The 57671-nt window shown below is 53.6% G+C and carries 41 protein-coding genes, 1 other RNA gene, 5 pseudogenes and 1 other annotated feature (1 of these 48 running past the window's edge); of the genes and pseudogenes, 26 read left to right on the top strand and 21 right to left on the bottom strand.

Translation table 11 applies throughout. The features are described from left to right. Positions 1 to 969: the 5' portion of an efflux RND transporter periplasmic adaptor subunit gene (locus B9Y90_RS20205; RefSeq protein ID WP_085542319.1), read on the bottom strand. Its footprint begins 210 nt before the window's first position; the window shows 969 of its 1179 coding nt (coding positions 1–969); the start codon lies at positions 967 to 969; its stop codon lies off the left edge, out of view. A 335-nt stretch (positions 970 to 1304) separates the two neighbouring features. Here B9Y90_RS20205 and B9Y90_RS20200 point away from each other — a divergent pair, with 335 nt between their 5' ends. The 9 genes and pseudogenes from B9Y90_RS20200 to B9Y90_RS20150 all read left to right on the top strand — a co-directional run bounded on the left by B9Y90_RS20200 (position 1305) and on the right by B9Y90_RS20150 (position 8504). Continuing rightward, a complete protein-coding gene (locus tag B9Y90_RS20200) occupies positions 1305 to 1655 on the top strand; it encodes a helix-turn-helix domain-containing protein (protein WP_085542318.1) in 351 nt (116 codons plus the stop codon). 179 nt (positions 1656 to 1834) lie between these two features. Then, positions 1835 to 2549 (top strand): annotated as a pseudogene (locus B9Y90_RS20195) (IS1 family transposase). Positions 2550 to 3119: 570 nt separating this feature from the next. After that, positions 3120 to 3307 (top strand): annotated as a pseudogene (locus B9Y90_RS20180) (hypothetical protein). A 31-nt stretch (positions 3308 to 3338) separates the two neighbouring features. Beyond that, positions 3339 to 3526 (top strand): annotated as a pseudogene (locus B9Y90_RS20175) (DinI-like family protein). A gap of 283 nt (positions 3527 to 3809) precedes the next feature. Next, positions 3810 to 4013 (top strand): multidrug ABC transporter ATPase, encoded by a 204-nt coding sequence (locus tag B9Y90_RS20170; RefSeq protein ID WP_085542316.1) that lies wholly within the window; start codon positions 3810 to 3812, stop codon positions 4011 to 4013. Beyond that, on the top strand, positions 4013 to 4855 hold the full coding sequence (locus B9Y90_RS20165) for a DUF2207 domain-containing protein (protein ID WP_085542315.1): 843 nt from the start codon (positions 4013 to 4015) through the stop codon (positions 4853 to 4855). The genes B9Y90_RS20170 and B9Y90_RS20165 overlap by 1 nt, the downstream gene beginning before the upstream one ends. 390 nt (positions 4856 to 5245) lie before the next feature. Next, entirely contained in the window at positions 5246 to 6181 is a 936-nt protein-coding gene (locus B9Y90_RS20160; protein WP_085542314.1) for a retron St85 family RNA-directed DNA polymerase, read from the top strand. After that, complete coding sequence (locus B9Y90_RS20155; protein ID WP_085542313.1) at positions 6178 to 7839, top strand: AAA family ATPase; 1662 nt, start codon at positions 6178 to 6180, stop codon at positions 7837 to 7839. The genes B9Y90_RS20160 and B9Y90_RS20155 overlap by 4 nt, the downstream gene beginning before the upstream one ends. Further along, positions 7836 to 8504, top strand: coding sequence for a retron system putative HNH endonuclease (locus B9Y90_RS20150; RefSeq protein ID WP_085542312.1), 669 nt, complete (start codon positions 7836 to 7838; stop codon positions 8502 to 8504). Before B9Y90_RS20155 ends, B9Y90_RS20150 begins: the two co-directional genes overlap by 4 nt. 32 nt (positions 8505 to 8536) lie before the next feature. Here B9Y90_RS20150 and B9Y90_RS20145 read toward each other — a convergent pair. Continuing rightward, positions 8537 to 9012: pseudogene (locus B9Y90_RS20145) on the bottom strand (phage portal protein); the annotation flags it as partial. 62 nt (positions 9013 to 9074) lie between these two features. On the opposite strand from B9Y90_RS20145, the gene B9Y90_RS20140 reads away from it, so the two are divergent. The 3 genes and pseudogenes from B9Y90_RS20140 (at position 9075) to B9Y90_RS20130 (ending at position 12957) form a co-directional block, all read left to right on the top strand. Beyond that, positions 9075 to 10588 (top strand): IS3 family transposase gene (locus tag B9Y90_RS20140; RefSeq protein ID WP_139827423.1). Its coding sequence is split into 2 segments (ribosomal slippage): positions 9075 to 9528 and positions 9528 to 10588, totalling 1515 coding nucleotides; the frame shifts between segments, so codons are not numbered across the junction. Positions 10589 to 10687: 99 nt separating this feature from the next. Next, positions 10688 to 10846 (top strand): annotated as a pseudogene (locus B9Y90_RS20135) (phage polarity suppression protein); the annotation flags it as partial. Between the two features lie 692 nt (positions 10847 to 11538). After that, on the top strand, positions 11539 to 12957 hold the full coding sequence (locus tag B9Y90_RS20130; protein ID WP_085542310.1) for a hypothetical protein: 1419 nt from the start codon (positions 11539 to 11541) through the stop codon (positions 12955 to 12957). An 11-nt stretch (positions 12958 to 12968) separates the two neighbouring features. On the opposite strand, the gene B9Y90_RS20125 is transcribed toward B9Y90_RS20130, so the two are convergent. The 7 genes from B9Y90_RS20125 to smpB all read right to left on the bottom strand — a co-directional run bounded on the left by B9Y90_RS20125 (position 12969) and on the right by smpB (position 33534). Further along, on the bottom strand, positions 12969 to 14168 hold the full coding sequence (locus tag B9Y90_RS20125; RefSeq protein WP_085542309.1) for an integrase domain-containing protein: 1200 nt from the start codon (positions 14166 to 14168) through the stop codon (positions 12969 to 12971). A 184-nt stretch (positions 14169 to 14352) separates the two neighbouring features. Further along, positions 14353 to 14716, bottom strand: a transfer-messenger RNA (tmRNA) gene (gene ssrA, locus B9Y90_RS20120). Positions 14717 to 14832: 116 nt separating this feature from the next. Further along, positions 14833 to 15996, bottom strand: coding sequence for an HlyD family type I secretion periplasmic adaptor subunit (locus tag B9Y90_RS20115; RefSeq protein WP_139827425.1), 1164 nt, complete (start codon positions 15994 to 15996; stop codon positions 14833 to 14835). 7 nt (positions 15997 to 16003) lie between these two features. Continuing rightward, the gene (locus B9Y90_RS20110; RefSeq protein WP_085542307.1) at positions 16004 to 18211 is read right to left on the bottom strand and encodes a type I secretion system permease/ATPase; all 2208 of its coding nucleotides are present in this window, start codon (positions 18209 to 18211) and stop codon (positions 16004 to 16006) included. Further along, the gene (locus tag B9Y90_RS20105; RefSeq protein WP_085542306.1) at positions 18208 to 19614 is read right to left on the bottom strand and encodes a TolC family outer membrane protein; all 1407 of its coding nucleotides are present in this window, start codon (positions 19612 to 19614) and stop codon (positions 18208 to 18210) included. Before B9Y90_RS20105 ends, B9Y90_RS20110 begins: the two co-directional genes overlap by 4 nt. A gap of 80 nt (positions 19615 to 19694) precedes the next feature. Beyond that, complete coding sequence (locus tag B9Y90_RS20100; RefSeq protein WP_085542305.1) at positions 19695 to 32264, bottom strand: BapA/Bap/LapF family large adhesin; 12570 nt, start codon at positions 32262 to 32264, stop codon at positions 19695 to 19697. Between the two features lie 787 nt (positions 32265 to 33051). Continuing rightward, positions 33052 to 33534 carry an SsrA-binding protein SmpB gene (smpB, locus tag B9Y90_RS20095; RefSeq protein WP_085542304.1) on the bottom strand — a complete coding sequence of 161 codons (483 nt, stop codon included), beginning with the start codon at positions 33532 to 33534 and terminating at the stop codon, positions 33052 to 33054. Between the two features lie 153 nt (positions 33535 to 33687). Between smpB and B9Y90_RS20090 the strand changes: the two genes are divergently transcribed. Further along, the gene (locus B9Y90_RS20090; RefSeq protein WP_039286903.1) at positions 33688 to 34125 is read left to right on the top strand and encodes a type II toxin-antitoxin system RatA family toxin; all 438 of its coding nucleotides are present in this window, start codon (positions 33688 to 33690) and stop codon (positions 34123 to 34125) included. Further along, entirely contained in the window at positions 34115 to 34405 is a 291-nt protein-coding gene (locus B9Y90_RS20085) for an RnfH family protein (RefSeq protein WP_039286900.1), read from the top strand. Before B9Y90_RS20090 ends, B9Y90_RS20085 begins: the two co-directional genes overlap by 11 nt. A 62-nt stretch (positions 34406 to 34467) precedes the next feature. Here B9Y90_RS20085 and bamE read toward each other — a convergent pair whose 3' ends face one another. The 3 genes from bamE to nadK all read right to left on the bottom strand — a co-directional run bounded on the left by bamE (position 34468) and on the right by nadK (position 37658). After that, positions 34468 to 34812, bottom strand: a complete 345-nt coding sequence (gene bamE, locus B9Y90_RS20080; RefSeq protein WP_008458182.1) for an outer membrane protein assembly factor BamE — start codon at positions 34810 to 34812, stop codon at positions 34468 to 34470. Positions 34813 to 35031: 219 nt separating this feature from the next. Then, a complete protein-coding gene (recN, locus tag B9Y90_RS20070) occupies positions 35032 to 36693 on the bottom strand; it encodes a DNA repair protein RecN (protein ID WP_085542303.1) in 1662 nt (553 codons plus the stop codon). 86 nt (positions 36694 to 36779) lie between these two features. Further along, positions 36780 to 37658, bottom strand: a complete 879-nt coding sequence (gene nadK / locus B9Y90_RS20065; RefSeq protein ID WP_008458177.1) for an NAD(+) kinase — start codon at positions 37656 to 37658, stop codon at positions 36780 to 36782. Between the two features lie 123 nt (positions 37659 to 37781). Between nadK and grpE the strand changes: the two genes are divergently transcribed. After that, positions 37782 to 38360: a nucleotide exchange factor GrpE gene (gene grpE / locus B9Y90_RS20060; protein WP_008458175.1), complete on the top strand. Its 579-nt coding sequence runs from the start codon at positions 37782 to 37784 to the stop codon at positions 38358 to 38360. 60 nt (positions 38361 to 38420) lie between these two features. On the opposite strand, the gene B9Y90_RS20055 is transcribed toward grpE, so the two are convergent. Together B9Y90_RS20055 and B9Y90_RS20050 are read right to left on the bottom strand one after the other, a co-directional pair. Then, complete coding sequence (locus B9Y90_RS20055; RefSeq protein WP_039286882.1) at positions 38421 to 39707, bottom strand: HlyC/CorC family transporter; 1287 nt, start codon at positions 39705 to 39707, stop codon at positions 38421 to 38423. Positions 39708 to 39727: 20 nt separating this feature from the next. Beyond that, positions 39728 to 40516 carry a cytochrome C assembly family protein gene (locus B9Y90_RS20050; RefSeq protein WP_085542302.1) on the bottom strand — a complete coding sequence of 263 codons (789 nt, stop codon included), beginning with the start codon at positions 40514 to 40516 and terminating at the stop codon, positions 39728 to 39730. Between the two features lie 167 nt (positions 40517 to 40683). On the opposite strand from B9Y90_RS20050, the gene ffh reads away from it, so the two are divergent. The 5 genes from ffh to rplS all read left to right on the top strand — a co-directional run bounded on the left by ffh (position 40684) and on the right by rplS (position 44175). Continuing rightward, a complete protein-coding gene (ffh, locus tag B9Y90_RS20045; protein WP_039286878.1) occupies positions 40684 to 42045 on the top strand; it encodes a signal recognition particle protein in 1362 nt (453 codons plus the stop codon). 113 nt (positions 42046 to 42158) lie between these two features. Beyond that, the gene (rpsP, locus tag B9Y90_RS20040) at positions 42159 to 42407 is read left to right on the top strand and encodes a 30S ribosomal protein S16 (protein WP_085542301.1); all 249 of its coding nucleotides are present in this window, start codon (positions 42159 to 42161) and stop codon (positions 42405 to 42407) included. Positions 42408 to 42425: 18 nt separating this feature from the next. Next, a complete protein-coding gene (rimM, locus tag B9Y90_RS20035) occupies positions 42426 to 42974 on the top strand; it encodes a ribosome maturation factor RimM (RefSeq protein WP_008458170.1) in 549 nt (182 codons plus the stop codon). Between the two features lie 46 nt (positions 42975 to 43020). Next, positions 43021 to 43788, top strand: a complete 768-nt coding sequence (gene trmD / locus B9Y90_RS20030; protein ID WP_008458169.1) for a tRNA (guanosine(37)-N1)-methyltransferase TrmD — start codon at positions 43021 to 43023, stop codon at positions 43786 to 43788. Positions 43789 to 43827: 39 nt separating this feature from the next. Further along, positions 43828 to 44175: a 50S ribosomal protein L19 gene (gene rplS, locus B9Y90_RS20025; protein ID WP_008458168.1), complete on the top strand. Its 348-nt coding sequence runs from the start codon at positions 43828 to 43830 to the stop codon at positions 44173 to 44175. Between the two features lie 74 nt (positions 44176 to 44249). Here the strand turns inward: rplS and B9Y90_RS20020 are convergent, their stop codons facing one another. From B9Y90_RS20020 to B9Y90_RS20010, 3 genes are read right to left on the bottom strand one after another with little or no spacing between them, the layout of a single operon-like run. After that, on the bottom strand, positions 44250 to 44735 hold the full coding sequence (locus tag B9Y90_RS20020) for an OmpA family protein (protein WP_039286867.1): 486 nt from the start codon (positions 44733 to 44735) through the stop codon (positions 44250 to 44252). After that, positions 44732 to 45976 carry a diguanylate cyclase DgcN/YfiN gene (dgcN, locus tag B9Y90_RS20015; RefSeq protein ID WP_085542300.1) on the bottom strand — a complete coding sequence of 415 codons (1245 nt, stop codon included), beginning with the start codon at positions 45974 to 45976 and terminating at the stop codon, positions 44732 to 44734. The genes B9Y90_RS20020 and dgcN overlap by 4 nt, the downstream gene beginning before the upstream one ends. Further along, positions 45969 to 46439 carry a regulatory sequestration protein YfiR gene (locus tag B9Y90_RS20010; protein ID WP_139827424.1) on the bottom strand — a complete coding sequence of 157 codons (471 nt, stop codon included), beginning with the start codon at positions 46437 to 46439 and terminating at the stop codon, positions 45969 to 45971. Before B9Y90_RS20010 ends, dgcN begins: the two co-directional genes overlap by 8 nt. 541 nt (positions 46440 to 46980) lie before the next feature. Here B9Y90_RS20010 and aroF point away from each other — a divergent pair. The 3 genes from aroF (at position 46981) to B9Y90_RS19995 (ending at position 50133) form a co-directional block, all read left to right on the top strand. Beyond that, the gene (aroF, locus tag B9Y90_RS20005; RefSeq protein WP_039286859.1) at positions 46981 to 48051 is read left to right on the top strand and encodes a 3-deoxy-7-phosphoheptulonate synthase AroF; all 1071 of its coding nucleotides are present in this window, start codon (positions 46981 to 46983) and stop codon (positions 48049 to 48051) included. Positions 48052 to 48061: 10 nt separating this feature from the next. Beyond that, on the top strand, positions 48062 to 49183 hold the full coding sequence (gene tyrA, locus B9Y90_RS20000) for a bifunctional chorismate mutase/prephenate dehydrogenase (RefSeq protein ID WP_085542299.1): 1122 nt from the start codon (positions 48062 to 48064) through the stop codon (positions 49181 to 49183). Positions 49184 to 49260: 77 nt separating this feature from the next. After that, positions 49261 to 50133, top strand: coding sequence for an SMP-30/gluconolactonase/LRE family protein (locus B9Y90_RS19995; RefSeq protein ID WP_085542298.1), 873 nt, complete (start codon positions 49261 to 49263; stop codon positions 50131 to 50133). A 37-nt stretch (positions 50134 to 50170) separates the two neighbouring features. Here the strand turns inward: B9Y90_RS19995 and pheA are convergent, their stop codons facing one another. The 4 genes from pheA to bamD form a co-directional block, all read right to left on the bottom strand. Further along, on the bottom strand, positions 50171 to 51331 hold the full coding sequence (gene pheA, locus B9Y90_RS19990) for a bifunctional chorismate mutase/prephenate dehydratase (RefSeq protein WP_085542297.1): 1161 nt from the start codon (positions 51329 to 51331) through the stop codon (positions 50171 to 50173). Positions 51332 to 51352: 21 nt separating this feature from the next. After that, positions 51353 to 51477: a sequence feature (Phe leader region), on the bottom strand. Then, positions 51429 to 51476: a pheA operon leader peptide PheL gene (pheL, locus tag B9Y90_RS27120; RefSeq protein ID WP_193216298.1), complete on the bottom strand. Its 48-nt coding sequence runs from the start codon at positions 51474 to 51476 to the stop codon at positions 51429 to 51431. (Overlaps the previous feature by 48 nt.) Positions 51478 to 51585: 108 nt before the next feature. Continuing rightward, entirely contained in the window at positions 51586 to 51930 is a 345-nt protein-coding gene (gene raiA / locus B9Y90_RS19985; protein ID WP_008458158.1) for a ribosome-associated translation inhibitor RaiA, read from the bottom strand. Positions 51931 to 52198: 268 nt separating this feature from the next. After that, positions 52199 to 52936 (bottom strand): outer membrane protein assembly factor BamD, encoded by a 738-nt coding sequence (gene bamD / locus B9Y90_RS19980; RefSeq protein ID WP_008458157.1) that lies wholly within the window; start codon positions 52934 to 52936, stop codon positions 52199 to 52201. Positions 52937 to 53069: 133 nt separating this feature from the next. On the opposite strand from bamD, the gene rluD reads away from it, so the two are divergent. The 3 genes from rluD (at position 53070) to clpB (ending at position 57482) form a co-directional block, all read left to right on the top strand. After that, entirely contained in the window at positions 53070 to 54050 is a 981-nt protein-coding gene (rluD, locus tag B9Y90_RS19975; RefSeq protein ID WP_008458156.1) for a 23S rRNA pseudouridine(1911/1915/1917) synthase RluD, read from the top strand. Beyond that, complete coding sequence (gene yfiH, locus B9Y90_RS19970) at positions 54047 to 54778, top strand: purine nucleoside phosphorylase YfiH (RefSeq protein ID WP_039286841.1); 732 nt, start codon at positions 54047 to 54049, stop codon at positions 54776 to 54778. Before rluD ends, yfiH begins: the two co-directional genes overlap by 4 nt. Positions 54779 to 54908: 130 nt before the next feature. Further along, positions 54909 to 57482 carry an ATP-dependent chaperone ClpB gene (gene clpB / locus B9Y90_RS19965; RefSeq protein ID WP_039286837.1) on the top strand — a complete coding sequence of 858 codons (2574 nt, stop codon included), beginning with the start codon at positions 54909 to 54911 and terminating at the stop codon, positions 57480 to 57482. Positions 57483 to 57671 lie beyond the last annotated feature (189 nt).

Genomic DNA, 57671 nt, shown 5'->3' with positions numbered 1-57671 from the left:
TCTGTCCTGGTCGGTCAGCACCGCTTTGTCGTTAATCAGCAGAGCCTGGAACTCCGCGCTGCCCGGCAGACGAACGCGGGCGAACAGCCCCGGCGTGAACTGACGCTGGGAATTGTCCAGCAGGGCGCGCATGCGGATGGTGCCGGTGCTGGCGGTCAACTGGTTATCGAGGAAGTCCACGGTGCCCTGATGCGGGTAGCCTTCTTCCCCTGACAGGCCAATTTCCACCGGCAGGGCCTTATGGTCGCTGGACGCGCCCTGGCCGCTGCGGGCGAGGTTCTGGTAATGGAGATAGGTGGACTCATCCACGTCGAAGTAGGCGTAAACCGTCTTCTGAGACACCACGGTGGTGAGTACGCTGGCGCTGTCGCCCGTCGTGACCAGGTTGCCGCTGGTGATCAACGCGCGGCTGGCGCGGCCGTCGATCGGGGCGGTGACTTTGGTGAAGTCGAGGTTGAGCTGGGCCGCGTCAACGGCCGCCTGCGCCGCACGAATATCGGCATCCGCCTGGGTGGCCGCCGAGCGGCGCTGTTCCCACTCTTCGCGGGAAATCACGTTGGTGCCGATCAGCTTGTCGGTACGGTTGGCTTCGCTGCGGGCGAGGCTGGCCTGAGTTTTGGCTCTCATCAACGCCGCCTGCGCCTGTTCCAGCGCGGCGCGGTAGGTTCGGTCGTCGATGGTGAACAGCACTTCGCCTTTCTTCACTTCCTGGCCGTCGGTGTAGTTCACTTTGTCGATGTAGCCGGAGACGCGGGGGCGGAGCTGAACGCTTTCCACCGCTTCGATGCGGCCGTTAAAACTGTCCCACTGGCTGACGGGTTTCACCACCACGTCTGCGACGCTGACGGCGGGCGCCTGCGGGACGGCATTTTGCGCCACGCTCCGATCGCATCCCGCCAGTAGCATGGCAAGCAGGACGGGCCCTAATGCGCGCAGATGAAGGCTAACCCAATGTTTTTGCAGGCTCATTATTCTTATTCCGATAGTTGAAGTCGGCCGGGCAAGACGCAGCGGAGGATGCCGCGCCACTTCCTTTGTCCGGGCTGACCTGAGGCCATTTGTGTCGCTCATCGGCACAAAATGTGTATCAATTACCAATACAGTATCGCGGCGATTGTAGGAAGGCGTAGAACTAAGTGCAAGAATAATTGTTGCACTTTCTGTGCTATTTGTGCCCTTGCGAAAAGGCCCATTTGTAACGAGGATTTAATGTAACAATAAAACTTGCAATTTTGGTAAAAGCAGGTCAACTTTAAATGCAACTCATAAAGATGCTTTTAACAAACCCGCAGGGGGGAGAGACAATGAGCACCGATGCCTTCATGCACGATTTACTCGGCTGGATAGATAACCATCTCGACAGCCGCCTCGACATCAACACCGTTTCCGAGCGGGCAGGGTACTCGAAATGGCACCTGCAGCGGATCTTCAAGCAGCACACCGGCTACAACCTCGGCGAGTACATCCGCGCGCAGAAGCTGAAAAAATCCGCCGAGCGTCTGAGCCGCACCGAAGAGCCTATTCTGAACGTGGCGATCTCCCTGGGCTTTGACTCCCAGCAGTCTTTCAACCGCAGCTTTAAGCGCCAGTATGGCATCGCGCCGGGCGTGTGGCGCCGGCAGCTGGCGCACACCGGGCACCGGTATGGGGCCTGAGAGACGTCGACTTCCAGCCTGCTCTTTGTTCCGGGCGGGTTGGGGGGATGCAGGCTAATGTTTAAATCACAATAAAACTGCGTTCAGTCTGTTGAATCAAAATGAATATATAGTCGATGGGTCACGTATTCAACATGTTGATCATGTCGTAGAATCACTCTATTTTTCGAGTGTATCTGATGGCTAAAGTTGACGTAAAATGCCCGTTTTGTGAACAGACCGAATCCGTTAAAAAACCGAATCCGTTAAAAAACATGGACTAGGTAAAGCTGGACTTCAGCGTTACCGGTGCCAGTCATGCCGCCGTACTTTCCAGCTCGATTATGCTTATCGCGCGTGCCAGCCCGGCGTGAAAGAACAGATTGTCGACCTTGCGATGAACAACGCAGGTATCCGCGATGCTGCACGGGCGCTGCATATCAGCATCAACGCTGTTGTTCGCAATTTAAAAAACTCGCGCCACGATGTATAACCGCACTCCCGCTGGATAATCTCCGGATTCAGCTGATTTGTGAAGTTGATGAAATGTGGTCGTTTATTGGCAACAAAAAGCAACAACGCTGGTTGTGGTATGCTTGGGAACCTCGCCTGAAACGCATTATTGCCCACGTTTTCGGGAGCCGGAGTAGAAAGACGCTGCGTAAATTATTGGGGCTGCTGTCGGGCTTCAGCGTTGCCTTCTGGTGTACAGATAACTTCAGTGTTTATGAGCTGTTGCCGGGTAAGAAGCACATCACAGGCAAGCTTTACACCCAACGGATCGAGCGAGAAAACCTGAACCTTCGTAACCGGTTAAAACGACTGAATCGCAAGACACTGGGGTATTCAAAATCAGCGGAAATGCACGACAAGATAATCGGTACATTCATCGAACGTGAGCATTATTTGCAATAACCAAATCTACATATTGAATACGCAACCTTGCCGGCAGTGATTCTGAAATTGATCTGTTACTACGGGGCGGCAGTATTCCTTCTGGCGCCGGGATGCGTATTTTTTATCGTAATCACCGGCTGCAGGAGGATGATAAATGGCGGCAGTGGTACTGAGTAAGCTAGGCAGAAACTGCGCAGCTTGGCTGGTTTTGTCTAAAGACCCGCAAGGCTTTTTCCGCGTATCAGAGTTACATCGTATTTTAGTTCGGCTGCTTTTTGCAGGCACCGTGCCACTGCTTTTTTCCATCGCTCCTGTTCTGGTGTCGTTTCATCGGGTGGAGAAAGCTGGACAGCGTGCAGGCACCTGCCGTACCCAAGCTCCCCGGATACCAGGAATGCCATCCTTTCTGGTTGTGATAGTTCTATGCAGGCTTTGCGCATTAAATTTTCCTCATCTCATTGTTTAGCTGAGAACTTTACATCAGAGCTATCTAATTGAAAGTTCAAAAAGCATTTTACATTTCGAAATAGGCAATATACTGTGCATATGAACAGTGTTGTCGCATTCAATGTAGTGACAAGAGGATAGATGCAGGATTATTTTTGGGAGTCGTTGAGGCTCCAACGCATTGATTTTTTATAAAGATTGTAGCGGGCAGTGATTGTAGTGAGGAAGAAAAGGGACTCGCCATACAGTGGGTCTCTGAACTTACCGACGAACTGATGGCAAAAATCCGTAGCCATGAATACGGGAGAAATATGGACGTTATGAACTAACGGGGAGTGTCATGATCGATAAGAGCAAAGGATAAGCCAGGCAACACTGGACCAGATCTTTACCGAAATTTTCGCCTCTCTCTATCCAAAACGGCCATCAGTATTCGCAAGGGCGGCGCCAATGGTGTTAAGTTATGCGGTTTAAAACTTGATGATGAGAAAAAGCGTGTGATGGAGATCATGCAGCAGGTTCGGGAAGACGATAGCTGGTTGCATTAAGAAACATTGCTAGCGTCAGGACCTGATTCTGACGCCAGCGAGGTTGAACAACGAGCTTTGCGAGGCGTTAGTTTTTGGTCTGGTAGTGCCAACTCAACGATGAAGGCACTACATATACCAATTGCAATATGTTGAGATCGAAACATCTTGCGCAATCGTAGGCAATGAACTTAAGTTAAGTCACGCAACCAACGGTTTAATCGGTTGTCCTAGTTATAGGGTATTTGATGTTGTGGTTGCTGGCGACGAAGTGTACACTTCCGCGCCATAAAAAGGAGGAGTTATGTCGAGTATCGCCGCATTGAGGCTGGGGAATCCAGTTGAACGTTTGGCAAGGGTTCTTAAAGAGAACCAGGACAAGCTCAATCTGAGTAAAGATGGTTTTGTGTCCGTAGACTTGTCCAACGAAGAAGCAATGAAAGCCATCAGATCTCAGATGGACAAGCTTGAAGGCATCAAAACGAGCACTGTTAAAAGAGCCCGATAATGGCAACATTGCTTCTGGCAGTAATTTTGGTTAGTGGTTTTCTATACGTAAACCTGTCGCTTTCAACACGCTATCGATATAAGCGTTCCAATGGTTGGGACGCTTATTTTTTTGTGGCTGCGTGGGGCGTTGTTTTTTTCCTTGCGGGTGGTTTCCTCACTTTTGTGCTAAATGTCAGTGGTGGTTTTCGTTGGCTCTCCAATGCACTAAATCTCACAACAGACAGTTTCAATGGAATGCTGTCTACCACGACGGATAAAACCCAGCGTATTAATGAAATTAAACAAATTGCATGGGTTGTGATATCAATCGTTCTGGCTGCTCTTTTTGGCTGGCTCAATAAACGCCGCACCTCAAAAGGGGACAGGAGATGGGATGCACTGGCCAAGGCGGTTGGTAATAACTCTTTTGAGTCCCTCCTGATGGAAGCATCGGCTAGGCAATTTCCGATCATTGCGACATTATCATCGAGAAAAATTTACGTAGGTCTGGTGACTTGCCCGGCGCTTGAGAATGGATTATCAGAGCATCTTGAAATACTGCCGCTATTGAGCGGGTACCGTGATAAAGATGATCTCACAATTAGCATCACAACCAACTACCATCAACACTACCTTGAAAGCGGTGTAATTGGTGGAATGTCACGCCTGAATATTCAGGATTTCCGGGTGTTGATTCCAAAAGATGAAGTTGAAACGATCTCATTTTTCGACACTGAAACGTACAATAAATTTAAAGAAGACGAAGACCGTGACAGAAAAGATTGTCGCAAGCTGGGTGCCAGGAAGGCATCAACTCGCAGGCGAAGAGTTTCTGACGATGCGGAACAAAGTGGTGCATGACTATAGTGCATGAGATCGCATGATCGTTTGAGGATCGTTTTTGCTGAGGCCCGCCAGTTCTGGCGGGCTTTTTCGTATTTGTTGCAGATGCATGAAAACCACTACACAAAGCGGGCAGGCGTGGCGGGGATACGAGCGCGCGCTCGGCTTGCTATTTGCTCGTTGCAACATTAGTATTCCTATGCTCTTTAGCGTTAGGGAACCATTGCGTTCTAGCCGGGCGATAAGCCAGGCTCTAATTTATTGGTCAGTTTAGGGTTGCGAAAGCGACGAATTCCGCCTTCGCATCCCATGGCTGTTACCATAGTCTACGAAGGCGAAATTCGTCGCTTTCGCTGTCTTTAGTGAAGAGCTAGGCCCGCGCAAGCGGGCCTCACAACCGGAATGTTTATGGAAATTTTATCAGCTGTTAGCAAAGAACTTGGTATAAACGTTAACGAGCTGAGGCTTTTATCTGGTGTTGCACCTAAAAAATACAAAGTTTACACAATTTCTAAACGACAAAGTGGGTTCAGGCTAATCGCTCAACCAACGAGCGAGATTAAGCGAATACAGCGTGAGGTTGTGAAAATTTTATCCTCCAAGCTTATTGTGCATGATGCAGCGAAAGCCTATAAAATTTCTATAGGGATTAAGGATAATGCTAAGATCCATATGGCAAATTCCTATCTCTTGAAAATGGATTTTCAGAATTTCTTCAATAAAATTAAACCAGCTCTCTTATTTGATAAGATTAATTCTCAAGGGGTGGTTTTATCAGGTGAAGATAAGAGTTTTTTAGAAGGGATTCTTTTCTGGAAGCCAGGAAAAAAAAGAAGTATAACTCTCGTTTTGAGTGTTGGGGCACCGTCGTCACCTTTTATTAGCAACTTTGTAATGTATGATTTTGATGCTTATATAAGCAATTGGTGTGCTGTCAGAAATATTTCCTATTCAAGATATGCTGATGATATTACATTCTCTACGGATGAGAAAAATAAACTTTTTGAAGTTCCGAAAGTAGTACGGTTTGCCTTATCATCTTGCGCTAAAGGCATATCTTTGAATGAATCAAAAACTATATTTACGTCTAAGGCTCACAATAGACATGTGACAGGCGTGACATTAACCGTAGATGGAAAAATTTCGCTCGGTAGGCAAAAGAAAAGGATGATTTCTGCGCTGCTTCATAAGTATACACTTGGCATATTGCCTAAAGAGGACATTTTAAAACTCAAAGGTTTTGTTGGGCATGCTTTATATATAGAGCCTAGCTTTATTGCTAGAATGAAAAATAAATATGGGAAAGATGTAATTCATGAGCTTTTTTCTGAGGAGGGGATGTGAACTCAAAGTACACTAAAGCACCGAACAACATCCGTTCATTATTGCAATCTTATGCAATTAAAACTGAAGATGGTTTAGAGTTCAGTAAAGAGAACGTTCCAGAAGAAGTATCTCTGTTGTATAAGGAACTAGAAGATGCATCCTTTCTTATAAATAAAATTGCTATCTCAGACTATAAAAGAGTCAGGGATCTTTTTGTCTCGATCGACAAAAAATTAACGGTGTTTGTTGGTGATAATGGATACGGTAAAACAACTATACTTGAAGCATTATTTATTGTTTTAAGTTGGTTTAGAGCAAATGTTCAAAAAGAAGATAAAAGTGGTTTTCATATAAAAGATGGTGATATTAACAATCACAACGATGTTACTTATGCTGCAATAACTGCGCAGTTTAAGCTAAAAAAAATAACGTCAACTATTTTAGTTACACGTGTTAAAGATGGTGTGTCGCAAAAAAGAAATAATGAGTTGCTTTCCATAAAAGAGATGGCGTCATTCTTTCGCGTTGTAAATTCATATCATGAAGACGTTAGTCTGCCAGTGCTTGCATATTATTCTGTATCAAGATCCTCTAATGGTGCAGGTATCGATAATAAAAGAAATATTAATAATTCTGTGCGTCGATGGACTAAACTGGATGCTTATGAAGATATTGAATTTGATCGCCGTGACTTTGGAGAGTTTTTAAATTGGTTCATATTTATTAATAATAAAGCATCGTCTGAGGAGTCCTTGATTCCAAAACAAGAAAGAGAAAAACTTGTTACTGATATCTCAAGGCTTCAAGGATCTCTGGATGTTTTGAAATCATTCAATGATGTTGATCGAAGAACTATAATAGATATAGAAAATCAAATTGCTAATAAGTTATTGATTCTTAACGCATTACCGTCTACGCCAAACGTAGAAGGTTTAAGTCGTTCAAAAGATATTGTCACAAATGTTAAAAAGGCAATAATTAATTTCCTTCCTGAAATTAGCTCTGTTGATCTTCAATATACTAAAAATGAAGTTCGATTGGTTCTTGTAAAGAATGACTTGTTATTAGATGCACAGCAGCTCTCTCAGGGAGAGAAAACGATACTTACATTAGTGGGTGATTTAACAAGGCGTTTGGTACTGCTAAACCCTAAGTTAAACAATCCACTTCAAGGCAAAGGCATAGTGCTAATTGATGAAGTTGATCTTCATTTACATCCTAGCTGGCAGCAAAGTATTATTGAAAAATTACAGTATACATTTCCTAATGTACAATTCATTATTACCACTCATAGCCCTCAAATTGTATCTACAGTTCCAAGTAAATGCTTACGTATTCTTGAGGAGATAAAAAATCCTGCGACGGGTGGGAAGGAATTACGTGTGCTCTTACCCTCATCTCAAACAAAAGGTACTAAGAATTCTTATGCTTTGCTTTATGGAATGAAAACAGATCCTATACCTAATGTTAAAGAAGTCGCTTGGTTGAGCACTTATAAGAAATTTATTGAAAATAGATTACAGGACTCGGATGAGGCCATAATGTTAAGGAAAAAGTTGGATAAACATTATGGAGAAGATCATCCATTACTACTTGAATGTGATGGCATTATTCGAGTTTTAAAATTAAAAGATAAAGTGCGAGGTGAGTCTGGAAATAAGGAATCTAAACAATGAAATTCCTTGTTAGAAATCCAAATGGTCCTGGTGTTTTAACAGGGTTTGATTACAATATTCATGACTGGAATGCTTTTAAAGGGCGGCATAAAAAATTAGTTTGGTCCGATTTAGTTGAAATGCAAGGGAAGAGGTGTGCATATTGTGAGCGGAAAATAGACATTCACAATAGTGATGATAAGCATATCGAACACTTTTTGCGTAGGTGCCGACATAGGCATTTAACATTTGAATGGTCAAATTTGTTCGGTTCTTGTGCTGAAAGCAATCATTGTGGTTTTTACAAAGATGAGCAGAACTATCAAGAGCAAGACCTAATCAAAGCTGATGATGATGACCCAACGCATTTTTTCCATTTTTCAATTAATGGAAATATGGATATTCGTTCTGGATTATCACGAGATGATCAAAGAAGAGCTGAGGTTACTTTAAGGGTTTTCAACCTAAATGGTGAAAAAGGTGGAGTGAAGACTGAGCGCATCAATGCAATATCAGAAACATGGTCATTGATAGAAAAATTTATTGCTACTGCCGAAGAATTCATTGAAGAAGGGCTTTATGATGATAGTATTCGTAATGATCTTCGAGATGAATATTATAAGGAAATTGACCCTAGACCATTCTCTACTGCGTTACGTGATGTTTTTAATACGATGCTTCCTTAAATTAAAGAGTCTCATTGTGAGACTCTTTAATGCTACATCGAATATTCTTTGAAATTAATTATATCGTCGTTTAGCCATTGATTGATTTCACAGATTCTTTGCTGTAGTGGTATAACTTCATTCCTCACAAATACCTTACTCGCCTTCTCCACATCCCCAAACCTCCCGACATTACTCGGCATAATCCCCATCATCTGCGGCGGAACGCGGTGTGCTGCCATCATGTCGTCCCGGCTCACATTCTTGATGTTCAGAAACTCATCTTTAGCCGCGACCTCTGACAGCGGGATGATCTGAATGCCGTCCTTTTTGCCGTTGGGCGAGTACATAAACAGGTTGCGGAAGTTGCCGGGCCCTTTGGCGCTTTCATGGCCTGACGGATGTTGTTCACGTCCTCTTGGTTCTGGGCGGCGTCGGTCATGTACATGATGAAGCCCGCGTGGCTGCCGTTGATATAATACTTGCGACGGAACAGCATGGCGGACTCGTTCAGCAGGGCGGAAGGGACCCTCAGTGTCAGGATAGTTGTCACCCCCTCTGAAAAAGAAACTGAGGGTGATGGAATGACCAATGAAACGTATTTCCCCTGAACGGAAAACCAGCATACTGGCCAAATTGCTACCGCCCTACAATCTGACCGTAGCCGCTGTTGCACAGATGGAAGGAATATCCGAAGCTACCCTGTATAACTGGCGTAATCAGGCTAAATCAGAAGGAAAACCGGTGCCCGGCGCAGAAGAAACACCCGACCAGTGGCCAGCAGAAGCACGCTTTGCCGTGATAGTCGAAACCGCCTCGCTCAGCGAGGCAGAAGTCGCTGAGTATTGTCGTAAAAAAGGACTTTATCCTGAGCAGATTACTCAGTGGAAACAGAGCTTTATACAGACTGAAAATCCCGGTGATAACGCTGCCCTGAAGCAAAGCCAGAAAAGAATTAAGCAACTGGAAAAAGAACTACACCGTAAAGAAAAAGCCCTTGCGGAGGCGGCAGCGATACTGGTGCTGCGAAAAAAGCTCACGGATTACTACGGGGAAACCGACGGGGACGAATGACCCCGGAGGATGAACGCAGACAGTTCATTATCTGGATAAATGAAGCGGTTGCTTCCGGTGCCCGGCTTGAGATTGCCTGTCGTGAAGTGAACCTGAGTCTTCGGACCTGGCGTCGCTGGCAGCGCTCTTCCCGTGATCGGCGGCAGGATGCGGTAAGGCCGGTGTCGCCTAATAAGCTGAGTGCAGAGGAAGAAAACCGGATCAGGGATATCTGTCATGAACCGGAGTACGCCAGCCTGCCCCCGTCCCAAATCGTACCGCGACTGGCTGATAAAGGACTTTACCTGGCCAGTGAGTCGACGTTTTACAGGATACTGCGCCGCAGTGGTGAGGTGCACAGCCGGGGACGTCAGACCCGGCGGCAGAAGGTATCAGCGCCGGCAACCTTCACTGCATCCGGCCCGTGTCAGGTGTGGTCCCGGGACATCACCTGGCTACCTTCGGTAGTCCGTGGCCGCTGGTTTTATCTGTATATGATACTCGACCTGTACAGCCGGAAAATCACCGGGTATGAAGTGCATGAGACGGAAAGCGGTGAGCAGGCCGCCGCGCTGATGCACCGGAGCGTGATACGGGAAGGTTGCTGGCGTCAGCCCCTGGTGCTGCATGCCGATAACGGGGCGGCAATGAAATCCCAAACCCTGCAGATGAAGCTGTATGAGCTGAATATCACGCCGTCGCACAGCAGACCCCGGGTGAGCAATGATAATGCGTATGCAGAGTCACTGTTCAGGACGCTGAAATATGTTCCGCAGTGGCCATCATCGGGGTTCAGAACGCTGGAAGATGCCCGTCTCTGGGTGAATAAATTTACGTGGTGGTATAACGAAGAGCACCGCCACAGTGGGATACGCTATGTGACGCCAGCAGAGAGTCACAGAGAAGAAGACAGAAAGCTGCTGAAACAACGGGATGAGCTGTATCGTCAGGCGAAAAAGGCCCATCCGGAACGCTGGTCAGGAAAGACAAGAAACTGGCAACCGGAAGGTCCGGTAACGCTGAACCCGGAACGGGAAAAACAGGCAGCGTAAATTAACCAGGGGTGCCAACTACCTTGACACTTACCGGGGATGGCTGACAGGTATTCCGGCAGACCGTAAATTTCCTGGTTTAAGTCCGGCAGGGAATGCGCCCTCGACCGCGCTGCTGCCAGTATCCGCGAAGCCTTATCCGTTCATCTGGCAAGCGGGGTTGATGTGCATTATGCGGAGGACGACCGGGATATTCTGACGGCCATCGGGTTCCGGCCTGACAGGGCATCCCGGACAGATAATCAGGCCAGACACTGAGCCCGTTTTTCATGCAGCAACAGGCCGCGCAGAACAGCAAAAAATCCGTATAAAACGCCCCGAAAATCCGCTTTTATTTAATAAAAATAACCATGCATGCATATGCTGCATGGTTTTGCATTTATTCCCCGTATTTTTTCACCCTCCGCCGTACCAGTGCTGGCGCGGCCTGAGCCCCTTCATGCACCTGCATTAAAACCGCCCCCTGAAGCGGGCAGGCTTGGCGGGGAGAGCATTGCGCGCCAGCGGTAAAGTATTTATTTAATTATATTTAATTTCGCGGCCTGAGCGCGTCGCTGCGCTGCTTCTCGGGAGTGTCGGTGGGTGGTGCGGTGCTGTTCGAGGGCGTGGAGAGCCCTGAGGTGGTCAGGAGAAGTGCAAGAAAAGGCCGCCCGGCGGTGGAGGAAACTAGTCATTCTGGCGTTCATTACGTCGCTTCTAAAGCTGCTATTCCCTTGACGTATTCGAGTCTGTGGCAGCCTGAGCCTCGCAAAGCAACTGCATTAAAACAGACCCACGAGGCGTGCAGGCGAGGCGGGGAAAGCTCTGTACGCAACGTGAAATGTTCGTCAGCTTCAAAAAATAGGGATAATTATTGTTGCTCAATTCATAAGATCTTGTGATTAAACCACCTTTGCTATAAAAATAAGAATGCTCTTGTTTTTATGTTGATTATTGTAAAGGAGTGTTACATGAGGTTTTCAGAGGCTTTTGGAGTTGAAGGCAGACAAGTAGCGTTAGATTTTTTGGATATTCCTCTGCATACTGATTTAAGGTTTTTTTTAGATCCAACATCTATAAAGGTTTTAAAATCCCAATGGGGGCAGGATTTAGTTTACGCGTTACAAGACTATTTTACAGAAATAATGGCGTCTATAAAGAATAATAATTTTAAAAAAGCTGCTTATTTATTGTCATCACTAAGAGAGACCAATGCCTTTCATTTAGGATATTCAACAAAAGAATCATCCGGAACTGCTCTTGGTGAAAAAACTGCTGAAGATATTTTGGATTCTCTAAAGAGTAGTCAGGCTGCAAAATCAGGAATATTAACTGATCTAGAAGATACAGCTCTGACTATCCCAGGTATTGGTTCTGACCGAATATCGGATTCAGTTTGTAATATTCTCAAAGGTTTTTTTATAGAATATACAAAGGATATTTGTATATTTTACGGCATTGAGACTAAAGAGGTTTCAGAAGTCAAAACGTGGGATAAGGTTAGTAGTAAATGGCATAAAAATCGTTTTCATCTCCCTGTTTATGAAGGCGAGGAAATTATCCTTATTCCTAAGATACTCGCACGTGAAGAGATAATCTATTCACATAGGGATTTATATCGGAGGCATATTATTCCGGAAATGAAAAAGGAATTGATAAGCTCTGGCTCGGCATTAGTTAAAGTGCTTAAAGGGGAGCGGATTGTTACCACAACAAGTATCATTGATGAGTATGGTCAGACTAAGGGATTTATCGAATCTCAGCTCGTAAAATACCCTAACACCTTGAAAGAATATAAAAAAGAGCTGGAGATTAATCCTCCGAATCCTCTAGCGCATAGTGATTTTGATAAGGATGAAGATCCTGTAATTCTCCCCATAAAAGATCTAATGAAAGATATTGATTTATCAATTAAAAACAACGACTTTAGTAATTACACTAAAGCATACAATAAAATATTGATTTCAATCTTCTATCCTAGCTTGTTTTACCCCAAATTAATAAGTGAGGATGAACAGTGCTGTTTCTTTTCATTAATTAATGAGGCTAAGAAAGGTTTCTTTTTCGATTTTTCAGTGTACAACATTATTTCAGAGTTGATAGTTGTAAATGTCATTGATCCTCAGCATAAATTGAACGAGGGACATATTTATACTACACTTAGAAAAGTCGAAGAATGTAATTCTAAGATAGGTTTAATATTCTGCGAAAATTCTGCCGAGGAAAAGTATCTTGATAGAGTGAAAGAAATATCGAAAGATCAAGGTTTGTATATTTTCTTGATTAGCCGAAATAACTTAATGGAAATGATTAAAGAATTTTCAATCATAGGTGAACAGACATTTGACGTATTAAGGAGTATGTTTAAAACATACCCCGGTAAAGTATGATCTGTTTTATCTTATAATGAATTGGTAGGGCAAACTTTACAACCCCACCAATTCATTAACTCATGACGTTGTTCTAAATAGGTAGAACGATTATATGCACGTCTTACTTCATTCTTATCCGAATGTGCTAATGCTGCTTCAATTACATCTGGATTAAAACCATTTTCATTAAGAGCTGTACTCGCTATAGAACGTAGACCATGAGCAACAAGCTTACCTCCATAGCCTATGCGTTTTAAGGCAGCGTTTGCCGTTTGGCTGTTCATTGATTTTTTGGGGTCGTTCCTGCTCGGAAAAACATGTTCGCGATGAGCACTGATTGGCTTCATCACTTCTAGAATCTCTAACGCCTGTGTAGATAGAGGTACTATATGTTCACGTTTAGCTTTCATTCGTTCGGCTGGAATTGTCCAGAGTTTGGCATTGAGATCGATCTCAGCCCATCGAGCACCTGAAGCCTCAGAAGGGCGCACGAGCGTCAGGAGTTGCCACTCAATAAGACAGCGAGTCGGAACAGATAGATTTGACATGACTAGCGAACGCATCAGCTTAGGCAATTCTTCTGGTCGCAACGTCGGCATGTTTTGCTTTTTGGGTTTCTCAAAAGCCATACCAATACCTGATGCGGGGTTGGCATCAATCAAGCCAGTGTTAACCGCATAAATCATTATTTCGTTGATACGCTGTACCAGTCTACGAACTGTCTCCAGCGCCCCACGTGCTTTGATCGGTTCAAGGGCTTCAACCAGTGTTCGGGCTTTGATTTGCTGGACAGGGGTCTCACCGATAGCTGGAAATACGTCTTTTTCCAGTGAACGCCATATATCTTTAGCGTAATCAGGGGTAACGCTTTTGCTTTTGAGCTGGAACCAGTTAGCGGCGACCGTCGAAAAAATACTGTCCAGAGCGATTTGCTGCTGTTCCTCTGCAACTTCAGCTTGAATTTGCGGGTCGATTCCGTTGGCTAATAGGGCAAGGTAATCTGCTCTTAACCCTCGGGCATCAGCAAGAGAAAGGGCAAGAAAAGCACCAAGTCCCATCATAGTCCGCTGTTTTGTTGCTGGGCGTTGATAGCGAAAGCGCCAGAGTTTCTTGCCGCTAGTTTTCACTATCAGGAAAAGCCCATCACCATCATGCAGCGTTAGATCCTTCTCTAACGCTTTCGCGCGCAGAACTTCGGTGTTGGTTAGGGGGCGAGTTGTCCGTGCCACTGTGGCCGCTCCTTCATGAATTGGTATACGCTTTTAGGTATACATCCTACCGTATACCAAAACGTATACCAATAAACACTGGATTTAGCCGGATGCCCTCGGACAACGGCAGACACAAAAAAGCCCGCAGGGCTTGTGCCATGCGGGCTTTCTGTACTTCACCGGACACATCCGGATCATTATTTGGTGGAGCTGGCGGGAGTTGAACCCGCGTCCGAAATTTCTACATCCTCGGTACTACATGCTTAGTCAGTCTTTACATTCGCCGGGCAACTGCGGACAGACACGCCATTACCAGACTATCCTGATTAGTTTTAATGCTTCAACCCCAGGCAAGGCATCCACACGATCTCTTTTGGGTTTGACCTCTCTTTGATCCCCGTCTTAAGAGCGGAAGCTAGGGAGAGAGGGCTCAGAGCAGGTTATTAAGCTGCTAAAGCGTAGTTTTCGTCGTTTGCGACTATTTTTTTGCGGCTTTTTACGAGGCCAACCGCCCCTCGGCATGCACCTTGGGTTTCGCAAATCCCGTCGAATCCAGAATCAGCCCCAATGTGTTTGGCGAGTATAACAGATTTATTACGCGCGTGACCAGCCGTCTGAAGAGAAATCCCGCCGAGTGCTAATCGTACAAAATGCCTTCAGCACCAGCGGGATAGGCGGGCAATTAACGTTCGCGCAGCGCCTCGCGGGCGCGGTTGAACGGCTTGATCAGGTACTCAACAATGGTTTTCTGCCCGGTTTTAATGTCCACGGTGGCCACCATCCCCGGGGAGATGGAGAAGTGATGGCCCACTTTGTTCACCAGGTAGTCCTGGCTGGTGCGGATAAACACCCGGTAGTAAACGATTTCCGGCTTCACCTTGTCCTGAATGGTGTCCGGGGAGATGGTTTCCACGGTGCCTTCCAGCCCGCCGTAAATGGCGTAATCGTAGGCGGTGATTTTCACCAGCGCGCGCTGCCCCGGGTGGATAAAGGCAATGTCGCGCGGGGAGAGCCGCGCTTCAATCAGCAGGTGATCGTCCACCGGCACAATTTCCATCATCTCGCCGTTCGGCGGAATAACGCCGCCGATGGTGGTCACCTGAATGTTCTTGACGATGCCGCGCACCGGGGAGCGCACGGTCATGCGGTTCACCGAATCCTCACGGCCCTTGATGATGGCGTCCAGCATGTCCACTTCGGCATTGGCCTTCGACAGCGCCTCGCGCGCCTGCACGTAATACTGCGATCGCAGGTCGGTAATTCTCAGGCCCAGGTCGCTTTTCTGCCGCTGCAGGCGCAGCACTTCTACATGGCTCGCCGCGCCGCTTTTCACCAGCCGCTGGGTGATATCCAGCTCTTTGTTGACCGACGTCAGCGCGTCCCGCAGCTCGGCTTCGGAGTCGTTCAGCTGCGCCCGGCGGGTTTTATACAGCCGGGTTTCGGAGGCGAGCAGGTCCGGGAACGCTTTCAGCGAGTCCGGGAACTTCAGCGGCTGGTCGTTCACTTCCGCGTAAAGCCGCGCGCTGGAGGCCAGAGAGGCGCGGTAGCGGGCCGTGCTTTCGCCGACGTTGGACTCGGAGCGGGTCGGGTCGAGGCGGGCGACAATTTGCCCGGCCTGCACTTTGTCGCCCTCGTGCACCAGCAGTTCGGTGACTATGCCGCCGTCCAGCGACTGCAAAATCTGCTCGCGGGAGCTGGGCACCACTTTCCCGGTGCCGGTGGAGACTTCATCCAGCGTGCCAAACCAGGCCCAGACGCCAGACAAAACCAGCAGCAGCGTGATGAGCAGGATGATACGGCTCGCCCCGGAGAATTCGCTTTCGCGCTGGATGTCCGGGTCATCCATGGTGACGTCATGCTGACTGGTTTTCATTGTTCCACTCCCGCGGTGGTGTCTGGGCGGCGGCCGGGGCCTGAGCCTGAGCAGGCCTTGCGGCGCCGAGCGCCTGCGCCTTCGGTGCGTCCATCACAAGCTGGCCATCTTTGAGCACCAGCACGCGTTCCACCAGTTCCAGCACCGGCACGCGGTGGGTGGCAACCACCAGCGTGCGGTGGCCGAGCCACTGGTTAAGTCGCTGGATAAACTCCCGTTCGGTGTGGTCGTCCAGCGAGGCGGTTGGCTCGTCGAGGAGCACAATGTTGGGCGAACGCAGCAGCATCCGCGCCAGCAGGATCGACTGGCGCTGCCCGCCGGAAAGCCCGCTGCCGCCTTCCATAATGGCGTGATCCAGCCCTTTCGGCAGGTGCTTCACAAAGCTGCTCGCGCCGCTCACGTCCAGCGCCTCAAAGATCGCGTCGTCGCTGGCGTGCGGGGCGCCGAGGGTGAGGTTTTCCCGCAGCGTGCCGTAGAACAGCCGGGCGTTCTGGCTCAGGAAGCCGATGTTACGCCGCAGATCCGCCATGTCGATTTGCGACATCGCGAGATCGTCGAGCCGGGCTTCGCCGCTGGCAAGATCGACGCCGCCGGCAAGCGCCTGCAGCAGCGTGGATTTCCCCGCGCCGTTGCGTCCGAGTACGGCAATGCGCTCGCCGCGCTGGATCTCAAGGCGGGCAATACGCAGCGGAATGCGCGGATCTTCACTGTGGTATTTGAACTGGGCGCTTTCAAACAGATAGTGGCCGTGGAGGATGTCCTTGTGGATGAGGTTTTCATCGCGCTGGGTTTCTACCGGCAGCTGCATGATGCTGTCCAGCCCCTGTTTGGCGGCTTTGACCTGCTGCCAGCGGGCAAGCACGCCGCACAGGTTGGCCATCGGGGCAATCATCCTTGAGGCCAGCATCGAGGCGGCGACCATTGCCCCGGTGGTCATTTCACCTTCAATCACCAGCGGCGCGCCAAACAGCACCACCACCACAAATACCAGGCTCTGAATGGTGATGCCCCAGCTGATTAAGCCCTGGGTAAGTTCCCGGGTTTTCAGGCCGGATTCGGCGGTGATGCGGATGTAGCTGTTCCACTGCTGGAGGAAGCGGTTCTCCGCCTGCATCAGCTTGATGTCCTCCAGGCCCTGCACGCTTTCCACCAGCACGGCGTTGCGCAGGGTGGATTCGTGCGCGGCCTGGTTGGCCAGCGTGGCCAGCTTTTTCTGCAGCAGCAGGCCGGGCAGCACCATCACGATGGCGGCGACCGGGGCGATCCACGCCAGCTGCGGCGCGATGATCGCCAGCACACCAACAAACAAAATAAAGAACGGCAGATCGACAATCGTGGAGATGGTTGAGGAGGTGATCATCTCGCGGATCTGCTCCAGCTCGCGCAACTGAGAAATAAAGCTGCCGGTGGAGCGGGGCACGGCGCTGTTGCGCAGCCGCAGGGCATGGCTAAAGACGCGATCCGAAATACGCATGTCGGCCCGCTTGCCCAGCACGTCCATGATGTTGCTGCGCGTGACTTTCAGGATGAAGCCGAACACCACGGCGATCAGCACGCCGGTTGCCAGCACGTAGAGCGTCGGGTACGACTGGGCCGGGATCACCCGGTCGTACACCTGCATCGAGAACAGGATCCCGGCCAGCGACAGCACGTTCACCCAAAAGGCCGCCAGCATTACCGGGCCGTAGGGGCGAATATCCAGCATGATCAGCTCTTTCATCCAGTCCGGGCTGAAGCGAGAGATATAGGCATCCACGCGACTGTCCTTCAGGGCGGACAGCGGGCGCAGGGCCGCCACAAAGCGGATCTCCGGCAGCAGCTTACTGAGCGACTGGCGGTTGGTGTGGCGTTCATCGTCGAAATAGCAGATATCCACGGTGTCTTCGCCGTCAAACTGTTCGATCACCGCAATCTGGCCGTCGGCTAAATCCACCACCACCGGTAGCCGCCACTGGGAGATCGCTTTTTCAGTGTTGCCAAGCAGGTGGAAGGACAGCCCCGCCTGGCGCGAAAGCTGGGTCAGGGCGGCGACCTGGGTTTTGTCCTTGAACCACGGGGCGTTGGCCTGAATGGTGCCGGGCGAGCACACCACGCGGTAGTGCCCGGCAACGTGACTGATGGCGTGGGCCCATTGGGTCAGGGCCTGTTCGCTTAAAAACTCCCCGGCGGGAGAGGCTGTCTGGCTCATGGCTGAATCTCCAGGGACTGGATGTTGCGGTGTTCCAGACCAAATGCGTTGCGTAATTTGCCGGTGTTATACAGGCAGTTAAGCTGCAGTTGATGGAGCTGGCTCAGCGTTTGTTGTTGGGCGAAGCGCGCCTGGAAGACTTCCTGCTCGGCGTTGAGCACGTCCAGCAGCGGGCGGGAGCCCAGGTCGAGATACTGCTGTTGGTAAAGCTCGCGGGTGCGGGCGCTCAGCTGTTCCTGGCGCTGCAGCACCTGGAGCGCGGTGGCGAGGCTAATGGCCTGGCTGCGGGATTCCAGCAGCTTCTGTCGAACGTCCAGGCGAACCCGGTCGATACCGGACTGGGCAGCCTCCACCGCATGGCTGGCGGCGTTGCGGCGCGCCGTCAGGCCGCCGCCCTGGTAGATCGGCATTTCGACGCGGATATACGCCGAGTATTGCGTACGGTTCAGCACTTCGCTGCCGGAGTAGTTGTTGTTCAGGTAGTGCTGCACGGACGGCTCCAGCGAGATGGTGGGCGTCATCTGCGCATTGGCGTAGTCCAGGTTGGCCTGCGCCACGTTGGCCTGCGCCCAGGCCGCGAGGACGGCCGGCACCAGGCGGTCGTCCGGTTTCGCCACGTTGCAGCTGTTATTCAGCTTCTGCGGGAAATCGGGACTGATTTTGTTGAGGCTGGTCCAGCCGAGCTGACTCATCAGCGTGGCCTGGGTGCTGTCCAGATTAGATTCGTACTGGATCAGCTGCGAGCGGGCGGACTCGATACGCGCGTCGGTTTGCACCACATCGGACATTGAGGTTGCGCCCTGGTCGTTCCGCTCCTGAGTCAGGCGGCCAATGGCGGTCAGCGCGTCCAGCTGTTCTCTGGCGATGTCGACCATCTGCTGCCAGAGCTGCACTTGCACCATCGCTGAGGCGGTGTCGTGCCCCACGGTATCAATGCTCACCAGGACGTTGGCCTGGGCCTGGGCTTCTCCGGCGGTTTCCGCGCGGACCTGGCTCGCCACTTTGCCGAAGTCATAGAGCATCTGGGACAGGGAAAGCACCAGCGACGGGCTGTAGCCGCTGTTGGTGTAGGTATTGGTGTAACCGTTGTTCATGCCGGCGCTGATCTGCGGGTAGTACTTCGATTTGGCGACGTTGATCTGTTCGGACTGGCCGTAAAGCTTGCCAATCGCTTCGCGAATACTGGGGTGCCAGGTGACCGAGCGGTTCACCGCATCGTTCAGCGTTAAGATTCCGGGCGCAGGGGCATTCAGCGGGAGGGCGGTGGAGCCATCGAGTGAGGGGAGCTCTTGTTGTTGAGCCAGGCCCTGAGTCGTAATAGAAGCAGGCGCATCGTCGGCCCAGGCCTGATGTGAAAACAGACCGCAAGCCAGCCATAACGCAACAGGCTGTAATTTTCCCATATTTTTTCCCTAATAAATGGCACTGCGTTTTGTCTTATTCCCCGGGCGTCTGTGCGCCCGGGGATTTATCGCAACTACTATCAGGCAACAATGTGGTTGTTCTGGATCAGCTCATCGAGTGTGGTGTGCACGTTCTCCAAAGTGACAAGAGTGGTTGAGTGGAATGCGCCGGCGGTGCCGTCCCGGTCGATGGAGATGACCGTGTTGTTGCCGACGGTAGCCACGCTCAGGTAGTTACCCAGCGTTGAGGTCTGCCCGTTCCAGCCGACCAACAGGTCGTGGATGTTGATCTGGTCGCCCTGGGCGAGCGAGAAGTTCTTCCAGACGTCCGACCCGTTGCCGCCCGTGCCGTCGTTCGCCCCGCCGGCAAGGACGTGGTACACCAGCGTATCGGCGTAGGCCGAAGAACCGTTGATGATGTCCCCGTAGGCGGTACTGACGATCTGCGGGTTCATGTTGATGGTCAGCGTGGCGGAGTCTGAATGCCCGTTCTGATCGTTCAGGGTGTAGGTAAAGACCTCTTTGTTGGTGATTGTTCCAGGTTTCACGCCGGCATTCAGGGTGTAGGTGTAGTCGCCGCCGATACCAATTTTCAGCGTGCCGTACTGCCCCTGAATCGTCGCGACGGCGTCGCTGTTGGACATCGGGTTCAGCGTGGCTGTACTGCCGTTGGCGCCGGTGATGGTCATGAGCGTGTGGACGCTGCCCAGCTGGTCAGCCGCGCCGGCGGAGTCGGTGCCGTCGTACAGGTTGCCGTGTACGATGGTGCTTTGGGCCGTGAAGCTATCCAGCAGGTTCGACGTCCCGGTGACCGTTGGCGTGATGGTGATCGAGCCCAGCCCTAATGGCCCCATGTTCCCCACGTAGCTCAGCGTCCAGGTCCCTGAATGCAGATCCGTGACTGGCACGGTCGCCGTGCCGCCCAGCAGGGCGCTGCCGCTAAAGGTGCCGGTGTAGGTGTGGCCCTGGCCGTCGCTCAGCGTCCAGCTGACGGACAGCCCACCCAGTACCAGACCGGACGCCACTTTGAACACAATATTGGCGCCGCTCAGCACGGTGTTATCGGCGATGGTAAAGGTACCGCTGCCGTTGCCGTGGGTAGAGGCCAGCAGCGCGGTGTTCCAGGAGGCTGAACCGACGTTGGCGCTGGCATAAGCCGCGGTGTTCTGCGTCGACGTGATAGCCATAATCGCGCTGACGTCGTTCACGGCATCCACGGCATGCGGCGTGGCGGTGATGTTCAGCGACGCGGTACCGGTATCGCCGTTTGGCGCGGTGACGGTGTACACGAAGCTGTCTGGCGTGTTGATGCCGTCGGCCCCCTGGCCGGCTTTCAGCGTATAGGTGTAGTTGCCGTGGGCATCAATGGTCAGCGTCCCGAACTTGCCGTTGATGGTGGTGGTGCCGGTTGCCGAGACCGCCACGCCGTTCACCGCCGTCAGCAGGCTGCCTGCCGGCGCGATATCGTCCTGCATCACGTTCCCGGTAGTGGTCGCCGCCAGGCTGTCGACCGCGTAGGTGTGATCCTGGAGGATATTCAGCGTGTAGCTGGTCAGCAGCGAGACACCGCTCGCGTTCATCAGCAGGAACAGGTAGTCCCCGCCGCCGAGGGTGACGGTCAGCTGGCCCGACGAGCCGCCTAACAGCGGGGCGGTCAGCCAGGTTTTCTGCACCTGGAACTGCTCGTACTGCTGAGTGGCCGCGTTGAACTTGTAGATGTACAGGTCAAACGTGGAGAGCAGTGCCACCCCGCCGACGCTCGCCTGCAGCGTCATGGTGCGCGTCGAACCGTCCGCGACGTCAAACAGGATCGGGTTGCTCATGTTCGCCAGCAGGTTGAGGTTAACCACGTTCCCCAGACCCACGCTGAGTACAGACAGCCCCGTTTGCTGCGAAGCCCCGTGGTCAACGGCGGCCACATCGGTGCCAAAGGTCAGCGATCCGGTGTTATCCGTGGCGGTGACCGTGCTGGCCGGGGCGCCGTTGCCCAGGGTGACAACCAGCTGTGCAGAGTCGCTGACGCCATTGTGGGTAATGGTGTAGGTAAAGTTCTCCGTCCGGCCCAGTACCGCCGCCGAGGTGTTGGTTAAGGTGTAGGTATAGCTGCCGTCCTGGTTGATATGCAGGATGCCGTATTTACCCTGAATATCCAGGCCGCCTGCGCCGACGGCATGGCTGACGCCGCTGGCATCCTTGACCGCAGTGACTATGGTACCCGCCGGGGCGTTATCTACTGCGCCGCCAGGACCCGGATCGGTGATCACGTTCCCGTTCGAGGTGGTGGTACCGCTGACGACGCCAGGGCCGGTTTCCTCGACGGTCACCGCCAGGTTCGTTGTTGCCCCGACGGCCAACAGGCTGGTGTTGTAGCCGAGGACGCGGTATTGCCCTTCGCCCAGCCCGTCAAGGTTCAGGGTCACGCCCGTTGCCCCCAGGGTCAGCAGGTTCAGGAACTGTGGCAGCGACGAATCGACAACCGTTGTCCACGAGTTGGTGGCTGCGTCATATTTCTGGATGGCGATTTCCAGCGTATTCAGCAGCGACAGCACCACGCCGGTCGCGGCAGCGTTGATGGTGATATGCCCGGTTGCCCCGCTACCGATGGTGAAACCGACCTGGGCGGTATTGCTGCCCAGCACCGAACCCACGCTCCCCAGCGCACCAATCAGCAGGGTGCCGTAGCCGCTGTAGTGGGCGGTGGTGATGTCCGCATTGCTGGTTAGTGCCAGATCGACCACGTTACTGCTCGCCGCCAGAGGCAGAACAGGGGCAGTAATCGACAGCGATGGTGAGACGTTCCCGGCCGCATCCGCGGCAGATATCGACAGCGACTGCCCTTCAATCTGGCGAGTCGGCAGCGTGATGCTGAACGCGCCGGACGCATTCGCCGTGCCGGTGACGGTGATCCCGCCCGGCAGCGTAATGGTCACGGTGCTGTTCGCTTCCGCGACGCCAGTGATCGTTGAGCCGTCGGCGCTGATAACCCCGGTTGGGATCAGTGGTGGGATGGTATCGACAATCACCGAGGTTGGCAGAGAGGCGCCGCCCGTTCCGTTGGCGTTGGTGGCCGTGGCGGTAAAGGCGTGCACGCCGTCACCCAGCGCGCCGGTCGGAGTAAACGTCCAGACGCCGCTCGCGTTGGCGGTGACCGTTCCCAGCAGCGCCCCGTTGTCGTAGATCTTGACGGTGGCGTTGGCTTCAGCGGTGCCGTTGATCGTCGGTCGGGTATCGTTGGTGCTCTGGCCGTTGCCGACGATGCCGGTTTTCGGCAGGACATCGTCCACGATGCTGGTAATCACCGGCAGCCCCGGCACGCCGGTAAACGGTGCGGTGAAGCTCGCGGAGACGCCAATGTTCCCGGCGGCATCCTGCGCGAAGGCCAGCAGCGGCTGAGCGCTGGTCTGCGCAGGCGAGAGCGTAATAGAGAAGTTACCGCTCCCGTCCGCTTTCGCTGTCCCCAGCACCGTGCCTGTGGCCGAGGTAATGGTCACGGTGCTGTTGGCTTCAGCCAGGCCGGTGACCACGGTCCCGGTGGCGTTGACCGTCAGGCCGGTTGGCGCCAGCGGCGGCACGGTATCGACCACGATCCCGGCAGGCACAGACGCGGTACTCACGTTCCCGGCCGCATCCGTTGCCGTCACGGTAAACGAATGGTTACCCTGGAGCAGCGGCAGCGTTGGCGTAAAGGTCCAGACGCCGCTGCCGTTTGCCGTGGTGGTGCCCAGCAGCACGCCATTATCAAAGATATTGATCGTGGCGTTGGCTTCGGCGGTCCCGTTCAGGGTAGGGCGAGTGTCGTCCGTCGGCTGGTTGTTGCCCACCGGGCCAGTAATTGGGCCGACATCATCCACCACAGAGGTAATCACCGGCTGGTTCGGCGCCACGGTATCCACCACGATGGTAAAGCCGGCGGTTGGGCTACTGACCACGCCTGCCCCGTTGGTGGCGGTAATGGTAAAGGTGTGCGAACCGTTAGCCAGCAGGCCCGGAGGCGTAAAGACCCAGACGCCGAGCAGGTTGGCGGTCACGGTGCCAATCAGGTTGCCGCCATCGTAAATCTTGATGGTGCTGTTGGCATCCGCCGTCCCGTTCAGCGTCGGACGCGGGTCGTTCGTCGCCTGGCCGTTGGTCAGCGGGCCAACGGTGCCGCCAGCGACACTGTCCACCACCGAGACCAACACCGGCGTATTCGACACGCCGCTGACGATGTTCAGGGTAAAGTCGGCTGATGCGGTGCTGGTGTTGCCTGCGGCATCGGTCGCCGTCACGGTGAACACGTGCTGACCCGCAGGCAATGCGGCGGCAGGCGTAAAGCTCCATGCACCCAGTGCGCTGGCGGTGACGGTGCCAATCAGGTTGCCATTATCGTAAATCTTAATGGTCGAGTTGGCTTCTGCCGTGCCGCTAAGTGCGGGTTGTGTATCGTCGGTGGTTGAACCGCTGACCAGCGGACCCTGCACCGGGCCCACGTCATCTAAGGCCTGAACCACAATCGGCTGGGTAGGCGCAATGGTATCCACCACCACGTTAAACGGTGTCGACGGCAGGCTGACGTTACCCGCGGCATCCGTCGCGGTCACGGTCAACGCATGGCCGCCGTTAATCAGCGCGGTGCCAGGCCTGAAGCTCCAGGCCCCGCCCGCATCTGCCTGAACGGAGCCAAGCAGCACGCCGTTGTCGTAGACATTGATGGTGGCATTGCCTTCAGCAGTCCCGGTGAGCACCGGGCGACTATCATCCGTGACCTGGCCGTTCGCCAGGTTGCCGGTGATAGGACCCACGGCATCCGCCACGTTACTGATGACCGGGGCGTTCGGCGCAATGGTGTCAACGGTCAATGAGAAGCCGTTAGACGGATTACTGACGTTGCCGGCGGCGTCGGTCGCAGTGACGGTGAAGGTATGCGAACCGTTGCCGAGTGGGGCCAGCGGCGTCAGGGTCCACGCGCCGGAACCGTTGGCTACGGTGGTGCCAATCAGGTTGCCGTCACTGTAAACCTTGATGATGGCGTTGGCTTCCGCCGTCCCGCTCAGGGAAGGGCGGGTTTCGTTGGTGGCCTGGCCGTTGGTGATTGGCCCCAGTACCGGGGCGGTGTTGTCCAGCACGGTGACGATCACCGGCGGGTTCGGTGCGACGGAGTCAATATTCACGCCAAACGAGGCCGCGTTACTGACGTTCCCTGCGGCATCGGTCGCCGTGACATTCAGGGTATGTGTGCCCTGGCCCAGCGGCGTGCTCGGGGTAAATGTCCAGACCCCCAGCGCATTTGCCTGGGTGGTCCCCAGCACGTTATTGCCGTCTTTCACCGTGATGGTGGCATTGGCTTCCGCTGTGCCGCTCAGGGTTGGCTGCGTGTCCTTGGTCAACTGGCCGTTGATCAGCGGCAGATTCGTGCCAGGCTGAGTCTGGTCGTCAATGACCGAAAGAATGACAGGCACTATCGGCGGCACGGTATCGACCACCACGTTGAACCCTGCGCTTGGGCCGCTGACGTTGCCTGCCGCATCCGTGGCGGTCACGGTGATGTTATGGCTGCCATCCAGCAGCGGAAGCGTCGGGGTAAAGCTCCAGTTCCCGCCCACCGGTACCGTGACGGTGCCGATTACCACATTCCCGTCCTTGAAGGTCAGCGTGGTCCCCGCCTCGGCGGTGCCGCTGAAGGTCGGCGTGTTGTCGTTAGTCGGCTGGCCGGATGTTATCGGCTGGGAAGTGATGTCGTTGGTGACGGAGACGACCAGCGGGGCAGCCGGGGCCAGCGTATCGACGTTCACCACAAAGCCGGTGGATGGCTGGCTGACGTTACCGGCGGCGTCTGTCGCCGTGACGGTCAGGGTATGCGAGCCCTCGCCAAGGTCAGTGCCCGGCGTAAAGGTCCAGACCCCAAGGGCGTTGGCGGTGACGGTACCGATGATGGTGCCGTTATCGAGAATGTTCACCGTGCTGCCAGCTTCCGCCGTGCCGCTCAGGGTTGGCGTTGGATCGTTCGTGGCCTGGCCATTGGTTAACGGCCCGACTACGCCGCCCACCACATCATCTACCACGGAGACAATCACCGGCTGGGCGGGTGGTGTGGTGTCGACAATGATGGTGTAGAGCGGAGACAGGCCGCTGGTCTGAAGACCGGCGGTCTGGCTGACCGCGAAGGTATGTGTCCCCTGAAGCAGCGGTGTAGTGAGCTGGTACGTCCATGTGCCGCCGGCGCCGACCGGTACGGAGGTGAACAACAGTCCATCAATATAAATATGTACGACTCCGCCGACGGCTCCGCCAGACCCGCTCAGGGTTGGCAAAGTATCATCGGTTGTTTTTCCGTTGCCGACGTTACCGGTTATCGCGCCCACGTTATCGTCTACCAGATCGATGGTTGGCGGGTGCGGCAGGATGGACGTTGTGGCGTTAAAGTTCACGCCCGCGCTTTGGTTCCCGGCAGGATCCTGTGCAATAGCCGTCAACTGGGCGCCAGTGGTTTGCGCCGGAGAAAGCGTCACGGTCCAGGTGCCCAAAATGGGGATAGCCACGGCGGTACCCAGCACGTTCCCGCTGGCGTCTTTGATGATGACCGTTGCCCCCGGTTCGGCGGTACCTGTGACTAATGTACCGGTCGGGTCAGTGATCGGCAGTACCACTGGGTTCGGTGGCGGAGTGGTATCCACGTTAATCACAATTGGCGCAGAAGGCCCCACGCTGTTACCGACGTCATCCACCGCTTTGATGGTAATGCTGTGTGCGCCTTCCGGCAGCACGGAAGTAGTGATACTCCATGTGCCATTGGCGGCCACGACCCCGGTACCCAGAATCGTCGTGCCATTGGTGTCGTACAGCGTGATTGTACTGCCGACTTTACCGGTGCCGGTAAAGGTTGGCGTCGTGTCATCGGTGAAGCTGCCGTTCGCCAGAGGGGTCTGAATCGGGCCAACGTTATCAATGATTTCCACGACGACCGGCGCGGTGAGCGGCACGGTATCGACGGTCAGTACATAATCGGTGGATGGCCCGCTGACGTTACCGGCTTTATCGGTTTGTTCAGCGGTGATGGTATTCACGCCGTTGTTCAGCGCGGTGTTCGGCGTAATGGTCCAGTTACCTGAGCCATCTACCACTGCAGAGCCTATCGCCGTGGTGCCGTTATAAAGCGTGACGGTCGCGCCGATTTCACCGGTGCCGTGGAATACCGGCTTCGTGTCATCGGTAATGCCGTTGGTGATAGGCCCGATCACCGGACCCACGCCGTCATCCACGGTACCGATAGTCGGCGCCGCCGGCGGTGTGGTGTCTACGGTGATGGCGATCGGCGCAGATGGCAGACTGATGTTGCCCGCCGGATCGGTCACCTGGACGGTAATGTTATAGGTCGTTTCGGTAAACGGCGTTGACGGCGTCACGCTCCAGGTGCCGTCGGAACGCACGGTGGTGGTGCCGATCAGGTCATTCCCGTTGTTGTAAACGTTGATGGTGGAACCCGCGATGCCTGTCCCGCTGAAGGTTGGCGTGGTGTCATTGGTACTGCCGCCAGGGGCGACGGAACCGACCACCGGAGGCACATTATCGGTCACCGTAGGGGCTGAAGGTGTGGCCGGTGGCGTCGCGTAAACCGACAGCGTAAATTCGGCAGAAGGAACGCCGACGTTACCCGCCGCGTCCGTTGCCGTGGTCGTGAAGACGTGCATCCCGCTCCCCAGAGGAGAAGTTGGGGTGATGCTCCAGTTGCCGTCGGCATCGACAACTGCGCTGCCAATCGGCGTGGTGCCGCCGTCAGCGTACAGCTTGATGGTGGCCCCCACTTCCCCCTTACCGGAGAGCACCGGCTCGGTGCTTTGGGTGCTGCCACCGTTAACCAGCGTTACTGGTAAGCCGGCGACGTTGCCCAGGGCGCCGTCAATGGAAGGGGCTCCCGGAGGCGCGGTGTCGATAATCACAATCTGTACGGCTGCAGAACTGGTGTTTCCGGCCGCATCCGTCACGTAAACATTCAGGGTATGTGAGCCTTCACTCAGCGGTTGCGTTGGCTGGAATGTCCATGCGCCCGTGCCGTCCGCCGTGACGGTACCGATAAGCGTTGTGCCATCGTATATTTTGACGACGGCATTAGCGCCTGCTGTCCCGTTGATAACGGGTTGAGGGTCGTTGGTGGAACCGCCAGGCAATATTGGGCCAGTATCCGGGTTAACGTTATCCACTATTTCGCCGATCGTCGGTGCGGTTGGCAGGGTGGTGATCAGCTCAATGTTCCACGCCGGGGAGTGCGCCGTGACGTTCCCGGCGGCATCCGAAGCCGTGACGGTAAAGGCATGAGGCCCATCCAGAAGCGGCGTGATTGGCGTAAATGTCCAGGTCCCGTTGTCGTTAACGGTGGCGTTCCCCAGGACGTTCAGGCCATCGTAAACCGTGATGGTCGACCCCGGTTCGCCGCTGCCGCTCAGGGTTGGCGTCGGGTCGTTGGTTGCGCCGTTATTGCCGACCGGCCCGGTAACGGTGCCCACATCGTCCAGCACCTGGGTAATCGTCGGGGTGGCAGGCGCGATGGAGTCTACGTTGATGGCAAAGGCGGCGCTTGGCTCGCTGACGTTCCCGGCGGCATCGGTGGCGGTCACCGTCAGGCTATGCAGGCCCTGGCCAAGAGAGGTGGTCGGCGTAAAGGTCCAGGCTCCGCTGCCGTTGGCGCTAACCGTGCCGATCAGCGTCCCGTTGTCGTAGATCTTGACGGTTGCGTTAGCTTCAGCCGTGCCGGAGATCGTCGGTTTATCGTCGTTGGTCAGATCCCCGTTGTTCAGATTACCGGTATGTTCCGGCACGTTGTCGACCACCGAGCCGATGACAGGCATATTCGGCGGGGTGATATCAGGGGCAGTGACTGGCGCATTCGGGCCGATATTCCCGGCGGCGTCCGTGGCGTTCACTTCCACCAGTTGGCCGTTCGCCTGCGGGGTTGTCAGGGTGATGCTAAAGCTGCCGTCCGGTCCCGCAACGGCCTGACCTAACGGATTGCCCAGCGCGTCGGTCACTTTCACCGTGCTGCCAGCCTCGGCTTTACCGGTCAGTACTGAGCCGTCTTCATTGAAGGTGAGGTTGGTCGGCAGCGCAGGCGGCGTATGATCCTGGGCAATGACGGCGGCAGGCGTACTGGTGTTGTTCGCGGCGTCCGTCGCGGTAACCATCAGCGTCTGGCCGTTGAGCTGCGGTGGCGTGAGCGGGGAAATATCAAATGCGCCAGTGCCACTGGCAACGCCTGTGCCAACCACATTGCCATTACCGTCCCAGACGGTGACGGTACTGTTCGGTTCGGCGGTACCGGTCACATGCAGGCCATCAGCGCTGACGGCCAGCCCGGTTGGGGCATTCGGTGGCGTGTGATCCGGGGCAGGTATTGGAGCGCCAGGGCCAGTGTTACCGGCGGCGTCGGTGGCTTTGGCGGTTAAGATCTCCCCGTTAAGCTGAGGCGGGGTCAGGGTCACGCTGAAGTGGCCGGTCCCGTCCGCCGTGGCCGTGCCGAGCACGGTGCCGCCGGCGTTAGTGATGGTGACCTTGCTGTTGGCTTCTGCCGTTCCGCTGAGCGTAGTCCCGTCGTCGGAAACTGTCAGAGCGGTTGGCAGACCCGGAGGAACAGTATCGACCACAACGCTGAACGGGGCGGACGCGCCGCCAGTACCGTTGCTATTCGTTGTGGTTACGGTGAAGGAATGTGGGCCTTCTAACAGGGGCAGTACTGGCGTAAATGTCCAGCTGCCGTCAGGGTTGACAGGAGCGGTACCAATCAACACGTTATTATCATAAATAGTGACGTTAATTGCTCCGACTTCGGCGGTGCCGCTCAGCGTTGGGCGGTTATCATCCGTGGATTGACCATTCGCCAATGGCCCCTTGATAGTGCCGACATCGTCAATCACGGAAACCAGAACCGGAGCGGGTGGGAAGCCGGAGTTTGAGGCTTCGAATGGCGTATCCAGGCCTTTGTTGCCAGCCGCATCGTTAACCTTAGCGAGAAGGTCTTCGCCATGAGTTTGCGCAGGCGTCAGGGTGACGGTGAAGTTGCCGCTGCCATCGATCTGCGCCGTGCCTAACACTACGCCACCCGTGGTGGTGATCGTGACCGTCGCACCAATTTCCCCCGTACCGGTTACGGTCGTCCCGTCCTGGCTCACGGCGTCAACGACGACGGGAAGCGGCGGAATGGTATCGACGGTGAAGGTTGGGCCTGTGGCGATCGTACTGACGTTGCCCGCAGGGTCGGTCTGCTGCAGGGTAATGGTGTGCGGGCCATCAATCAGATCGAGAGCCGGGGTAAAGCTCCATTTACCGTCGTTACCCACGGTGACCTGACCAATGGGTAAGCCATTATCAAAGATAGTTAACGTACTGCCTGCTTCCCCGGTGCCGCTGAAGACCGGTTTTTTATCATCGGTCACGCCGTTGTTGCCGACAGGGCCGGTGATAGAGCCGACCGTGTCGAGGATCTGTTCGAGCACCGGCGGATTCGCCACGGTATCGACAATAACGGTATAGGACGTGGAGCTCCCGCTGTCGCCACGAATATTCGAGGCCGTGGCGGTGAAGCTATGCGGCCCGTCGGGCAGATTGGCGACAGGGGTAAAGGTCCATATCCCCCCCACGAGCACGATGGTGGTGCCGATCTCTACGCCATTATCAAAGATATGAATCGTCTCGCCGACCACGCCTGTCCCCTGCAGGGTTGGGGTCTGGTCATTGGTTGGCTGGTTGTTTGGGACGGTGCCAACGACAGGCGGAACGTCATCAATGATGGTGGTAATCACAGGGATGGTCGGCAGCGGGAAGAACGGTGCGATGGCTTCTCCCGGCTGGCTGACGTTGCCTGCCGCGTCGGTGGCCGTGACGCTGAGCTGGCCGCCGTCGAGCTGCGGTGTGGTCAGGGTAATAGTGAAGGCCCCGGTCACAGGATCGGCGGTGCCGGTTCCAACCACGTTCCCGTTGGCATCTTTAATGGTGATTGTGCTGCCATGTTCTGCCGTGCCTGTTAGTGTCTCGCCATTCGCGCTGACCAGCAGGCCGGTCGGGTCGGCAGGCGCGGTAGTATCTACAGTCACGGTATAGCTGACTGACGTGCCGCTGTCTCCCCGGACGTTAGAAGCCATGGCAGTGAAAATGTAGGCGTTATCCACCAGCGGTGTGGTCGGCGTAAAGCTCCAGGTGCCGTCCAGGCCGACTTTGGTGGTACCGATTTCATCCCCGTTGGCATAGATATGAATCGTGTCCCCGGCTTGCCCGGTACCCTGCAGGGTTGGCGTTTTGTCGTTGGTTGACTGGCCGTTCCCCACGTTACCCGTGACAGGAGCCACGTCGTCAATGACGGCGGTAATCACCGGCAATACCGGCGGTAGCACGTCCGGAGCGATTACGCTGGCTGGTGGGCTGTTGTTGCCCGCCGGATCGGTGACGACGACGGTCAGTGTTTCGCCGTCTACCTGCGGTGTGGTCAGGGTGATGCTGATGTTGCCATTGTTATCGGCAGTACCTGACCCGACGACCGTGCCGTTCGGATCTTTAATGGTGATGGTGCTACCCGCTTCGGCATGGCCGGTGACGATTTCCCCATCCGGGCTAACGGCCAGGCCGGTCGCTGCTGAAGGGGGAACAGTATCAATCGTGACGGTGTAAACCGGGGAGGTGGTGCTTTCGCCCCTTTCGTTCGTCGCGTTAACAGTGAACGCATGAGATCCGTCAGGCAGAGGACTGCCGGGAGTGAAGCTCCAGGTGCCGTTGGCACCGACCACAACGGTGCCAATCTGCACCCCGTTATCATAAATATGAACCGTCGATCCGGCCTGGCCGGTACCGTTCAGGGTCGGGGTATTGTCGTTGGTTGAAGCGTTGTTATTAATGTTTCCGCCGGTGCCCGGGGTGTCATTGACGATGTTAGTTATGTGTGGCTCATCAGGTAACGGAATATTGGGGGCAGTGATGTTGGTTCCTGGCCCGGTGTTGCCGGACGGATCTGTCGCGGTGGCGGTCAGGGTGCCCCCGTTAACTTGCGGGGAAGTTAACGTCACGGTGAAATTGCCGTCGCTGCCGGCGATGCCGGTGCCGACGACGTTCCCGTTAGCGTCTTTGATGGTTACCGTACTGCCCGCCTCGGCGTTACCGGTAATGGTTTTCCCGTCTGCTGAGATGGCCAGACCCGTAGGTGCCGGAGGAGGCGTTACGTCAGGGCGGCCGGGGTTCCCCGGGTTGCTCCCGCTGTCGGAATGCCCGCCGCCGCCGCTAGAGGCGGCCGCAATGGCGCCGCCTGCGGCAACCGCCAGGCCACCCAACACCCACGGCCAGACCGCGCCACCTTCGGCATGTGCGCCGGTGGCGGCCATGATCGCGTCAATATTGGCAATTTGCTCATAGTGAACTGCGGTGCCTGGATCCTGAACCCACCACAGGACGCCGTCATGGCCTTCCAGGACGAGTTGGTTGCCACCCTGATCGGCAAAGGCGTAGTAGTTTTTGATGGTAATGGTTTCGCCGGAATGGAGTTTGATGACCAGGTCCTGGCCTGAACGCGTGTAGCTGGCGATCTCTGCGCGTTCAATTTTCAGCTCGACAATTGAGGGACCTTTTAAGGTGATTTCAGAGGCTTCAACGTTATTTTTTACGCCGGTTAATTTAGAGATAATTGAAATTGAACGCATTGTTATCACTCCATTCGCGATGAACGTGGTGGTAGTCAGTTGCCCGGCGTAATGTGTTTATTACCGAAAGCAAAATATTTAAGTGTCAGAGGCCCTTCGTCATTAATAGGCGAAAAAAGGCCTGTATCAAAAAATTGATGACAGTGATGATTAATAAACAGGGCGTTTCCGGTGCGGAATCAAAATTAGTTAATTCTCAGGGTCATAGGCTCGTCGTTTATTAAATAGAGACTATTGATGATATAGACAGGAAAAAATGAAAGCGCAACTTAAGCCATATTTAACATTATGTAAGTCACTCTAAAGTATCAGTGAGCGAAGCGGGCTCACTAAAATGACTGAAGCCAACAGACTGACTGCCGCTCGGCTACGAGTAGTCTTATCATCCTGAAATATTTAGGATAAGTTTTAGCAGGGATGTAACATTGTCCTGGCTAATATGAGGTTTTAGGTCTGATGGAACTTATGTCTGAGCGGAGAGGTATACCTTTTTTAGTAGGGCGTTTTCTTTTGTAAAGCAGAAAAATTTGGAAGCAATTGCCTATTTTGTGAGGGATATAAAAAAGAAGGCCAGGCAGAAAATATTATATATTTTTGAGTGTGTTTTTTTCAGTGAGAGAGGTGATACTGAAGAGAAATAGCATATATTGTTTAGTGTTGCTTAATTAATTCAAGGGTACTGTTTTCTGACCGCAAAATAATAGCTGATAATTAAAAATGCGTGTGATTTTTTTATGCTGGCTCTTCAAACGAAGAGCCAGTGGAGAGAGCAATTGCGAGAGTAGCCTTAACGACCCGCGTTTTTCATGATACGGGCTTTATCTACCGCCCATTCGCGATCCTTCGCATCGGTACGCTTATCATGCTGCTTCTTCCCTTTCGCCACGCCGATTTTCACCTTGCACCAGGCGTTCTTCCAGTAGAGGGACAGGGCGATAACGGTGTAGCCGTCGCGGCTGACGCTGCCGAACAGATTGTCCAGCTCGCGCTTGTTCAGTAGCAGCTTACGGGTGCGGGTAGGATCGCAGACGACGTGGCTGGAGGCGACGGTCAGCGGGGTGAAGTTGGCGCCAAACAAATAGGCTTCGCCATCTTTAAAGATAACGTAGCTGTCGCCGATGTTCGCCTTCCCGGCGCGTAATGATTTTACTTCCCAGCCCTGCAGCGCGAGACCCGCTTCAATCTCATCTTCGATAAAGTATTCGTGGCGGGCACGCTTGTTTAGCGCAATGGTGGCTGAGCCTGGTTTGTGTGCTTTTTTCTTAGTCATAGTGCTGCTCAGTATATGTAATCCAGGAGTTCAAAGACACCCCGCAGCCTGTGCGAGGAGGAAGCGCTTATCTTAGCATGAGCGGCAGAGAGTTTTTGTTTGCGCGGTGATAAATGTTATTATTTGTCCGATTTATGACTCCCAGGAATTGTTATGCCGCAGATTAGCCGTACTGCTTTGGTGCCCTACAGCGCCGAGCAGATGTACCAGTTAGTAAACGACGTGAATTCGTACCCGGAATTTTTACCTGGCTGCACCGGTAGCCGGGTGATTGACGCATCGGCGAATCAGATGACGGCGGCGGTCGACGTTTCAAAAGCTGGGATCAGCAAAACTTTTACCACCCGAAATATCCTGACCGACAATCAAAGCATCCTGATGCATCTGGTGGATGGCCCCTTCAAAAAGCTGATGGGCGGCTGGAAATTCACGCCGCTCAGCGAAGATGCCTGCCGGATTGAGTTCCAGCTTGATTTCGAATTTACCAATAAGCTGATTGAGCTGGCCTTTGGCCGTATCTTTAAAGAGCTTGCCGGGAGCATGGTCCAGGCATTCACCACCCGCGCCAAAGAGGTTTACCGTGTCGCGTGAGATTCAGGTTGAGGTGGTGTACGCCCTGCCGCAAAAACAGTATCTGCGCCAGGTGAAGCTTGAAGAAGGCAGTACGGTTGAGCAGGCGATTATCGCCTCTGGCCTGCTTGAGCTTCGTGACGATATCGATCTGGCGAAAAACAAAGTCGGGGTTTATAGCCGCCCGGTAAAGCTGGGGGATAAAGTGAATGACGGCGATCGGGTTGAGATTTACCGGCCGCTGATTGCTGACCCTAAAGAGCTGCGCCGCCAGCGTGCGGAACGTTCAGCCCAGAAATAACCCTGTGTGAAAGTGACAAAAAAAGGTGCCTCGGGCACCTTTTTTTATGCATCGAGCCAGCCTTATTCCCCTTTGGTCAGGGCCGGTTTGTTGTCGATGTTGGTCAGCACGCCGCTGCTGTTAAATGTCAGGGTCAGCGTCTGCTGAGTCACGTTCTCGTGGCCCGGCTGCTGGCGGAAGACATAGAACCAGGTATTGGTGCCGAATGGATCGGACATCATTGGCGTCCCGAGGGTGTAGGCCACCTGCTGCTGAGTCATGCCAACACGGAGTTTGGACACGTCATTGGGGGCCAGATAGTTACCCTGGTTGATGTCTGGGCGGTAAACCACTCGCTCCAGAGTGGAACAGCCTGCGGTCAACATCAGAAGAACCGCTGCGGCAGCAGTCAGCATTTTACAACGCATAGTGATTTGATTCCTTTTCGGGCCGGAGTAGTGCGTGGCTCATTCGTATTATGCCGATGATAATAGACCTTTAAGCAGTTTAAAACCTCAAGGCGCTCAACTCTGACAGTGGGAGCATAAAAAAGTTGGTTGAAAAGGTGACAGAAAGACGGATTCTCGAATGGGGTGGGCGTTTTTTGCACAATGCACGGTGCGAAACACACCGTGCATGATAAAGCCTCAGGCGGCCAGCAGCTCTTTGGCATTCGCCAGCGTGTTGCGGGTCACTTCACTGCCGCCGAGAAGACGGGCAAGCTCCTGCAGACGAGAACGTTTATCCAGTGGCTGCATATGGGTTTCGGTCATTTCACCGTCGGTTTCTTTGCTGACGAAGAAGTGATGGTGGCCACAGCCGGCAACCTGCGGTAAGTGGGTGACGCACATCACCTGGGTAGATTCGCCTAACTGTCGCAACAGTTTGCCCACTACCGCGGCGGTCGGACCGCTGATCCCCACATCGACTTCATCGAAGATCAGCGCCGGTGTTTCCATTTTACGGGCGGTAATCACCTGAATCGCCAGTGCGATGCGAGAAAGCTCACCGCCCGAGGCGACTTTTGCCAGGGGCTGCAGCGGCTGCCCTGGGTTGGTACTGACGCGGAAATCAATGCGGTCAGCGCCTTCGGCGGTCAGGTGGTTTTCGTTAAAGTCGACGTCTATGGCGAGCTTGCCGTGCGGCATGGAGAGCGAGTGCATGCTTTCCGTAATCAGCTGACACAGTTCATTGGCATGTTTAACCCGGCTTTGGTGAAGCGCCTGCGCCACGGCAAGCGCCTGCTGGTGATGCTGTGCAACGGCCTGCAGCAGCTCTTCCAGCGAACCCGTTTGCTCATCCAGTAACTGTTGCTCATCCAGCAATCTCTGGTGGAAAGCCGGGAGCTCTTCGGGCGTGATGTGGTGCTTACGTGCCAGAGAGATCTGACGAGAAATACGCTGTTCCAGCTCATAAAGACGGTTTGGATCCAAATCCAGACGATCGCAGTAATGGCGTAGTTCATCGCTGGCTTCGGAAATCTGAATGGCGGCTTCTTCCAGCATATCCAGCACGCCAGAGAGCTTGTTATCCATGCCCACCAGTTCACCCATGAGGTGGCGCACGGTATACAGCTGACTTTGTAGATTGCTTTCTTCACCGTCGGCCAGGACGTCCAGCGCCTGCTGGCTGGTGGAGAGCAGCTGGCCGCTGTTGGCGAGCCGCTTGTACTCTTCATCAATCAGTTCAAATTCACCGGCAACGGGAGAAAACTCATTCAGCTCTTTAAGCTGGTAGTGGAGCAACTCCGCTTTGGCTGAGCGCTCCTGGGCAAGTTGCTGATGCTGCGCCAGCGTACGGCAACTTTGATGCCATTCACGATAGCGCTCTGCCATTTGCTGGGTCAGCGCCTGTTCACCGGCATAGCCGTCCAGCAGCGTTTTTTGATGCTCGGGCTTAAGCAGGAGCTGGTGGGCGTGCTGGCCATGAATCTGGATAAGTAACTGGCCGAGATCGCGCAGTTGGGAAAGGGGCACAGCGGTACCATTGATAAAACCCCTGGAGCGCCCATCGCTGCTGATCACGCGGCGCAGCAGGCATTCGCTGCCGTCTTCCAGCTGGTTTTCTTCCAGCCAGCGTAGCGCCGCCGGTGTATCTTTCAGGGAAAAGCGGGCGCAGAGATCCGCGCGATTTGCCCCAGAACGCACCATATCCGCTTCCGCGCGACCGCCCAGGCACAGGCCCAGTGCATCTATGGCAATAGATTTACCGGCACCGGTTTCCCCGGTGATGGCCGTCATCCCGTGATGAAAGTCTATTTCAAGTTCACGAACGATAGCGAAGTTACTGATGGTGAGTTGAGCGAGCATAGCCACCTTCCTGTATGAAAAACCATGACTGTGTTTTCATACAGTATAAACTGGTTTTATATACAGTAAAGTGGCCAGGCGGTTTTTTAGAACAATTTTTTCGACCAACCGAGTTTCGAGCTTAATGTGTTGAAATAACTGTAGTCCTTCGGGTGGATAAGATTGAGGTGGTAGTCACAGCGGCGAATGAGTACGTCCTCACCTTCCTGAATAGGCAGCGCAATCTGACTGTCGCAGCTGATTTCAAGGTCACTTCGCATATGGGAAAAACGCAGGCGAATGGTACTGCTGCTGTTGATGACCAGCGGGCGTGCAGACAGCGTGTGCGGGAACATCGGCACCAGCGTGATGGCATCCAGCGAAGGCGTAAGAATCGGACCTCCGGCTGAAAGCGAATAGGCGGTTGAGCCGGTCGGCGTGGAGATAATCAGCCCGTCAGAACGCTGTGAAAACGCAAAAATTTCGTCGATATAGACTTCGAACTCAATCATATGCGCGACTTTACCGGGGTGAAGCACCACTTCGTTTATCGCCGTACTGAGGCGTGTGGGCGTATCGTGCTGACAGACCTGTGCTTCGAGCAGGAAGCGGCGTTCGGTAATGTAATGCCCCTCAAGTACATCCGCCAGCTGCTGCTGGGCATTGTCAGGATCAAGGTCAGTCAGGAAGCCAAGGTTGCCACGGTTGATGCCAATGACTTTGATGTCATAACGCGCGAGCACCCGAGCGGCACCCAGCATATTGCCATCCCCGCCGACGACCACGGCTAAATCAGCCTGCTGGCCTATCTCCGCCAGCGTGCCGGTTTTCACCTGCTTGAGGTTAAGCTCCTGGGCGATTTGCTGTTCCACCATCACTTCATAGCCTTTGGCGCACAGCCAGCGATAGAGCATTTCATGCGTGGTCAGAGCGGTGGGATGACGCGGGTGTCCGACAATACCGATGCAGTTGAAATGTTTGTTCATTATCCTGGTGGTCCTTATTCGCAGACGTTCCTGCGACAATATGACAGGTTCCCTTGAAACCCTGAAACTGATCCCCATAATAAGCGAAGCAGCGAGATGAATGCTAAAAACGCGGAGAATTTCATGAGTAGTAAAGAACAGAAAACACCTAACGAGCAAGCCCCGGAAGATATCGTCATGGATCAGCACGAAGAAGTCGAGGCCGTAGAAGGTGCCGATGTCGTGGATCCGCGCGACGAAGAGATTGCAAATCTGCAGGCTCAGCTGGCAGAGATGAAGCAGCGCGAGCGTGAAATTGAGCCTCGCCACCAGGCTGATTTAGCTAACCTGCGTCGCCGCACCGAACAGGATATCGAGAAAGCGCACAAGTTCGCCCTGGAGAAATTCGTGAACGAACTGCTGCCGGTTATCGACAGCCTGGATCGCGCGCTGGAAGTGGCCGACAAGTCCAATCCGGATTTAGCCCCAATGATCGAAGGCATTGAGCTGACCCAGAAGTCGATGCTGGATGTGGTTCGCAAGTTCGGCGTGGAAGTGGTGGGCGAGACTAACGTGCCGTTTAATCCGGACGTGCACCAGGCGATTGCGATGGTTGAATCTGCCGACGTTGCGCCAAATAACGTGCTGATGGTGATGCAGAAAGGTTACACCCTGAATGGCCGTACTATTCGCGCCGCGATGGTTTCCGTAGCCAAAGCCTGATTCATTGCCGAAAGTAAAAAGCCAGCCCAAAAGCCAGCCCTGAGGCTGGCTTTTTTGCGTCTATTGCTCAACGCTTTGCCGCAGTGGCTTCACCGGCGTGACGCGCACCTGCTTAATCATGTTGTCCTGTACGTCGAGAATATCGATGTCGTACTGACTGAGCCGGATGCGGGTGCCTGCCGCCGGGATCTCCTGAATCTCTTCCAGAATCATACCGTTTACCGTGCGGGCGTCGTCTTCCGGCAGCGTCCAGTTAAAGGCTTTGTTGAGTTCTCGCACGTTGGCGCTGCCTTCGATGATGACCGAACCGTCGTTTTGCGGCGTGACTTCTTCGGCAAGCGTTGGGGACATGGACGTGGTGAAGTCACCGACAATCTCTTCCAGAATATCCTCTACGGTCACCAGCCCCTGAATATCGCCGTATTCATCGACCACCAGGCCAACTTTCTTTTTATTGCGCTGGAATTTCACCAGTTGCACGCTGAGCGGGGTGCCTTCTGGCACAAAGTAAATCTCATCGGCGGAGCGGAGCATCACCTCTTTGGTGAACTCTTTTTTCTCGGTCATCAGGCGGTAGGCTTCGCGGACGCGCAGCATGCCGATGGCATCATCCAGACTGTCGCGGTACAGCACGATGCGGCCGTGCGGGGAATGCGTTAACTGGCGGACGATGGACTTCCAGTCGTCATTAATATTGATGCCGACGATTTCGTTTCGCGGCACCATGATGTCGTCGACGCTGACCTTTTCCAGATCCAGGACCGACAGCAGCATATCCTGGTTGCGCCGCGAAATTTGCGAGCGGGATTCATGCACGATGGTTCGCAGCTCGTCTTTGCTGAGGGCGGTGCTAATAATGTTGTCGACCTTGATACCGACCATGCGCATCAGCAGACGGGTAATGGTATTTAGCAGCCAGACCAGCGGCATCATCAGGAACTGCAGCGGGCCGAGCAGCCAGCTGCTTGGGTAGGCCACTTTTTCCGGGTACAGCGCGGCGATGGTTTTAGGCAGCACTTCGGCAAACACCAGCACAACAAAGGTTAAAACGCCGGTCGCGATTGCCACACCTGCGTTACCGTAAAGGCGAATGCCGACGATGGTTGCCAGCGCCGAAGCCAGAATATTCACCAGGTTATTGCCGATGAGCACCAGGCTAATCAGGCGGTCTGGTTTACGCAGGAGTTTTTCAACACGCTTCGCTGCCCGGTTGCCCTGTTTGGCGCGGTGGCGCAGGCGGTAGCGGTTGAGCGTCATCATGCCGGTTTCCGAACCGGAGAAGTACGCGGACACCACCACCATGATGATCAGGGTGACGATCAGCGTGGTGGTTGAGATGTGTTCCAAAAGTGATTTCCTTTAAGAGATTAACTAACGAACTGCTGCAGGACACGGCTGCCAAAATAAGCGAGGGTTAAAATGCCCGCGCCAGTAACGTTGAACCAGACGACGCGACGACCGCGCCATCCTTCATGATAGTGCCCCCACAGCAGCACGACGTAGACAAACCAGGCGAGTATCGACAGCACGGCTTTGTCGACGTTTTCCATGCTGAACAGGTTCTTCATGTAAAACAGGCCGGTGCACAGCGTCAACGTCAGCAGGACAACACCCACCTGGGTGATATGAAACATTTTACGCTCGATCACCATCAGCGGCGGCATTTCTGCGCTGAAGGCCAGCTTTTTGTTCTTTAACTGGTAGTCAATCCATGCCAGCTGTAAAGCGTACAGCGCGGCGATAATCAGTGTCGCATAGGCAAAGAGCGACAGGCCGATATGCACCATCATGCCCGGTGTGGCTTCGAGATGGGTGATAAATTCGTTGGGCATAAAGGTCGCCAGCGCCAGATTTATCAGTGCAAAGGCGTAAACAATCGGTAACAGCAGCCAGCCGCGATTACGGGAGGCGACAATGGTCATCACCGTACAAATCATCAGGCTGACGAGCGAGCCTACGTTCAGCAGGCTCAGGTTTTGCCCACCATCGACGGTGAAGAAGCGCGCTTCCAGCGCCAGCGCATGGCTGACCAGAGCAATAGCGGCGGATAAAATGGCAAAGCGGCGCCATCCGCTGTTCTTCCGCAGAAGACCGGGAATAATCAGCGCGAGGCTGACGGAGTAGGCTACAAGCGCAAGAATGGCGAAAACGGGCATAGTAAGGTGTCGGTCAAATTGGCCAGAGAACAAAAAAGTCAGTATAACGTTACCTGTCGCCTGCTCCAACCGTTGGATCACACCCGAGGCGGCTTCATGATATAATCCGCCAAATTCAGTTTTGTGTCGCGAGCTGCGGCCCCAGTTACCACGTTAGGCAAAATACCATGTTTGATAATTTAACAGACCGTCTGTCGCGTACCCTACGCAATATTAGCGGCCGTGGGCGGCTAACCGAAGAAAACGTTAAAGAGACGCTGCGCGAAGTGCGCATGGCGCTGCTGGAGGCGGACGTTGCGCTGCCGGTAGTGCGTGATTTTATCAACCGCGTTAAAGAAAAAGCGGTGGGGCATGAAGTCAATAAAAGCCTGACCCCGGGCCAGGAGTTCGTCAAAATCGTTCGCGCTGAACTGGTTTCCGCGATGGGCGAAGAGAACAGCAGCCTGAACCTGGCGGCGCAGCCACCGGCAGTCGTGCTGATGGCGGGTCTGCAGGGTGCCGGTAAAACTACCAGCGTCGGTAAGTTAGGTAAATTCCTGCGCGAAAAGCAGAAGAAAAAAGTGTTGGTGGTTTCAGCGGACGTTTATCGCCCGGCGGCGATTAAACAGCTGGAAACCCTGGCTCAGCAGGTTGAAGTGGACTTCTTCCCGTCTGACGCTCAGCAAAAACCTGTCGATATCGTTAACGCTGCGCTGAAAGAAGCGAAGCTGAAGTTCTACGACGTGCTGCTGGTGGATACCGCCGGTCGTCTGCACGTTGACGAAGCGATGATGGACGAAATCAAACAGGTTCATGCCGCAATTAAGCCGGTAGAAACGCTGTTTGTGGTCGATGCCATGACCGGTCAGGATGCGGCGAATACCGCGAAGGCGTTCAACGAAGCGCTGCCGCTGACCGGCGTGGTGCTGACTAAAGTGGACGGCGACGCCCGCGGCGGTGCGGCGCTGTCGATTCGTCATATCACCGGGAAGCCAATCAAGTTCCTTGGCGTGGGCGAGAAAACCGAGGCGCTGGAGCCGTTCCACCCGGATCGTATTGCTTCCCGTATCCTGGGCATGGGCGACGTGCTGTCGCTGATTGAAGATATCGAAAGCAAGGTTGACCGCGCGCAGGCTGAGAAACTCGCCAGTAAGCTGAAAAAAGGCGATGGCTTCGACCTGACCGATTTCCTTGAACAGCTCAAGCAGATGAAAAACATGGGCGGCATGGCGAGCATGATGAGCAAGCTGCCGGGCATGGGCCAGTTGCCGGATAACGTCAAATCCCAGATGGACGACAAAGTGCTGGTGCGTATGGAGGCGATTATTAGCTCGATGACGCTGAAAGAGCGTGCCCAGCCGGACATCATCAAAGGTTCCCGCAAGCGCCGTATCGCGCAGGGTTCCGGCATGCAGGTGCAGGACGTTAACCGTCTGCTGAAGCAGTTTGACGACATGCAGCGCATGATGAAGAAAATGAAGAAAGGCGGCATGGCCAAAATGATGCGCGGTATGAAAGGGATGATGCCGCCAGGTTTCCCTGGCCGCTAAGCTCTTTTCGATTGCTTTTTACGCCGAAATGAGTAAAATTTTCGGGCTTTTAATATGACACCGGGCTCCATCCCTCGATGGGGCCCGGCGTTTTATTCACTAAAGAGGATGTTATGGTAACTATTCGTTTAGCACGTCACGGCGCTAAAAAGCGTCCGTTCTACCAGGTTGTCGTTACTGATAGCCGTAATGCACGTAACGGTCGCTTCATTGAGCGCGTTGGTTTCTTCAACCCTATCGCTAACGAGAAAGAAGAAGGCGTTCGCCTGGATCTGGATCGCGTAGCTCATTGGGTTGGCCAGGGCGCAACCGTTTCTGATCGCGTTGCTGCGCTGATCAAAGAAGCTAAGAAAGTAGCTTAATCTGTCACGGTGGTCATGATGAGCAAGCAACTCGCCGCACAGGTTCCTGTTAACCCCATTGTGTTGGGCAAGATGGGCTCCTCCTACGGTATTCGTGGTTGGCTCAGAGTGTTTTCCTCCACCGAAGACGCCGAAAGCATTTTTGACTACCAGCCCTGGTTTATCCAGCGCGGCGGTCAGTGGCAGCAAGTACAGCTGGAAAGCTGGAAGCACCACAATCAGGATCTGATCATCAAGCTGCAAGGCGTTGACGATCGGGATGCCGCGAATCTTCTGACCAATTGCGAAATTGTCGTGGATTCAACGCAGCTGCCGGCTCTTGAAGCGGGTGACTACTACTGGAAAGACCTTATGGGTTGCCAGGTAGTGACCACTCAAGGGTACCAGCTCGGTAAAGTCATCGACATGATGGAAACCGGCTCGAATGACGTTCTCGTCATCAAGGCAAACCTGAAGGATGCATTTGGTATCAAGGAGCGGCTGGTTCCGTTCCTCGATGGGCAGGTTATCAAGAAAGTCGATCTCGCTACTCAAACCATTGAAGTAGATTGGGATCCTGGTTTTTAAAACTCCGAAATCATACGGTAGTCGCTAGCATAGTGGGGATTGGCTTGTGTTTATTGGTGTCGTTAGCCTGTTTCCTGAGATGTTCCGCGCAATTACCGATTACGGGGTAACTGGCCGGGCAGTAAAAAATGGCCTGCTGAGCATTCAAAGCTGGAGTCCGCGCGACTTCACCTATGACCGGCACCGTACCGTGGACGATCGTCCTTACGGCGGCGGACCGGGAATGCTGATGATGGTGAACCCGTTACGGGAAGCCATCCACGCAGCGAAAGCAGCGGCAGGGGAAGGTGCCAAGGTTATCTATCTTTCACCTCAGGGGCGCAAGCTTGATCAAGCGGGCGTCAGTGAACTGGCAGCAAACGAGAAGTTAATTCTGGTTTGTGGCCGTTACGAAGGGATCGATGAGCGCGTGATCCAAACCGAAATTGACGAAGAATGGTCAATCGGCGATTACGTTCTCAGTGGCGGTGAGCTACCAGCGATGACGCTGATTGACTCAGTCTCCCGGTTTATTCCGGGCGTTCTGGGGCATGAAGCATCGGCAACCGAAGATTCGTTTGCTGAAGGGTTGTTGGATTGCCCTCACTACACCCGTCCTGAAGTGTTGGATGGCATGGAAGTCCCGGCAGTGTTATTGTCGGGGAACCATGCGGAGATTCGCCGTTGGCGCCTGAAACAGTCGCTGGGCCGCACCTGGCTTAGAAGACCTGAACTTTTGGAAAACCTGGCTCTGACTGAAGAGCAAGCAAGGTTGCTGGCGGAGTTCAAAAAAGAACATACGCAACAGCAACATAAACATGATGGGCAGGCGTAAGCCCCCAAATATCAGTTTACCCAGGATAAGAGATAAATTATGAGCAATATTATTAAGCAACTTGAACAAGAACAGATGAAACAGGATGTACCTTCCTTCCGTCCGGGCGACTCCGTGGAAGTGAAAGTATGGGTCGTTGAAGGTTCTAAAAAACGTCTGCAGGCATTTGAGGGCGTGGTTATCGCTATCCGTAACCGCGGTCTGCACTCTGCATTCACTGTTCGTAAAATTTCTAACGGCGAAGGTGTTGAGCGTGTATTCCAGACTCACTCCCCAGTAATCGACAGCATTACTGTTAAACGTCGTGGTGCCGTTCGTAAAGCTAAACTGTACTACCTGCGTGAGCGTACTGGTAAGTCTGCTCGTATCAAAGAGCGTCTTAACTAAGATTCGCTTAGGCGACATCCAAATAAAAGGGCTGCCATCTGGCAGCCCTTTTTTATGCTCTAAATTTGTCTTTATTATGGGGCGGTGATGACCACCGCGACGCGGCGGTTTTCCGCGCGGCCTTCGCCAGTGCTATTGCTGGCCACCGGGTATTTCTTACCCAAACCTTGGGTTGTGAGGTTGCTGCGTGGGATGTGAGCACCTTCGGCCCAGGCATCTGCCACAATGTTGGCTCGCTTGAGGGAGAGTTGTTCGTTGTAGCCGTCTTCACCGTAGTTATCGGTGTGACCATCCATACGGGCATGTTTCAGACCCGTTGCTGAAAGTTTGGCGGCCATGCTCTGGATGGTTTGGTAGCTTTCAGGCTGCAGCTTGTACTGGTTTTTACCAAACAGGATCTTGTCTGACAGCCCAAGTGACCAGCCGTCGTTTGACTCAGAAAAGCCGTACGAGCGCATCGCGGCGACTTGCTCAGGGGAGAACGTCGATGGCGGTGCCTGGCAGCCGGTTAACAGAAACGAGAAGAGGATTGCCGGTGCAAATAAGCGTGAAGCTTTCATAATGTATCCCTTTGGGGCTGTTTTATTAGCAACTCACGTTGCTTGTGTTTTTCTATGTACATATTGCGGTCAGCGGTTTCCATCAGGCTTTCCGCTGAAGTGATATCTTTCGCGAGCGCAACGCCGACGCTTAGGGTCATGGTGACCCAGTGCTCACCAGGTAAAAGTATTGGCTGTTCGACTATCTCTTTCAGTTGTTTCAGCACGGAAGCGGCCTGTTCTTCGCTATTCACCGAATGAAGCAGCATGGCAAATTCGTCCCCGCCAAGGCGGAAGGCGAGGTGACGCGTATTGGCGAACACCTGCAACCGTTTTGCGACTTCGATAAGCACGGTATCTCCGGCCGCATGTCCCCATGTATCATTAACAAACTTGAAGTTGTCGCCGTCCATAAACAGCAACGCACTGTTCTGGAGTGTTTCTGGATCTGCAATCAGTTTATCCAGCGCCGTTCGGAAGGCAGCCCGGTTTGCCAGGCTAGTCAATGAATCCTGGAGCGCCGTTTTTTGCAGTGAAGCATTTTTCAGCTGAAGCTGTTTTTGCCATTCTTCCATCTCATCCAGTAAGCTGTTGAAGTCCTGGGCAAAGAGGTGGAACTCTTCAATTTTTTCCGGTGATACGCGGCGAGAAAAGTTACGGTTACTGCGAACGTCGTGGACAACATCGGTAATATTCTGCAGGGCGGCATCAATATCGCGGTGTAAATGGCGTGAAATGCCTAATGCGATAACTGAGGCGAGTAAAATACAGGCTGTCAGCACGCCTAATGAGAGCCAGACGAACAAGGTCACGGTCGCATCTGTACCTGTCAGGCGCATTTCACCGATGATTTTGCCGTTATGCCAGACAGGTTGCCTTATCGGATGAGGATATAGCCATCGGGTGACCAGGCCTCCCACCATGTCGTGCTGAGAGGGCTTGTCCTCCTGCCAATGCGTTAGCTCCAGGCCATTAACATCGACCACCTTTGCGGCGGTAAATTGCCCTTGTTTACCCAGTACGGCCAGGGTTTCATTGGCTGCTGTGCCATCACGGAAAACAACGGCAGCTTCAAGGCTGTGACTCACTGTCACCGCCAGCAATTCGAGATTTTTTTGAGCGTACTGTTTTAGCGTCAGCATCGAGGCGACGGAAAGCAGTAGCCAGACAACCAGCATGGCAATGACCACGCTGATTATGCTGATTCTACGTAACGTTCCTTTAAACGTTGGACGTGACGACGTAGTCAAATCCTTATTCATGACTATTATTCCCTGGCCGGGCCAGCAGTAATACATCCGGGCTAACCCTGACGCCGCTGCGGCTGAGTGCATCAAGGTTTACCGAAAAAGAAACTGCGTCATTATGAATATTCAGGCAGAAAGCACTGCCAATTATGCATTGTGGGTTCTGCTCGGCAATGAGTAATAAAGGCCGGGATTGATAACGTTCTATTAATTGCAACTGCTGTTGTGGTGACTCGTTACCAAAATATATCCCGTCGCAGTTCGCTCGCAATGCCTCGTCTGATGACTGAACGAGCAGGGGTTGATATGAGATATCGTTATTTTTCGTGCTTAGCGTCGCGGCATAGGTTGCCGTTGAAAATATGCAGAGTTTAGGAAGCCCCTGCAACTGAGGCCAACGTGTGTAGCTGACAATCCCGGTCACTGTAGTGCGGACTTTATCGGGCAGCACGGCGCTCGTTGCCTGCGCAGCTTGCATTCTGAATATTGTTAGCAGGAGGACGATAAACGTTAAAAATAACGCCAGCCCGCGGAGTTGAGACGTGGTTTTCACGCGTCACCAGCCCAAAAGCATCCTGGCCAGTGAAGCCAGCCTTTATTATTTATGATGTTGCCTGCGAGCATATCACTCCCACGTATTTCCGTCATTCATTCCCAGGTGTGATGATATTCCTGATTATCCAAAATAATAACGAGAATAGCCCTGGAATGATGGCGTAAATCGTTATCGGCTTCCCCCACGAAAAACGCACTCGCAAGGGATAATATCAGCATAGAAGGCAGATTGAATTTTTACGCGCGCTTTTGTTTAGTCATGCATTTTTGACCGAAAATTGCGCATTTTTATGCTTTGTGTAATATTATGTTTACATATTTAATGGTGTTATGCGGATTTTAATTGATAGTGTAACGATTATTTTACGTATAATGGATTGCAATCTTTACTGTGCGCGGTTACAGTAAGCCCTCCTCGACGAGGAAACGACTATCGCAAACGAGCTAAATACAGGACAGACATCATGCAAAAAGACGCGCTCAACAACGTTCATATCTCTGACGAACAGATACTCATCACGCCGGATCAGCTGAAAGCGGAATTTCCACTCACTGCGGCTCAGGAAGCGCAAATTGAGCAGTCTCGCCAAACGATCTCCAATATTATTGCTGGCCGCGATCCGCGCCTGCTGGTTGTTTGTGGACCTTGCTCGATCCACGATCCGGAAGCTGCGATTGAATACGCTCGTCGTTTTAAAGCTCTGTCTGAACAAGTTAGCGATAGTCTGTACCTCGTGATGCGCGTCTATTTTGAAAAGCCTCGTACGACCGTGGGTTGGAAAGGGCTTATCAACGACCCGCATATGGATGGCTCGTTTGATGTGGAAGCAGGGCTGAAAATTGCGCGTCGCCTGCTGGTTGAGTTGGTAAGCCTGGGGCTGCCGTTGGCAACCGAGGCGCTGGATCCCAATAGCCCGCAATACCTGGGCGATCTGTTTAGCTGGTCTGCAATTGGTGCTCGTACCACTGAATCCCAGACCCACCGCGAAATGGCTTCTGGCCTTTCTATGCCGGTTGGTTTTAAAAATGGGACTGACGGTAGTCTGGGCACGGCGATTAACGCAATGCGTGCTGCTGCAATGCCGCACCGTTTCGTAGGTATCAACCAGGCAGGGCAGGTTTGTCTGCTGCAGACTCAGGGTAACCCGGATGGGCATGTGATTCTGCGCGGCGGTAAAGCGCCGAACTACAGTCCGGCTGATGTCGCTCAGTGCGAAACTGAAATGCAGAAAGCAGGCCTGCGTCCTTCCTTGATGATCGATTGCAGCCACGGCAACTCAAATAAAGACTTCCGTCGCCAGCCGGGCGTGGCCGAATCCGCCATTGCTCAGATTAAAGATGGTAACCGCTCTATTATTGGCCTGATGATTGAAAGTAATATCCATGAAGGGAATCAATCATCAGAGCAGCCGCGCAGCGAAATGAAATACGGCGTGTCCGTTACCGATGCCTGCATCGACTGGGAAACTACGGACAGCCTGCTGCGTGAGATCCACAAAGATCTGAGCGGTGTGCTGGCGGCTCGTCAGGCATAAGAGGTTTACTATGGTGGCTGAATTGACCGCGCTGCGCGATCAAATCGATGAAGTGGATAAAGCGCTACTGGATTTACTGGCTAAGCGGCTGGAGCTGGTAGCGGAAGTGGGTGAAGTAAAAAGCCGCTTCGGCTTGCCGATTTATGTGCCGGAGCGAGAAACCTCCATGCTGGCGTCTCGCCGCAAAGAGGCTGAAGCTCTGGGCGTTCCGCCGGATTTAATTGAGGACGTGCTGCGCCGCGTGATGCGCGAGTCGTACTCCAGCGAGAACGACAAGGGCTTTAAAACCCTGCATCCTGCTTTGCGTCCGGTGGTAATTGTGGGCGGCGGTGGCCAGATGGGCCGTCTGTTTGAAAAAATGCTGACGCTTTCCGGCTACCAGGTTCGTATTCTTGAAAAAGAAGACTGGGACAAAGCCCCGGTGCTGCTGGCCGATGCGGGCATGGTGATTGTCAGCGTGCCGATTCATATCACTGAGCAGGTTATCGCTAAGCTGCCTCCGCTGCCGGCGGATTGCATTCTGGTGGACTTAGCGTCGGTGAAGAATGGCCCTCTGCAGGCGATGCTTGCTGTGCATTCTGGCCCGGTACTTGGTCTGCACCCGATGTTTGGCCCGGACAGCGGCAGCCTGGCAAAACAGGTTGTAGTCTACTGCGATGGCCGTCAGCCAGAAGCTTATCAGTGGCTGTTGGAACAGATTCAGGTCTGGGGTGCGCGCTTGCACCGTTCCAGCGCGGTCGAGCACGATCAGAACATGGCGTTTATTCAGGCGTTGCGCCACTTCGCCACATTCGCCTATGGTCTGCATCTGGCGGAAGAAAACGTGCAGCTTGAGCAGCTGCTGGCTTTGTCTTCGCCGATTTACCGCCTGGAGCTGGCGATGGTGGGCCGACTGTTTGCTCAGGATCCACAGCTCTATGCCGACATAATCATGTCGTCGGAAAGTAACCTGGCGCTGATCAAGCGCTATTACAAACGGTTCGGCGAGGCGATCGGCCTGCTGGAACACGGCGACAAGCAGGCGTTTATCGACAGCTTCCGGAAAGTGGAGCACTGGTTCGGGGATTACGCGCAGCGTTTCCAGAATGAGAGCCGTGTCCTGCTACGGCAGGCAAATGATAACCGTCAGTAAGTGCCAAAAGGTCTTATAATCAAAAGCCAGTGGGAGTCTGCCCGCTGGCTTTTTTGTTTGTCAAAAGGATCCCTGAAATGGCTGAGCCGCAGCTGCTGTTCGACTATACCGGTCACTTACCCGAATGCCCTACGTGGAGCGCAGAAGAAGGTAGCCTCTACTGGACGGATATTCTTGAGAATGAAATACACCGCTACCATCTGGCCAGCGGCAAACATGATGTTATTCAGTTTTCTGAAGAGGTAGGTTGCTTTGCCTTGCGCGAGTCAGGCGGGTTTATTGTGGCAATGCGCAGTGGTATCTGGCTGACCAATAATACCGGACTGATCGTTGGCAAAGTCTGTGATAACCCGAGTAACCCGGATTTGGCGCGTTTCAACGATGGCGGTACTGACAGGCAGGGGCGTTTTTATGCCGGCACATTCTGGGGGCCGGGTGATTACAACGGTGCGCTACTTTGCAGGGTGGATAACGATCTGACACCGCATGTGATCCAGCATGATATCCATGGCGCAAACGGGCTGGCATTTAGTCCGGATGGTAAATGGATGTATACCTCAGACACGCCCAATGGCGTGATTTACCGTACGCCACTGGACGCACAAGGTGAGCCTGGCCGACGCGAAGTCTTCAGACGATTTGCCGAAGACGAGGGCATTCCGGATGGCGCAGCGATGGACTGTGAAGGTTATTACTGGACGGCGCTGTTTGATGGCTACCGCATTGTGCGTATTTCGCCGCAGGGTGAGATTGTGGAAGAGCATCGCTTGCCCGTGCGTTGCCCGACTATGGTCTGTTTTGGCAGTGACGATATGAAAACGCTGTTTATTACCACCACCAGAGAAAACATGGACGAAGACGAAGTGGCCCGATTACCGCTTTCCGGGGCGCTTTTCTCCCTCCGCGTTGCGGTGGCCGGAATGGAAAAACTGAAGTTTCGGGAAGTGTGATTTGTGCAGCCCGGTTTTAGCCGGGCTGGCATTGTTATCAGGTCGGGTCGACCGGTACAACGTTTTCGCTTGGGTAGCTGCCGAGTACTTTCAGGGAACGGGTGATTTCCCCCAACTCGCGCAGCGCCTTACGCATGCCCTCATCTTTCAGGTTTGCCTGAATATCCAGATAGAACATTTCTTCCCACGGGTTGCCGTTGATCGGGCGTGATTCCAGCTTGGTCATGATCAGGTTGTGATTACGTAATACCAACAGCGCTTCTACCAGGGCGCCGGCCTGCTGGCCAGTCGCCATCAGCAGCGTGGTTTTCGCGGGTACCTGATCGGACACTTCAACGGCCTTACGCGCCAGCACGATGAAGCGGGTGATGTTCTGGGTCTGGTTCGCGAGATTACGTTCCAGCACCTGCAGGCCATAAAGTGCGCCTCCTGCCTCGCTGCCCAGAGCGGCAACGTGAGGCGAGTTGGCCTGAGCGACTTTTTCCATCGCCGCAGAGGTACTTTCGGTGTATTCAATTTTCCAGTGCGGGTAGCGGTTAATGAACTGGCTGCACTGCTGGAAAGGTTGAGGATGGCTATAAACCGTTTGGATTTGCTCGAGATCGGTGGAGCCGGATACCAGCACACAATGGTCAATCGGCACGGTCATTTCGGCGACGATCGACAGGCTAGTGTGCTGCAGCAGATCGTAGACGTCGTTAATGGCGCCCGAACTGGTATTTTCAATCGGCACTACAGCGTAATCGGCTTGACCGGTTTCCACCTGGTTGAAGATATCGTGGAATTTGGCACAGCCGCTTTCGATGAACTGCTCAAAGTGACGCGCGGCATACTGGCGCGCAGCAAGGTGAGAATAAGACCCTTTAGGGCCGAGGAAAGCGATGCGGGCAGAATGCGGGTTCGTTTTGTTCAAATGCTGCTGCAGCAGGGTTTGTTGGGTAAGTACAGAATCTTCAATAATGAGCTGGAACAGGCGCGTGATGTAGTGGGCATCGAGATGGTGGTCTTTACCTAGGGTAATCAGGCGTTCCAGTAAATCTCTTTCACGATCGATATCGCGTACCGGGCGGTGAGAAGCGAGTTTGGCTTTGCCAACTTCAACCGCCAGCAGGCGGCGCTCTGCCAGCAGGGCTAACAGCTTTTCATCCAGCGCGCTGATTTTATCGCGCAGGGCCAGCAACGGATTAATTTCGGTCATAACGCTACCTTTTCGATGTCCATAAAAAAAGCCTCCCGTTTGGGAGGCTTGTTTGTTCGTCTTCGCATTCTTTATCACACGACGAATTGCCTCCCAGTCAGGGGAAGGTAAAAAAGAATGCGAAGAAGAACGGGAAAAGTTTCATGTCAGGTTTCCTGAGGAATCTGAGAGGTAAAGTACCTGCTCTGTTTTCGTTCTGTCAATAAAAAACGCGCCCGGAGGCGCGTTGCGGTGAGTGGAAGGAGAGTAAGGTCTTACTCTTCGTCAGCTTCTGCTTCTGCGAAGGACACGTCTTTCACTGAACCTGCTGCGCGACGTGCTTCACCTTTGTGTTGCACTTTATTTAACTGCCGCTCCAGTTTGTTGATCAAATCGTTGATAGCCGTGTACATATCTTCATGTCTGGCACTGGCTACGAGGTGCCCATTTGGTGTGTTAATCGTGGCATCAGCCACAAAACCTTGAGGCTCTTTGGACAAGATAATATGTGGATTAATGAGATGAGTTTGCCACTTGTCCAGTTTGCTGAGACGGTCGGCGACATGCTGGCGAATAGCTGGGGTGATTTCCATTTGCTTGCTGGTAATGTTCATTGTCATAAATTTACCTCTTGTCTTTGCCGTCTTGGTAACTCCAGCATACCGTTCTTAATGTCAAAATGTGTGATGTAAATCACGTTATTTTGTCACTTTTTGTCAAGGCGACCTTTTTGTGAGGCAGGACAGGATATGTGCTTTTAAGGCTTGTGGTTATCGGAAATCACGTCCATATTTGATGGGATGACCTGACGCTAAACCGTTTCAGTTTTTGCGTCGGCAGATAAAAAAACGGCAGCCGAGGCTGCCGTTTTTCTTGTGAGATTGTCTGTCAGGTGTTGCTGCTGTTGGCGGCAATGATCTTCGCCACTTTCTCTGCCTGACCCGGCATCTGCAGCTCGCGGTAAGCATTTTCCATCAGTTTCAGGCCGTCACGGGTGGCCTGAGTATCCGGATAATCACGCAGCATACCTTCAACGCGATTAACTACTGCCACCCATGCGCCGCGTTTCGTGTAATATTGCGCCACGGAAAGCTCATACTTCGCCAGGCGATCTTTGAGGAACACGAGGCGTTTAGTGGCATCGGTCACGTACTGACTGTTCGGGTAGCCACGCACCAGCTTCGAGAAGTCGTTAAAGGCATCGCGAGCATGCTGTGGATCACGGTCGGAACGGTCAACGCCAAAGAAGCCCTGTAGCGCGCTGTCATCCAACGCCATGTCTGTCAGGCCACGCATGTAAAGTACGTAGTCAATGTTTGGATGAGTTGGATTGAGGCGCATAAAGCGATCGATCGCCGCCTGAGCCAGCGGTAAGTCCGCATTTTTGTAGTAGGCGTAGATCAGGTCGAGCTGCACTTGCTGAGAGTACGGGCCGAATGGATAGCGGTTATCCAGCGCTTCCAGTTGCGTTATCGCCGCTTTAAAGTTACCGTCCTGCAGCTTTTGCTGGGCAGTCGCGTAGATCTCAGAAGGCGGATTATCAGGAACCTCATCCTTGGAACTGGAGCAACCAGCCAAAGCCAGGCTCAACGTGGCCGCTGCCACCAGATATTTCATGCGCGTCATGACGTTTGACTTTCCTAAGTAATGTTATTTCCGGGAGAGTTCGTGTTCCGGCTCCCGATAAAGACCAGCTACAATAGCACATTATATTAAACGGCATTGCCGTAAAACCCAACGTTAACGAAAGAAGCTGTCTATGGCACAACTAGTACAACTCACCGAAACGGTGTCCGATTCACAACTGGGTCAACGCTTAGATCAGGCATTGGCCGAATTGTTCCCGGATTATTCGCGTTCGCGCATAAAAGAATGGATTCTTGACCAGCGAGTTACGGTCAACGGCGTTGTCTGGGACAAGCCGAAAGAGAAAGTGTTGGGTGGCGAAAGCGTAACCATCAATGCTGAAATTGAAGAAGAGGTGCGCTGGGAGGCTCAGGACATCCCGCTGAATATCGTCTATGAAGATGAAGATATTCTGGTGATCAACAAGCCACGCGATCTCGTTGTACACCCCGGCGCGGGCAATCCGGACGGCACGGTGTTGAATGCGCTGCTGCACTATTATCCGCCCATTGCGGATGTGCCGCGTGCGGGTATTGTGCACCGTCTGGATAAAGACACCACCGGCCTGATGGTTGTAGCAAAAACTGTTCCGGCGCAAACTCGCCTGGTTGAAGCCCTTCAACTGCGTGAAATTACCCGTGAGTACGAAGCTGTGGCTATTGGTCATATGACTGGCGGTGGTACGGTAGAAGAACCCATCAGCCGCCATCCAACTAAACGTACCCACATGTCCGTGCATCCAATGGGCAAACCAGCGGTGACACACTACCGCATTATGGAACACTTCCGCGTGCATACGCGCCTGCGTCTGCGCCTGGAAACCGGCCGTACTCACCAGATCCGCGTTCACATGGCACATATCAGCCATCCGCTGGTGGGTGATCAGCTTTACGGTGGCCGTCCTCGTCCGCCGAAAGGCGCATCGGAAGAGTTCGTCAGCGTACTGCGCAAGTTTGACCGCCAGGCGCTACACGCGACCATGCTGCGCCTGTACCATCCTATCAGCGGTATTCTGATGGAGTGGAGCGCGCCGATCCCACAGGATATGGTTGAACTGATCGAAGCGCTACGTGCTGATACCGAAACCCATAAAGATCAACTGGACTGGCTATGACCAAAACGATCGTCCCGCACTGGCCGCTTCCGGCAGGCGTTGCTGCCTGTAGCTCAACCCGCGTGGGTGGCGTTAGCCTCGCGCCGTATGACTCGATGAATCTGGGCGCCCATTGCGGCGACGATCTGGCTCATGTTGAAGAGAACCGCCGGTTATTTTATGCCGCTGCAGACTTGCCTTCGAAGCCAGTCTGGCTTGAGCAGGTGCACGGTAAAACGGTATTGAAGCTCACGGGCGAGCCATATGCCTCAAAGCGAGCGGATGCTTCTTATAGCAATACGCCGGGGACGGTTTGTGCGGTAATGACGGCGGATTGTCTGCCGGTGCTGTTTTGTAATGAAGCCGGAACCGAAGTCGCGGCAGCGCACGCTGGCTGGCGCGGTTTATGTGAAGGCGTGCTCGAAGAGACGGTAGCCTGTTTCCAGGATCGCCCGCAGAATATTCGTGCCTGGCTCGGGCCAGCAATTGGCCCTTTGGCATTTGAGGTGGGGCCGGAAGTCCGTGAAGCCTTTATGGCAAAGGACGAAAAAGCGGCAAGCGCTTTCCGTGCAGCGGGTGAAAAGTACTATGCTGATATCTACCAGCTTGCAAGGCAGCGGCTGGCGAACGTGGGTGTTACGCAGCTGTACGGCGGCGACCGCTGTACCTGGACCGAAAGCGGTGATTTCTTCTCATACCGGCGCGACAGAACCACAGGTCGTATGGCAAGTTTCATCTGGCTGATATAACCTATCGAATCAAGACGATCCAGTGCGGGTAGCTCACGCTTCATATATTTCAGGTCATTAACCTTGAATAATTGAGGGATGACCTCATTTAATCTCCAGTAGCAAATTTGACCTGTTTATGGGAGGAGTTATGCGTCTGGATCGTCTTACCAATAAATTCCAGCTTGCTCTCGCCGATGCCCAATCTCTTGCTCTTGGGCACGACAATCAATTCATCGAACCTCTGCATCTGATGAGCGCTCTGCTCAATCAGGAAGGGGGATCCGTGCGTCCGTTACTGACCTCTGCGGGAGTCAATGCGGGTAAATTACGTACCGACATCGAGCAGGCACTCAGTCGCTTGCCACAGGTAGAAGGCACCGGCGGCGACGTCCAGCCTTCTCAGGATCTGGTGCGTGTATTGAACTTGTGCGACAAGCTTGCACAAAAAAGAAACGACAACTTTATTTCGTCAGAGCTGTTTGTTCTGGCGGTACTTGACTCACGCGGCACTTTGACCGACCTGCTGAAAGCGGCAGGCGCAACGCCAGCCAACGTCACCGCCGCGATTGAGCAAATGCGTGGAGGGGAGAGCGTGAACGATCAAGGTGCCGAAGACCAACGTCAGGCATTGAAGAAATATACCGTTGATTTAACTGAGCGGGCCGAACAAGGCAAGCTGGACCCGGTAATCGGCCGTGATGAAGAAATTCGCCGTACTATCCAGGTATTGCAGCGCCGTACCAAAAATAACCCGGTACTGATTGGTGAACCGGGCGTCGGTAAAACGGCCATCGTTGAAGGGCTTGCACAGCGCATCATTAATGGTGAAGTCCCTGAAGGCTTGAAAGGCCGACGCGTGCTTGCGCTGGATATGGGGGCACTGGTGGCCGGTGCCAAATACCGGGGCGAATTTGAAGAGCGTCTTAAAGGCGTGCTGAACGATCTCGCTAAGCAGGAAGGCAACGTCATTCTGTTTATTGATGAGTTGCATACCATGGTGGGCGCAGGCAAGGCCGACGGCGCAATGGATGCCGGGAATATGCTTAAGCCGGCGCTTGCTCGTGGTGAACTGCACTGCGTTGGCGCGACCACGCTTGATGAATACCGCCAATATATCGAGAAAGATGCCGCGCTTGAGCGCCGTTTCCAAAAAGTGTTTGTGGCTGAGCCTTCAGTAGAAGACACCATCGCAATTCTGCGTGGGCTGAAAGAACGCTATGAGCTGCATCACCATGTGCAAATTACCGATCCGGCGATTGTCGCGGCAGCTACGCTGTCTCACCGCTATATTGCCGATCGTCAGTTGCCGGATAAAGCGATTGACCTTATTGATGAGGCCGCATCCAGCATTCGTATGCAGATAGACTCCAAGCCGGAAGAGCTGGACCGTCTTGACCGCCGCATTATCCAGCTCAAGCTGGAACAACAGGCGTTGAAGAAAGAATCTGATGAAGCTAGTCAGAAGCGCCTCAGCATGTTGAATGAAGAGCTCGAAGATAAAGAGCGTCAGTATTCGGAGCTCGAAGAAGAGTGGAAAGCGGAGAAAGCCTCGCTGTCAGGTACACAGACCATTAAGGCTGAGCTTGAACAGGCGAAAATCGCAATTGAGCAGGCTCGCCGCGTGGGTGACCTTGGGCGCATGTCTGAATTGCAGTACGGCAAAATTCCAGAGCTTGAAAAACAGCTGGCCGCGGCGACCCAAAGCGAAGGGAAAACCATGCGTCTGCTGCGTAATAAAGTGACGGATGCCGAAATCGCCGAAGTCCTGGCTCGCTGGACCGGGATCCCGGTTGCCCGAATGCTGGAAGGGGAGCGCGACAAACTTCTGCGCATGGAAAAAGAGCTTCATCAGCGTGTGATTGGTCAGGATGAAGCCGTCGAAGCCGTCTCTAATGCGATTCGTCGTAGCCGTGCCGGGTTGTCTGACCCGAATCGTCCAATCGGTTCGTTCCTGTTCCTGGGGCCAACCGGGGTAGGTAAGACTGAGCTGTGCAAGGCGTTAGCGAACTTTATGTTCGACAGCGACGATGCGATGGTGCGTATCGACATGTCCGAGTTTATGGAGAAACATTCCGTATCGCGGCTGGTGGGTGCGCCTCCGGGTTATGTTGGTTATGAAGAAGGTGGCTATCTGACGGAAGCTGTTCGTCGTCGTCCTTATTCCGTGATCCTGCTGGATGAGGTAGAGAAAGCGCATCCGGATGTGTTTAACATTCTGCTGCAGGTTCTGGACGACGGTCGTCTGACCGATGGGCAGGGCCGTACTGTTGATTTCCGCAATACGGTTGTCATTATGACCTCTAACCTTGGTTCAGACTTAATTCAGGAACGTTTCGGTGAACTGGATTACGGCCATATGAAGGATCTGGTGCTGGGCGTGGTGAGTCAAAGCTTCCGTCCAGAGTTCATTAACCGTATCGATGAGGTTGTTGTCTTCCATCCTCTCGGTGAGCGCCACATTGCTTCTATTGCGCAGATTCAGCTGCAGCGTCTTTACAAACGGCTGGAAGAGCGTGGCTATGGCGTAAGTATCTCAGATGACGCATTGAAGCTCATCAGCGAGAACGGTTACGACCCGGTCTACGGTGCACGTCCGTTGAAACGCGCTATTCAGCAGCAAATTGAGAACCCATTGGCTCAGCAAATCCTTTCCGGTGAGCTGATTCCTGGCAAAACAATAAAGCTGGAAGTCAAAGACGACCGCATCGTAGCTGTACAGTAAGTCACTTAACGAAAAAACGAGCCCATCCGGGCTCGTTTTTGTTTGTAAAACAGCCATTGCTGACCGGGTTTTATACTTTTAGCCTGGAAAGTGAGCGGTCAGAAAGTTTTTTCAAATTAGGGGTTGTCAGGCTCTGAGAACTCCCTATAATGCGCCTCCACTGACACGGCGAAGCGGCTTCGAAAGCGG

The sequence above is a fragment of the Cedecea sp. NFIX57 genome (assembly GCF_900177785.1).
Lineage (GTDB): Bacteria > Pseudomonadota > Gammaproteobacteria > Enterobacterales > Enterobacteriaceae > Cedecea > Cedecea neteri_C.
The sequence above is the reverse complement of the archived record's forward strand: the minus strand, read 5'-3'. Positions and strand labels throughout refer to the sequence as shown.

Bases quoted from the DNA above. Each gene is read 5' to 3' on its own strand.
- B9Y90_RS20200 (WP_085542318.1), top strand. From the start codon at position 1,305: ATGAGCACCGATGCCTTCATGCACGATTTACTCGGCTGGATAGATAAC.
- B9Y90_RS20170 (WP_085542316.1), top strand. From the start codon at position 3,810: ATGTCGAGTATCGCCGCATTGAGGCTGGGGAATCCAGTTGAACGTTTG.
- B9Y90_RS20165 (WP_085542315.1), top strand. From the start codon at position 4,013: ATGGCAACATTGCTTCTGGCAGTAATTTTGGTTAGTGGTTTTCTATAC.
- B9Y90_RS20160 (WP_085542314.1), top strand. From the start codon at position 5,246: ATGGAAATTTTATCAGCTGTTAGCAAAGAACTTGGTATAAACGTTAAC.
- B9Y90_RS20150 (WP_085542312.1), top strand. From the start codon at position 7,836: ATGAAATTCCTTGTTAGAAATCCAAATGGTCCTGGTGTTTTAACAGGG.
- B9Y90_RS20130 (WP_085542310.1), top strand. From the start codon at position 11,539: ATGAGGTTTTCAGAGGCTTTTGGAGTTGAAGGCAGACAAGTAGCGTTA.
- B9Y90_RS20115 (WP_139827425.1), bottom strand. From the start codon at position 15,996: ATGGATGACCCGGACATCCAGCGCGAAAGCGAATTCTCCGGGGCGAGC.
- B9Y90_RS20110 (WP_085542307.1), bottom strand. From the start codon at position 18,211: ATGAGCCAGACAGCCTCTCCCGCCGGGGAGTTTTTAAGCGAACAGGCC.
- B9Y90_RS20105 (WP_085542306.1), bottom strand. From the start codon at position 19,614: ATGGGAAAATTACAGCCTGTTGCGTTATGGCTGGCTTGCGGTCTGTTT.
- B9Y90_RS20100 (WP_085542305.1), bottom strand. From the start codon at position 32,264: ATGCGTTCAATTTCAATTATCTCTAAATTAACCGGCGTAAAAAATAAC.
- smpB (WP_085542304.1), bottom strand. From the start codon at position 33,534: ATGACTAAGAAAAAAGCACACAAACCAGGCTCAGCCACCATTGCGCTA.
- B9Y90_RS20090 (WP_039286903.1), top strand. From the start codon at position 33,688: ATGCCGCAGATTAGCCGTACTGCTTTGGTGCCCTACAGCGCCGAGCAG.
- bamE (WP_008458182.1), bottom strand. From the start codon at position 34,812: ATGCGTTGTAAAATGCTGACTGCTGCCGCAGCGGTTCTTCTGATGTTG.
- recN (WP_085542303.1), bottom strand. From the start codon at position 36,693: ATGCTCGCTCAACTCACCATCAGTAACTTCGCTATCGTTCGTGAACTT.
- nadK (WP_008458177.1), bottom strand. From the start codon at position 37,658: ATGAACAAACATTTCAACTGCATCGGTATTGTCGGACACCCGCGTCAT.
- grpE (WP_008458175.1), top strand. From the start codon at position 37,782: ATGAGTAGTAAAGAACAGAAAACACCTAACGAGCAAGCCCCGGAAGAT.
- B9Y90_RS20050 (WP_085542302.1), bottom strand. From the start codon at position 40,516: ATGCCCGTTTTCGCCATTCTTGCGCTTGTAGCCTACTCCGTCAGCCTC.
- ffh (WP_039286878.1), top strand. From the start codon at position 40,684: ATGTTTGATAATTTAACAGACCGTCTGTCGCGTACCCTACGCAATATT.
- rpsP (WP_085542301.1), top strand. From the start codon at position 42,159: ATGGTAACTATTCGTTTAGCACGTCACGGCGCTAAAAAGCGTCCGTTC.
- rimM (WP_008458170.1), top strand. From the start codon at position 42,426: ATGAGCAAGCAACTCGCCGCACAGGTTCCTGTTAACCCCATTGTGTTG.
- rplS (WP_008458168.1), top strand. From the start codon at position 43,828: ATGAGCAATATTATTAAGCAACTTGAACAAGAACAGATGAAACAGGAT.
- B9Y90_RS20020 (WP_039286867.1), bottom strand. From the start codon at position 44,735: ATGAAAGCTTCACGCTTATTTGCACCGGCAATCCTCTTCTCGTTTCTG.
- dgcN (WP_085542300.1), bottom strand. From the start codon at position 45,976: ATGAATAAGGATTTGACTACGTCGTCACGTCCAACGTTTAAAGGAACG.
- B9Y90_RS20010 (WP_139827424.1), bottom strand. From the start codon at position 46,439: ATGCAAGCTGCGCAGGCAACGAGCGCCGTGCTGCCCGATAAAGTCCGC.
- aroF (WP_039286859.1), top strand. From the start codon at position 46,981: ATGCAAAAAGACGCGCTCAACAACGTTCATATCTCTGACGAACAGATA.
- tyrA (WP_085542299.1), top strand. From the start codon at position 48,062: ATGGTGGCTGAATTGACCGCGCTGCGCGATCAAATCGATGAAGTGGAT.
- B9Y90_RS19995 (WP_085542298.1), top strand. From the start codon at position 49,261: ATGGCTGAGCCGCAGCTGCTGTTCGACTATACCGGTCACTTACCCGAA.
- pheA (WP_085542297.1), bottom strand. From the start codon at position 51,331: ATGACCGAAATTAATCCGTTGCTGGCCCTGCGCGATAAAATCAGCGCG.
- raiA (WP_008458158.1), bottom strand. From the start codon at position 51,930: ATGACAATGAACATTACCAGCAAGCAAATGGAAATCACCCCAGCTATT.
- bamD (WP_008458157.1), bottom strand. From the start codon at position 52,936: ATGACGCGCATGAAATATCTGGTGGCAGCGGCCACGTTGAGCCTGGCT.
- rluD (WP_008458156.1), top strand. From the start codon at position 53,070: ATGGCACAACTAGTACAACTCACCGAAACGGTGTCCGATTCACAACTG.
- yfiH (WP_039286841.1), top strand. From the start codon at position 54,047: ATGACCAAAACGATCGTCCCGCACTGGCCGCTTCCGGCAGGCGTTGCT.
- clpB (WP_039286837.1), top strand. From the start codon at position 54,909: ATGCGTCTGGATCGTCTTACCAATAAATTCCAGCTTGCTCTCGCCGAT.